The organism is Rhodococcus sp. 05-339-2 (genome assembly GCF_002258965.1).
Taxonomy (GTDB): domain Bacteria; phylum Actinomycetota; class Actinomycetes; order Mycobacteriales; family Mycobacteriaceae; genus Rhodococcoides.
Genome location: NZ_NOYW01000008.1, coordinates 56,878 through 112,980, shown reverse-complemented (window position 1 = coordinate 112,980; position 56,103 = coordinate 56,878). Strand labels below are relative to the sequence as shown.

The 56,103-nt window shown below is 64.8% G+C and carries 62 protein-coding genes, 1 pseudogene and 2 riboswitches (2 of these 65 cut by a window edge); of the genes and pseudogenes, 23 read left to right on the top strand and 40 right to left on the bottom strand.

The window, feature by feature from the left end; all coding sequences use genetic code 11:
- The 4 genes from CH273_RS06765 to CH273_RS06750 all read right to left on the bottom strand — a co-directional run.
- Positions 1-220: the 5' end (the start) of an ABC transporter permease gene (locus CH273_RS06765; RefSeq protein ID WP_032393740.1), read on the bottom strand. The gene continues 674 nt to the left of window position 1, outside the view; the window shows 220 of its 894 coding nt (coding positions 1-220); the start codon lies at positions 218-220; its stop codon lies beyond the left edge, outside the window.
- Positions 213-1,193: an ABC transporter permease gene (locus CH273_RS06760; protein ID WP_032393739.1), complete on the bottom strand. Its 981-nt coding sequence runs from the start codon at positions 1,191-1,193 to the stop codon at positions 213-215. Before CH273_RS06760 ends, CH273_RS06765 begins: the two co-directional genes overlap by 8 nt.
- A gap of 4 nt (positions 1,194-1,197) precedes the next feature.
- Positions 1,198-2,760: an ABC transporter substrate-binding protein gene (locus tag CH273_RS06755; protein WP_371828355.1), complete on the bottom strand. Its 1,563-nt coding sequence runs from the start codon at positions 2,758-2,760 to the stop codon at positions 1,198-1,200.
- Positions 2,761-3,025: 265 nt separating this feature from the next.
- Positions 3,026-3,119: riboswitch (SAM riboswitch) on the bottom strand.
- Between the two features lie 103 nt (positions 3,120-3,222).
- A complete protein-coding gene (locus tag CH273_RS06750) occupies positions 3,223-3,729 on the bottom strand; it encodes a hypothetical protein (protein WP_155290780.1) in 507 nt (168 codons plus the stop codon).
- On the opposite strand from CH273_RS06750, the gene CH273_RS27340 reads away from it, so the two are divergent.
- From CH273_RS27340 to CH273_RS06740, 3 genes are all read left to right on the top strand, one after another.
- Positions 3,722-3,991, top strand: a complete 270-nt coding sequence (locus CH273_RS27340) for a hypothetical protein (RefSeq protein WP_143546183.1) — start codon at positions 3,722-3,724, stop codon at positions 3,989-3,991. The genes CH273_RS06750 and CH273_RS27340 overlap by 8 nt on opposite strands.
- 116 nt (positions 3,992-4,107) lie before the next feature.
- A complete protein-coding gene (locus CH273_RS06745) occupies positions 4,108-6,021 on the top strand; it encodes an HNH endonuclease signature motif containing protein (RefSeq protein WP_094637971.1) in 1,914 nt (637 codons plus the stop codon).
- A gap of 161 nt (positions 6,022-6,182) precedes the next feature.
- Positions 6,183-6,530 (top strand): TfoX/Sxy family protein, encoded by a 348-nt coding sequence (locus tag CH273_RS06740; RefSeq protein ID WP_032397123.1) that lies wholly within the window; start codon positions 6,183-6,185, stop codon positions 6,528-6,530.
- 28 nt (positions 6,531-6,558) lie between these two features.
- On the opposite strand, the pseudogene CH273_RS06735 reads toward CH273_RS06740, so the two are convergent.
- The 9 genes and pseudogenes from CH273_RS06735 to CH273_RS06700 all read right to left on the bottom strand — a co-directional run.
- A pseudogene (locus tag CH273_RS06735) lies at positions 6,559-6,921 on the bottom strand (deaminase); the annotation flags it as partial.
- A gap of 18 nt (positions 6,922-6,939) precedes the next feature.
- Positions 6,940-7,095: a tRNA-specific adenosine deaminase gene (locus CH273_RS28105; protein ID WP_196248827.1), complete on the bottom strand. Its 156-nt coding sequence runs from the start codon at positions 7,093-7,095 to the stop codon at positions 6,940-6,942.
- Between the two features lie 11 nt (positions 7,096-7,106).
- Positions 7,107-8,543 carry an MFS transporter gene (locus tag CH273_RS06730; RefSeq protein WP_082322605.1) on the bottom strand — a complete coding sequence of 479 codons (1,437 nt, stop codon included), beginning with the start codon at positions 8,541-8,543 and terminating at the stop codon, positions 7,107-7,109.
- Positions 8,544-8,553: 10 nt separating this feature from the next.
- Positions 8,554-9,078 (bottom strand): GNAT family N-acetyltransferase, encoded by a 525-nt coding sequence (locus CH273_RS06725; protein WP_052049992.1) that lies wholly within the window; start codon positions 9,076-9,078, stop codon positions 8,554-8,556.
- Between the two features lie 16 nt (positions 9,079-9,094).
- The gene (locus CH273_RS06720; RefSeq protein ID WP_032397391.1) at positions 9,095-10,123 is read right to left on the bottom strand and encodes an FAD-dependent oxidoreductase; all 1,029 of its coding nucleotides are present in this window, start codon (positions 10,121-10,123) and stop codon (positions 9,095-9,097) included.
- 7 nt (positions 10,124-10,130) lie between these two features.
- The gene (locus tag CH273_RS06715; protein WP_032397125.1) at positions 10,131-11,108 is read right to left on the bottom strand and encodes an ABC transporter substrate-binding protein; all 978 of its coding nucleotides are present in this window, start codon (positions 11,106-11,108) and stop codon (positions 10,131-10,133) included.
- Positions 11,109-11,142: 34 nt separating this feature from the next.
- Positions 11,143-11,940 carry an amino acid ABC transporter ATP-binding protein gene (locus CH273_RS06710; protein ID WP_032397126.1) on the bottom strand — a complete coding sequence of 266 codons (798 nt, stop codon included), beginning with the start codon at positions 11,938-11,940 and terminating at the stop codon, positions 11,143-11,145.
- Entirely contained in the window at positions 11,937-12,902 is a 966-nt protein-coding gene (locus tag CH273_RS06705) for an amino acid ABC transporter permease (RefSeq protein WP_032397127.1), read from the bottom strand. Before CH273_RS06705 ends, CH273_RS06710 begins: the two co-directional genes overlap by 4 nt.
- A 116-nt stretch (positions 12,903-13,018) precedes the next feature.
- A riboswitch (SAM riboswitch) is annotated at positions 13,019-13,112 on the bottom strand.
- A gap of 103 nt (positions 13,113-13,215) precedes the next feature.
- Positions 13,216-14,571 carry an LLM class flavin-dependent oxidoreductase gene (locus CH273_RS06700; RefSeq protein ID WP_032397128.1) on the bottom strand — a complete coding sequence of 452 codons (1,356 nt, stop codon included), beginning with the start codon at positions 14,569-14,571 and terminating at the stop codon, positions 13,216-13,218.
- Positions 14,572-14,775: 204 nt separating this feature from the next.
- Between CH273_RS06700 and CH273_RS06695 the strand changes: the two genes are divergently transcribed.
- The 4 genes from CH273_RS06695 (at position 14,776) to CH273_RS06680 (ending at position 18,154) form a co-directional block, all read left to right on the top strand.
- The gene (locus CH273_RS06695; RefSeq protein ID WP_371828383.1) at positions 14,776-15,114 is read left to right on the top strand and encodes a WhiB family transcriptional regulator; all 339 of its coding nucleotides are present in this window, start codon (positions 14,776-14,778) and stop codon (positions 15,112-15,114) included.
- 87 nt (positions 15,115-15,201) lie between these two features.
- Positions 15,202-15,960 (top strand): HAD-IIA family hydrolase, encoded by a 759-nt coding sequence (locus CH273_RS06690; protein ID WP_094631006.1) that lies wholly within the window; start codon positions 15,202-15,204, stop codon positions 15,958-15,960.
- Complete coding sequence (locus tag CH273_RS06685; RefSeq protein ID WP_032397132.1) at positions 15,960-17,033, top strand: isochorismate synthase; 1,074 nt, start codon at positions 15,960-15,962, stop codon at positions 17,031-17,033. Before CH273_RS06690 ends, CH273_RS06685 begins: the two co-directional genes overlap by 1 nt.
- Positions 17,034-17,212: 179 nt before the next feature.
- Positions 17,213-18,154, top strand: coding sequence for a TauD/TfdA dioxygenase family protein (locus CH273_RS06680; RefSeq protein ID WP_052049994.1), 942 nt, complete (start codon positions 17,213-17,215; stop codon positions 18,152-18,154).
- 5 nt (positions 18,155-18,159) lie between these two features.
- Here CH273_RS06680 and CH273_RS06675 read toward each other — a convergent pair whose 3' ends face one another.
- Genes CH273_RS06675 through CH273_RS06660 form a run of 4 tightly spaced genes read right to left on the bottom strand, consistent with a single transcriptional unit; the run spans position 18,160 to position 21,252 of the window.
- Positions 18,160-19,383 carry an O-succinylhomoserine sulfhydrylase gene (locus CH273_RS06675; RefSeq protein WP_032397133.1) on the bottom strand — a complete coding sequence of 408 codons (1,224 nt, stop codon included), beginning with the start codon at positions 19,381-19,383 and terminating at the stop codon, positions 18,160-18,162.
- On the bottom strand, positions 19,380-19,793 hold the full coding sequence (locus tag CH273_RS06670) for a rhodanese-like domain-containing protein (RefSeq protein WP_032397134.1): 414 nt from the start codon (positions 19,791-19,793) through the stop codon (positions 19,380-19,382). Before CH273_RS06670 ends, CH273_RS06675 begins: the two co-directional genes overlap by 4 nt.
- A 36-nt stretch (positions 19,794-19,829) precedes the next feature.
- Positions 19,830-20,357 carry an Rv0361 family membrane protein gene (locus tag CH273_RS06665; protein WP_032397135.1) on the bottom strand — a complete coding sequence of 176 codons (528 nt, stop codon included), beginning with the start codon at positions 20,355-20,357 and terminating at the stop codon, positions 19,830-19,832.
- A gap of 34 nt (positions 20,358-20,391) precedes the next feature.
- On the bottom strand, positions 20,392-21,252 hold the full coding sequence (locus CH273_RS06660; protein WP_032397136.1) for a TauD/TfdA dioxygenase family protein: 861 nt from the start codon (positions 21,250-21,252) through the stop codon (positions 20,392-20,394).
- A gap of 296 nt (positions 21,253-21,548) precedes the next feature.
- Here CH273_RS06660 and CH273_RS06655 point away from each other — a divergent pair, with 296 nt between their 5' ends.
- Complete coding sequence (locus CH273_RS06655; RefSeq protein ID WP_032397137.1) at positions 21,549-22,934, top strand: FAD-dependent oxidoreductase; 1,386 nt, start codon at positions 21,549-21,551, stop codon at positions 22,932-22,934.
- Between the two features lie 67 nt (positions 22,935-23,001).
- Here CH273_RS06655 and CH273_RS06650 read toward each other — a convergent pair whose 3' ends face one another.
- On the bottom strand, positions 23,002-23,871 hold the full coding sequence (locus tag CH273_RS06650) for an SMP-30/gluconolactonase/LRE family protein (RefSeq protein ID WP_032397138.1): 870 nt from the start codon (positions 23,869-23,871) through the stop codon (positions 23,002-23,004).
- Between the two features lie 55 nt (positions 23,872-23,926).
- Between CH273_RS06650 and CH273_RS06645 the strand changes: the two genes are divergently transcribed.
- Positions 23,927-24,673, top strand: a complete 747-nt coding sequence (locus CH273_RS06645; protein ID WP_032397393.1) for an amidohydrolase family protein — start codon at positions 23,927-23,929, stop codon at positions 24,671-24,673.
- A gap of 1 nt (position 24,674) precedes the next feature.
- Here CH273_RS06645 and CH273_RS06640 read toward each other — a convergent pair whose 3' ends face one another.
- Together CH273_RS06640 and purT are read right to left on the bottom strand one after the other, a co-directional pair.
- Positions 24,675-25,157: a DUF456 domain-containing protein gene (locus CH273_RS06640; protein ID WP_032397139.1), complete on the bottom strand. Its 483-nt coding sequence runs from the start codon at positions 25,155-25,157 to the stop codon at positions 24,675-24,677.
- 24 nt (positions 25,158-25,181) lie between these two features.
- Entirely contained in the window at positions 25,182-26,378 is a 1,197-nt protein-coding gene (gene purT, locus CH273_RS06635) for a formate-dependent phosphoribosylglycinamide formyltransferase (protein ID WP_032397140.1), read from the bottom strand.
- Between the two features lie 95 nt (positions 26,379-26,473).
- On the opposite strand from purT, the gene CH273_RS06630 reads away from it, so the two are divergent.
- Positions 26,474-27,550, top strand: a complete 1,077-nt coding sequence (locus CH273_RS06630) for a CaiB/BaiF CoA transferase family protein (protein ID WP_032397394.1) — start codon at positions 26,474-26,476, stop codon at positions 27,548-27,550.
- 85 nt (positions 27,551-27,635) lie between these two features.
- On the opposite strand, the gene yczR is transcribed toward CH273_RS06630, so the two are convergent.
- Positions 27,636-29,117, bottom strand: coding sequence for a MocR-like transcription factor YczR (gene yczR, locus CH273_RS06625; protein ID WP_032397141.1), 1,482 nt, complete (start codon positions 29,115-29,117; stop codon positions 27,636-27,638).
- Positions 29,118-29,208: 91 nt separating this feature from the next.
- Here yczR and CH273_RS06620 point away from each other — a divergent pair, with 91 nt between their 5' ends.
- Complete coding sequence (locus CH273_RS06620; RefSeq protein ID WP_032397142.1) at positions 29,209-29,733, top strand: methylated-DNA--[protein]-cysteine S-methyltransferase; 525 nt, start codon at positions 29,209-29,211, stop codon at positions 29,731-29,733.
- A gap of 67 nt (positions 29,734-29,800) precedes the next feature.
- Here CH273_RS06620 and CH273_RS06615 read toward each other — a convergent pair whose 3' ends face one another.
- From CH273_RS06615 to CH273_RS06580, 8 genes are all read right to left on the bottom strand, one after another.
- Positions 29,801-30,241 (bottom strand): LGFP repeat-containing protein, encoded by a 441-nt coding sequence (locus tag CH273_RS06615; protein ID WP_032397143.1) that lies wholly within the window; start codon positions 30,239-30,241, stop codon positions 29,801-29,803.
- Between the two features lie 88 nt (positions 30,242-30,329).
- Entirely contained in the window at positions 30,330-32,018 is a 1,689-nt protein-coding gene (locus tag CH273_RS06610; protein ID WP_052049997.1) for a signal peptidase I, read from the bottom strand.
- Between the two features lie 3 nt (positions 32,019-32,021).
- A complete protein-coding gene (locus CH273_RS06605) occupies positions 32,022-32,630 on the bottom strand; it encodes a SipW-dependent-type signal peptide-containing protein (RefSeq protein ID WP_032397144.1) in 609 nt (202 codons plus the stop codon).
- On the bottom strand, positions 32,630-33,139 hold the full coding sequence (locus CH273_RS06600; protein ID WP_032397145.1) for a hypothetical protein: 510 nt from the start codon (positions 33,137-33,139) through the stop codon (positions 32,630-32,632). Before CH273_RS06600 ends, CH273_RS06605 begins: the two co-directional genes overlap by 1 nt.
- The gene (locus tag CH273_RS06595) at positions 33,136-33,735 is read right to left on the bottom strand and encodes a signal peptidase I (protein WP_032397146.1); all 600 of its coding nucleotides are present in this window, start codon (positions 33,733-33,735) and stop codon (positions 33,136-33,138) included. The genes CH273_RS06600 and CH273_RS06595 overlap by 4 nt, the downstream gene beginning before the upstream one ends.
- Complete coding sequence (locus CH273_RS06590; protein WP_032397147.1) at positions 33,732-34,292, bottom strand: hypothetical protein; 561 nt, start codon at positions 34,290-34,292, stop codon at positions 33,732-33,734. The genes CH273_RS06595 and CH273_RS06590 overlap by 4 nt, the downstream gene beginning before the upstream one ends.
- Positions 34,293-34,301: 9 nt before the next feature.
- Positions 34,302-34,850 (bottom strand): alternate-type signal peptide domain-containing protein, encoded by a 549-nt coding sequence (locus CH273_RS06585; protein ID WP_032397148.1) that lies wholly within the window; start codon positions 34,848-34,850, stop codon positions 34,302-34,304.
- Positions 34,851-35,273: 423 nt separating this feature from the next.
- Positions 35,274-36,563 (bottom strand): adenylosuccinate synthase, encoded by a 1,290-nt coding sequence (locus CH273_RS06580; protein ID WP_032397149.1) that lies wholly within the window; start codon positions 36,561-36,563, stop codon positions 35,274-35,276.
- Positions 36,564-36,765: 202 nt separating this feature from the next.
- Here CH273_RS06580 and CH273_RS06575 point away from each other — a divergent pair, with 202 nt between their 5' ends.
- From CH273_RS06575 to CH273_RS06565, 3 genes are all read left to right on the top strand, one after another.
- Positions 36,766-37,431 (top strand): hypothetical protein, encoded by a 666-nt coding sequence (locus tag CH273_RS06575; protein ID WP_032397150.1) that lies wholly within the window; start codon positions 36,766-36,768, stop codon positions 37,429-37,431.
- Positions 37,428-38,201, top strand: coding sequence for a site-2 protease family protein (locus CH273_RS06570; protein ID WP_032397151.1), 774 nt, complete (start codon positions 37,428-37,430; stop codon positions 38,199-38,201). Before CH273_RS06575 ends, CH273_RS06570 begins: the two co-directional genes overlap by 4 nt.
- Before the next feature lie 118 nt (positions 38,202-38,319).
- Positions 38,320-38,787: a pyridoxamine 5'-phosphate oxidase family protein gene (locus CH273_RS06565; RefSeq protein WP_032397396.1), complete on the top strand. Its 468-nt coding sequence runs from the start codon at positions 38,320-38,322 to the stop codon at positions 38,785-38,787.
- Here the strand turns inward: CH273_RS06565 and CH273_RS06560 are convergent.
- From CH273_RS06560 to CH273_RS06550, 3 genes are all read right to left on the bottom strand, one after another.
- Positions 38,777-39,706 (bottom strand): cation diffusion facilitator family transporter, encoded by a 930-nt coding sequence (locus CH273_RS06560; protein ID WP_032397152.1) that lies wholly within the window; start codon positions 39,704-39,706, stop codon positions 38,777-38,779. The genes CH273_RS06565 and CH273_RS06560 overlap by 11 nt on opposite strands.
- A gap of 78 nt (positions 39,707-39,784) precedes the next feature.
- Positions 39,785-40,852: an FUSC family protein gene (locus tag CH273_RS06555; protein ID WP_094614127.1), complete on the bottom strand. Its 1,068-nt coding sequence runs from the start codon at positions 40,850-40,852 to the stop codon at positions 39,785-39,787.
- A 64-nt stretch (positions 40,853-40,916) separates the two neighbouring features.
- Positions 40,917-41,333 (bottom strand): DUF3151 domain-containing protein, encoded by a 417-nt coding sequence (locus CH273_RS06550; RefSeq protein ID WP_032397398.1) that lies wholly within the window; start codon positions 41,331-41,333, stop codon positions 40,917-40,919.
- Between the two features lie 149 nt (positions 41,334-41,482).
- On the opposite strand from CH273_RS06550, the gene CH273_RS06545 reads away from it, so the two are divergent.
- Positions 41,483-42,271, top strand: coding sequence for an Rv0361 family membrane protein (locus CH273_RS06545; RefSeq protein ID WP_143546182.1), 789 nt, complete (start codon positions 41,483-41,485; stop codon positions 42,269-42,271).
- A gap of 84 nt (positions 42,272-42,355) precedes the next feature.
- Here the strand turns inward: CH273_RS06545 and fbaA are convergent, their stop codons facing one another.
- Positions 42,356-43,396 carry a class II fructose-bisphosphate aldolase gene (gene fbaA, locus CH273_RS06540; RefSeq protein WP_032397153.1) on the bottom strand — a complete coding sequence of 347 codons (1,041 nt, stop codon included), beginning with the start codon at positions 43,394-43,396 and terminating at the stop codon, positions 42,356-42,358.
- Between the two features lie 323 nt (positions 43,397-43,719).
- Here fbaA and CH273_RS06535 point away from each other — a divergent pair, with 323 nt between their 5' ends.
- Entirely contained in the window at positions 43,720-44,424 is a 705-nt protein-coding gene (locus CH273_RS06535; protein ID WP_045198665.1) for a VTT domain-containing protein, read from the top strand.
- A 28-nt stretch (positions 44,425-44,452) separates the two neighbouring features.
- Positions 44,453-45,148 carry a DedA family protein gene (locus CH273_RS06530; protein WP_052050074.1) on the top strand — a complete coding sequence of 232 codons (696 nt, stop codon included), beginning with the start codon at positions 44,453-44,455 and terminating at the stop codon, positions 45,146-45,148.
- Between the two features lie 31 nt (positions 45,149-45,179).
- On the opposite strand, the gene CH273_RS06525 is transcribed toward CH273_RS06530, so the two are convergent.
- The 4 genes from CH273_RS06525 to CH273_RS06510 form a co-directional block, all read right to left on the bottom strand.
- Positions 45,180-46,316: a glycoside hydrolase family 76 protein gene (locus CH273_RS06525; RefSeq protein WP_032397155.1), complete on the bottom strand. Its 1,137-nt coding sequence runs from the start codon at positions 46,314-46,316 to the stop codon at positions 45,180-45,182.
- Between the two features lie 74 nt (positions 46,317-46,390).
- Positions 46,391-47,080 carry a TrmH family RNA methyltransferase gene (locus tag CH273_RS06520; protein ID WP_179273147.1) on the bottom strand — a complete coding sequence of 230 codons (690 nt, stop codon included), beginning with the start codon at positions 47,078-47,080 and terminating at the stop codon, positions 46,391-46,393.
- Positions 47,077-47,685: a DUF6636 domain-containing protein gene (locus CH273_RS06515; protein WP_032397156.1), complete on the bottom strand. Its 609-nt coding sequence runs from the start codon at positions 47,683-47,685 to the stop codon at positions 47,077-47,079. The genes CH273_RS06520 and CH273_RS06515 overlap by 4 nt, the downstream gene beginning before the upstream one ends.
- A 137-nt stretch (positions 47,686-47,822) precedes the next feature.
- Positions 47,823-48,611 carry an SDR family oxidoreductase gene (locus CH273_RS06510; RefSeq protein WP_032397402.1) on the bottom strand — a complete coding sequence of 263 codons (789 nt, stop codon included), beginning with the start codon at positions 48,609-48,611 and terminating at the stop codon, positions 47,823-47,825.
- A gap of 89 nt (positions 48,612-48,700) precedes the next feature.
- Between CH273_RS06510 and CH273_RS06505 the strand changes: the two genes are divergently transcribed.
- Positions 48,701-49,153 (top strand): hypothetical protein, encoded by a 453-nt coding sequence (locus CH273_RS06505; protein ID WP_032397157.1) that lies wholly within the window; start codon positions 48,701-48,703, stop codon positions 49,151-49,153.
- Here the strand turns inward: CH273_RS06505 and CH273_RS06500 are convergent.
- On the bottom strand, positions 49,124-49,759 hold the full coding sequence (locus CH273_RS06500) for a lysoplasmalogenase family protein (protein WP_032397158.1): 636 nt from the start codon (positions 49,757-49,759) through the stop codon (positions 49,124-49,126). The two genes, CH273_RS06505 and CH273_RS06500, sit on opposite strands and share 30 nt — an antisense overlap.
- Before the next feature lie 133 nt (positions 49,760-49,892).
- Here CH273_RS06500 and CH273_RS06495 point away from each other — a divergent pair, with 133 nt between their 5' ends.
- The 5 genes from CH273_RS06495 to CH273_RS06475 all read left to right on the top strand — a co-directional run bounded on the left by CH273_RS06495 (position 49,893) and on the right by CH273_RS06475 (position 54,951).
- On the top strand, positions 49,893-50,489 hold the full coding sequence (locus CH273_RS06495) for an Rv1733c family protein (RefSeq protein ID WP_045198656.1): 597 nt from the start codon (positions 49,893-49,895) through the stop codon (positions 50,487-50,489).
- Positions 50,490-50,563: 74 nt separating this feature from the next.
- Positions 50,564-51,025, top strand: a complete 462-nt coding sequence (locus CH273_RS06490) for a MarR family winged helix-turn-helix transcriptional regulator (protein ID WP_032397159.1) — start codon at positions 50,564-50,566, stop codon at positions 51,023-51,025.
- Positions 51,022-52,248 (top strand): MFS transporter, encoded by a 1,227-nt coding sequence (locus CH273_RS06485; protein ID WP_032397160.1) that lies wholly within the window; start codon positions 51,022-51,024, stop codon positions 52,246-52,248. Before CH273_RS06490 ends, CH273_RS06485 begins: the two co-directional genes overlap by 4 nt.
- 275 nt (positions 52,249-52,523) lie before the next feature.
- Entirely contained in the window at positions 52,524-54,356 is a 1,833-nt protein-coding gene (locus tag CH273_RS06480; protein ID WP_032397161.1) for a hypothetical protein, read from the top strand.
- Complete coding sequence (locus tag CH273_RS06475) at positions 54,343-54,951, top strand: class F sortase (RefSeq protein WP_032397162.1); 609 nt, start codon at positions 54,343-54,345, stop codon at positions 54,949-54,951. The genes CH273_RS06480 and CH273_RS06475 overlap by 14 nt, the downstream gene beginning before the upstream one ends.
- 22 nt (positions 54,952-54,973) lie before the next feature.
- On the opposite strand, the gene pyrE is transcribed toward CH273_RS06475, so the two are convergent.
- Both pyrE and CH273_RS06465 read right to left on the bottom strand, forming a co-directional pair.
- The gene (pyrE, locus tag CH273_RS06470; RefSeq protein WP_032397163.1) at positions 54,974-55,522 is read right to left on the bottom strand and encodes an orotate phosphoribosyltransferase; all 549 of its coding nucleotides are present in this window, start codon (positions 55,520-55,522) and stop codon (positions 54,974-54,976) included.
- Between the two features lie 103 nt (positions 55,523-55,625).
- Positions 55,626-56,103 carry the 3' portion of a LemA family protein gene (locus CH273_RS06465; RefSeq protein WP_032397164.1) on the bottom strand. It continues 101 nt past the right edge of the window, so only the last 478 of its 579 coding nucleotides appear in the window; its start codon lies off the right edge, out of view; the stop codon is at positions 55,626-55,628.

Sequence of the window (56,103 nt, the reverse complement as noted above, 5' to 3'; positions counted from 1 at the left end):
GCTTGTCGGCCGGCGTGCCGACCAGCGGGTCGCCGCTGGCGAAGACGGACGGGAACAGCGCGAACCCGAGAGCCGACAACAGCACGATCACGGAGGCACCGAGCCAGATGTGTTTCACCACGTCTCGCAGACCTCGTCGCCGCCTGGGTACCGGTGCTGCTTCGCCTGCCTCGGGACTTGTCGAATGGACGGCAGGTTCACGAATCAGGATGTCAGACATGAGCTTTCTCCGGTTCTGCACTGGCCTGCGCGGGCCGGTATTCGCGCACGATGCGCGGATCGATCAGCGGATAGAGCAGGTCGACTGCGAGATTGACCAGGACGAAGACCAGCGAAGTGAGAACGACGATGCCCTGCACCACCGGAATGTCCTGCGCCAGCACCGACGTCTGCGTCAGACGTCCCACTCCTGCACGCGAGAAGACCGTCTCGACCACTACCGATCCGGCCAGCAGGGTGCCGACCAGGACCCCGGCAATCGTGAAGGCGGGGATCGAGGACAGTCGCAGAACGTGTCGAGTTTGCACCCGCAGGCGTGAGACCCCCTTGGCGCGAGCCACATCGACGAACGGCTGCTTCCACGTGGTGGCCATGCTGGTGGCCAGAACCTGGGCGATGACAGCGCCGGTCGGTAGAGCGAGCGTCACGGCAGGTAGCACCAACGACGCTGCGCCTGCGTCACCGAACGCCGGGAACCAGCGAAGTCGGAACGAGAACAGTTGCAGCAGCAGTAGTCCCACCCAGAACGTCGGCACGGCCACCCCGAGCGGTGGGAGGGCGAGCAGCAAATTCTTCAGCCAGCCGGTACGGGTGTACGTGGCGGCGTAGGCCACCGCGGATCCGAACACGACGGCCAACACCAGCGCTGTCCCCGCCAGACCGAGTGTGCTCGGTACCGCGTCGAGGATGGCCGTCGTCACCGGTTGGCCGGTGGCGATCGACAATCCGAAATCACCCTGCACGGCCCCGACCAGTGAATGCCAATACTGCACCAGCACCGGCTGATCCAGGCCGTAGCGAGCCTGCAGTTCGGCGATGGCTGCAGCGTCCGCCGGCGTGCCCGATCCGGCCGAGTCGACGGCAAGACTGACCGGGTCCGAGGGAAGGAGGAAGAGAACGATGAACGAGATGGTGAAGGCGGCCCACAGCACCGCAAGTGCCTGCAGTACTCGCTGCCCGATGTAGCGGATCACGGCGCTACTGCCCGCTCAGCCAGGTGTCGAAGAACTGCAGGCGGGCCGAGGCCTCGAACTTCAGATCCTGCACCGCCGAAGCCGCGCCGACGGCCTGCGAGAGCTCGATCGTGGGGATCCACAATCCGTTGTCGAGGATCTGTTCCTGCGCGGTTGCGAGAATCTCGTTGCGCGCTGCAACGTCCGTGGCCGAGAGCTGCTCCGTCAACGATGCATCCAGATCCGGAATCGGGCCGCGCGCATTGAGGTTGCGGCCGTCGACTGCGAACGATGTGCGCAGAATGTCGCCGTCGGCGCGGGTGCTGTTGTAGTACGTGGAGTCGTAGTCCTTGGTGCCTTGCCGCGCCGTCGCCTCCGACGTGGACACCAGCTCGAGCTGTAGGTCGACGCCGACCGCGCGCAACTGCTGCTGGGTCAGCTCCAGGATCGCCTGGTTGCCGGCGAACACGGCCGAGTACATGACCTTGAAACTCAGCTTCTGTCCGTCTTTTTCGCGTATTCCGTCAGCACCGGGAACCCAGCCCGCGGCGTCGAGGAGCGACTTCGACTTCTCGGGATCGTAGGTGACATCTGCGAGTTCGACGTAGCCCGGGGTAGCACTGGCCAATGTGCTTGTGGCCGTGCGGAAGTCCGGTCCGAGGACCGTGTCGACGAGTTCCTGACGATTGATCGCCGGCACCAGAGCCGTCCGAACGGCGGGGTCCTGCAGCGCACCGCGAGTGACGTTGGGCTGAATGCCGAACGGAACGCCGGGGTTGGATGTCGTGAGGATCCGGCCACCGACCGCCTCGATCTGCGGCGCGTCCTGCGGCAGCGCGTCACTGACCGCGTCGAGCTGGTCGGAGGACAAACTGCCGGTACGTACACCCGACTCTGGCACGATGGTGAATTCGATGCGGTCCAGGTACGCCTCACCCTCGTGGCCGAACACCGCAGAGCCCCAGTTGTATCCGGTTCGCTTGGCCAAGGTGACGGAGCGGTCCTGCTGGTAGTCCGCGTAGGTGAACGGTCCCGATCCGATGTTGGTACCCAAGCACCGCGACTCGGCCGACTGCGCCGACGTCGCAGTGGACTGGATTCCCAGCTGAGGTGTCGAACTCGCCTGGAGGAACTGCGCATTGGGTGCCGAGAACTCGATGCGGACCGTGAGCGGATCGACGACCGTGGCACCCTGATATCCGGTCAGGTAGCTGGCGGCCAGTGGCGCCTTGGCGGCACCGAGGGTTCCGGTGATGGCATCGAAATTGTCCTTGACGGCGGTGGCGTCGAGCGGGGTGCCGTCGCTGAACGTCACTCCGTCTTTCAGCTGGAAGGTGAACGACCTCGCGTCGGGACTCACTTCCCAGCTCTCGGCCAACCACGGTTCGATCTCGCCGGTCTCCGGATCTTGATCGGTGAGTGAGTCGACCACCTGTCGGGTGACATAGATCGTCTGATTGGTGCCGGACTGCGCGGGGTCGGAGCAGGTCGGGGCCCCGGACAGGCCGTAGCGCAGCGTGCCGCCCGGCTGGGCGGGGCCGGCATCGGCATTCGAGGTGGTGGTACCGCCGGCGCAACCGGCGAGCACTGTGACCGCTGCCAATGCTGCGACGCCGAGGACGGTGGTGCGAGTGGACACGTGGGTGTCTCCGATATCTGTTCTGTGGCAAGACCATTCCCGACGTCCCAGCGACATGCGCCGAGGCAGGAGTGCTTACGAAAGGTGAGGTGAGGAACCGACGATGAAAGGCCGTCAGCTACGACAGGTGGAACCGTTCAGACGGCACAGATCCACATGGAGACGGCGGCAACCGTCGACGAAACCTGAGGCGACTCGGGTGTTCACGTAAATTCCTCCATCGGTCCCGGCGGTAGCACCCTCACCCGACAAGCGGGGGGTTGCTGCGACGTCATAGAGCCAGGTCTCTCGGTCGCTCTGGATGGTCCTACGCCTCCGATACTACGAGAGGGTCGTCGCAGTTGCCAACCGGGGTAGGAATTGCGCACGACGTGGGATAGGAATGGACGGCGGCCGGAATCACCCCAACAGTCAGACGGCAACGGTCAATTCACTGTCTTCGCTGCCGATAGGTTCCGAATCGATGTGTTGCTCTGACCTGTTCGATTCGTGATCGCACACGCGTCGCACCCAGTAGCCGATTGTTTCGTCGGCCGCGGCGAACCGATCCAATACATCCACACACAGCCAAGTTGCGACCGAGAAATCCTGCTCCGCAGCATCCAGCCCGATCAGCGTCAACTCGTCGGCCACAGCAAGTAGCGCGTGGTCGACTTCGGAACCTGTGCGTCCGAGCCACGCCAACGCACGCCGCAGCAGCATCCAGTCGGATGCGAACACACGCTCGGTAGCCGATTGTCTGCACAGTTCCGCCGTCGCAGTGAGAGTATCGACGACCGGTATGGAGACTGCGCCGTCCAATTCGGCGAGCAGCCCTCTATCGGAGTCGATCAAGTCGGCCATATACCGCCAACCGGTGGGGAGGTCGACGTCCTCGGACCACAATTCCGTCGTGCCGAACTGGAGTCGGGTGACCAATTCTCTCGGCGAACTGCACGAAGCGACAAAGCGAAACGCGTCGTTCATCTCGATCATCCCCATTGGGTCACACGCAGCTGACGGACACCGGCTCGACACACGAGTGGCGGAGTTACTGACACGCAGCACGATCGTCACCGAAACCAGCGCCGCTGCTGTGGTCGTTACGTCGGCCTTGACCGTTATTGAACGCCGTGACCAGCGCTGGCGCGACTCGGCGTTACGCAGAATCGACAACGTCACACTATCGATCCATCTGTAATGCGCCACATACCGATTCCAGGTTGGCGATTCTGCTCGGTCCGACCGTCTCGCAGCGTGCTCTGACGGAGAACGTGTGTTCGAAAGTGTGTCGGTGGGTCGCGATAGATTCTGTGCATGCTTTCGGGGGACGGCGTATCAGGGGTGGACGGCATCGAGACGGTGCCGCCCGCCCCCGAGGTGTCCGATCCCGACTTGTCTGCGCTGGTGACCGCTGTGGAATCCGCGGTCGCGGAGTTGGCCGGGCAGGCGTCGGTGTCGTGGACGAATGCGGACCGGCGCGCGGTGATTCAACGGATGGAGATGCTGACCAGATCGCTGACGGCGTACTCGTACACCTGGCTCAACGAGCTGATCTCTCAGCACGGGCTCGATGTGTATCCGGGATCGGTGCCGTCGTCGGTGGCGTGGATGCTGCGGATCACCCCGCGAGCAGCCGGTGCTCGGGTGCGTCTGGCTGCCGAGTTGGGTGACCGCACCGCCCTCTCCGGTGAAGTCCTGCCGCCGTTGCTGCCGCACACCGCGGGAGCGTTGCGGGCGGGGTTGCTCGATGCCAAGCATGTGCAGATGATCCGCGAATTCTTCAGGCATCTCCCCCCGAGTATCGATCCGCAGACCCGCGAGCTCGCCGACGAGCAACTGGCGGGCTACGCCTCGACCAGGCGACCCGACGATTTCGCACCGTTGGTGGCGCACCTGGATTCGATCCTCAACCCCGACGGCGACCACGACGAAGACGAAGACGAGGACGAAGACGGGAAGCCACCGAAGCCACCGAAACGCAGGGATGCGTTCTTCTACCTCGGTGAGCAGGGTGCCGACGGAATGTCCGAAGGAAAATTCTGTGTCGACCCCGAACTACGCGCCTACCTCGAAGCCTTGTTCTCCAAAGCCGCGAAACCGGGCGTCAACAACCCCGCCGACCCGACGTCCGTCGTGCATGACGAGACCGACAGCACTTGCGGCGGCGAGGACAGCACGAACACTGCCGCTGCGAGCGACGGTGCGCGTCCCGATCCTGCAGCAGCCGAACCGGATTCGCCCACACCGAGTGGCGTCTGCGATACCGACACCCCGCCGCCACCGCCACCGCCACCGGAGCCGGAGCCGGACGACCGTTCGACGAGCGATCAGGGACTGTGGAGCGATGCGGGACTGTGGAACGACGGTTCATTCGACGGCGACGATCCCTGCGACGGTGACGGCATCGACTGTGGTTGCGGCACAGGGCACGACGACACCACAGAACCAGAGGACAGTGCTGAGCCCGGCGACACAACCGACCCGGACCTCGCAACCAATCCCGACGACGCCGTCGGATCCGACACCGACGACGCACCGGACACCGCAGCACGCGACGCTGCCGCCGCGCGGGATATCCGCACCCAACGCGAACGCCAACACGACGCCCTCAAACTCGCGCTCCGACACACCCTGGCCTCCGGCACCCTCGGCACCCACCGCGGCCTACCCGTCACCGCCATCGTCACCATGACCCTCAAAGACCTCGAAGCCGGCTGCGGCTACGCCATGACCGCCACCGGATCACGGGTGTCGATCCGCGACGCGATCCGCATGGCCTCGCACGCCCACCACTACCTGACCATCTTCGACGACCACGGCCGAGCCCTCTACCTCGGCCGCTCCAAACGCATCGCCTCCGCCGACCAACGCATCGTGCTCATCGCCCGCGACCGTGGCTGCAGCTTCCCCTCCTGCACCCGCCCCGCAACCTGGTGCCAAGCCCACCACCTCACCGACTGGAACACCGGCGGCTACACCGACATCGACGGATTGACCTTCGGCTGCGACATGCACCACGCACTCGTCGGCACCGGACCAGGCACGTGGGCCACCACCAAAACCGGAGCCCGACATCGGTACCCGGGCCGCACACTGTGGCACCCACCCGCCGGAATGGACCCCACACGCAGAGGCCTGATCAACCACGCACACCACCCAGAAGAAGTCCTCTACCCACCCGACAACCACAACGACACCGGCGATGAGGAACCACGACAACCCGCCTGACGACCCACATCACCGTCAGGGCACAGCCCTGCCTCGAGGACACCGCTCTGCTTCTGCACAACCTGCTACCGACACAGCAGTCCACACACGGGGTGATTCGCGGTTGCGTCCGATGCGGAACAGGTCTTCGATGAGGGCAGCGACCACCGGAGAGGTAGGACATGCCGTTCGACGAGCTACTCGCAGACCGCGTCCGCGCCACTCTCGCCGATGAAGCGAATCTGCGCGAGCAGAAGATGTTCGGCGGTCTGGCGTTTATGGTGCGCGAGAAAATGGTGGTGTGCGTCGGGACCGGAACCCGCGCTCTGCTGGTTCGTGTCGACGGTGTGCGCGAACCCGAATATCTCCAGCGGGAGGGAGCACACCACGCCGTGATGGGACGAGACCGGTCGATGGGCCAAGGGTGGATCACCGTCGACGCAAACTCGCTGAACAGCGAAAAGGCACTGGAATTCTGGGTCGCCGCCGCGCTCGAATACAACGCGAACACTGCAGACCGGACGCGCTGATCGCTACCCACACAGCGAGACGTCCGCCCTACTGATTGCCGAGTTGCCGCGCCCACCGGCGCATTCCTGCCGGACCCGTTCCCTCTGCGTATCTACGGAACAGCCTCCGGGACTCGTCACGACGAATCCCGCAGAGCACCTCGCGTGGCTTGACGAAGTGCGGAGACTGGACCGGTGGTTGCCAAACACGCAATAGTTCGGCCGCTCCGTCGTCGGGCGACTCGAGAGCAAACCACACCCTGCTCACGCCGAGCGCTACAGCAGTGCCCATGCACATAAGACACGGCTCGACGGTCACCGCGAGAGTCAGCCCCCCCCCCCCCCGACGCCGGACGAAACCGGGCGCCCTGTCTGCCTGTTCCAGAGCGAGCAGATCAGCATGTACACGACGCCGACCCTGCGCTCGCTCCTATGCGTACGCCCTTCCGAGCACCCGTTCGGCGTCGAAGACCACTGCCCCGATCGGCAATTCGCCCCGGTCCAGACCCTCGATGGCAACCTCGATCGCGGTACCGATTGCCGAGTGCGGTGCGTGCCCACCCGGCGGGATATCGTCGTTCTTCACATCCGCTCCGGTCACGACTTCAGGCCTTCGAGGCCTCGTCTACGACGCGCGTCGGCGATGGCGAAGACGAGCGACAACAACAGCATTGCGAGACACACTCCCAGTCCAGCGGCGACGGCCCGGCCGTAACCACCCGTCGAGGACCCGAGTATCCCGAGATAGATCCCCGATACCGCCGCCAACGCAACTGTCGCCGAGAGTCGTTGTGACAGTTGCAGGAAAGCAGCTGCGACGCCACTCGCCCCGGCCGGGGCGTACTCGAGGGTCAAACCACGATTGGGTGCGTCCACCAGACCGCTCGCGACCCCCGACACGGCCGCAAGTACTACGAAAACGATCACCACATGTTCTCGCGGAACGGTATTGACCGTACCGATGTACCCGGCGACCACTGCGATTTCGACGACAACCGCCCCCACCACCGCCGAACGTCCGAACCTCGACACCAGCCGCCAACCGAACGCCGAGGTGACGGCCATCATCAGCGAACTCCCAGCCATCACCAGAGCCGCACGCAGAGCACTGAAGCCGAGTCCTTCGATCAGATACAGGCTGAGCACCGCGTTGAGGGCCAGCACCGCGCCGAACCAGAACATCGCCACCAACGTGCCCAAGACGTAACCGCGTCGAGCCAGAAGCTCAGGCAGCAGAACGGGCACACTCCCGCGTGCCGCGAAACGCCGCTCCCACAACAGGAACCCGACCAGCATTGCGCCCGAGGCAGACACCGACAACACCTTGAACACGAACGCCATCGATGACACCAATGGAAGCAACAGCAGCAGCGTTGCAGTACCCAGCGCGAGCAACCCCACGGAATCGACGCGGACACCCTGCCGAGCAACGCGATCCGGCCGCAAATACACCACAGCGAGGATCAACGTCACCACCGCGAACGGTACGTTCAGCATCAACAACACTCGCCAACCGACATCCGGATCGAGCCGGCCGAGCAATGCGCCACCGAGCACGGGACCACACAGCCCGGCCATACCGCCCGCCGTGCTGTACGCGCCCAACGCCCGTGCTCGTTCCCGACCGGAGAACCGATCGGTGATGATGCCGAGCACCTGAGAAGACACCACTCCGGCACCCACACCCTGGCCGAGTCGAGCGGCCACAACCATCCACGGGTCGGCAGCCATCGCGCCGAGTAGCCCCATAACCGAGAACAATGCGAGCCCGCACAGGAACAACCGGCGACGACCGATCACGTCTCCGAGCCGTCCTGATGGGACCAGCGCCAACCCGAACGTCAGTGTGTAGCTCGCCAGAATCCACTGGACCTCGGAGGTACCGGCATCGAGCGAACTACGGATAGCGGGTATCCCGATGCCCAGGACGGCCGAGTCGAGCAAGGTAGTGAAACCTGCGGCGGCGCATACGATTGCTTCTGCAGTGGTGCCGGCGCTTCGAGTGTCCAGTCGTGGCGCGGGTGGGGCACTCACTGCAACGGGCTCATTCGAGACTCTTCTCGAAGGGATGTGATCCCACAGTCCTGGACGGCAGGCTCCGGTCGTACAGTGGGGTGTATCCGGCTGACAAGTACAGCGCCACAGCCTCGGGCTGGTTCCAGCCGGTCGTCAGATAGACGCGGCGATATCCGCGCTCACGTGCGCTGCGTTCCAGCTCGGCAACGACACGCTTGCCGAATCCCCTGCCGCGGTGCTCTTTCGAGGTCCAGATACGTTTGAGCTCAGCGGTATCCGAGTCGTACTGCCGGTACGCACCTCCCGCCACAGGAACGCCGTCGGACAATGCTATGACCAGCACACCGCCCGGCGGGACGAATTCCTGTGCGGGATACGACTTCAATTCTTGGTACTGAACGCCGGGACTACGGCCGTACCTGGACGCGTATTCGTTCGCCAGCTCCTGGAGCAGAGGCGTCGCGAGTGGATCGTTCTGATCGACTTCGACGAAGGTAAGCCGCCCTGGACCGGCATCGCCAGTGCGGGTGTTCAGGTCGAACGTTGCGCTCATGTGCTTCCTGTCTCGTCTATCCGTCGACCAGATCTGCGACCAGTTCCCCGACCGCAGGGGCGAACTTGAATCCGTGGCCCGAGAATCCCGCAGCGACAACGGTGTTGCCTGTGCGTCCGATGGCGAAGTTGGAATCGGGCGTACTGGTGTACAGGCACGTCAGCGGGTCGGCCGTATCGGCGTTCACTCCCGGGAGCCAGTTGCGTGCGTACGCGATCAGGCGATCGACTCCCGCTGGTTCGGGCACGAAGTCGCGGGTGTGCGGATCGACGACCGGTCCCGTGGCGTGTTCGCCGATCTTGATGCCGTCGAGTGAGGACAAGCCGTAGATGCCGGCCGTATCCAGAAGTGCACCGGGATGATGAATGAAGGTCGGCCACTCCACGTCCGGGCACAGCGGTACGAAATGTGCCGGCTGTTCCTGGGTGGTGACCAAAGGTGGAATCACTCCCTGCGGCACGAACTCGGATGTCCACGCTCCTGTAGCGAGGACGACCACGTCGGCCACGTAGGTGCGAGTGTCCGTCACCACGTCGGAGCCGGAGAGCTCGCGCACCGGCGTCTCGTATTCGACGGTCGCACCGCGAGATCGAGCTGCTGCCGTTGCTGCGGCGACGCTGCGATCAGCGTGCAGTCGCCCGGCCTCGGCATGGAACAGCACAGTGGTGTCGAATCGAAGTCCGGTCCACCGCCGCTGCGCAGCAACCGGTTCGAGAACCTCGAACTCGAGCCCGGCTCGCTTCAGTGCGTCGATCCTCGGATTCACCGTCGCCGGATCTCCATGATCCACAGCCCCTGTGATGTCCAACAAGTCGGTGTCGGTAGCGGTTTCGAGATCTCGCCAGAGCGTGTGCGCCCGAGCGGCCAGTGATACGTAGTGGTCGTCGGCGTAGGCATGCCGAAAGATCCGCGAACTGCCGTGCGAGGCACCGTTCTTGTGTCCCGGACCGAATTGCTCGAGCACGGTGACGTCGTGCCCGCGTTCGGCGATCTGCCACGCCGACGACGCTCCGACGATGCCGCCGCCGACGACCACTACTTTCACCGTGTACCTACGCTGCGGGCTTGCGAGGCAGCCCGGGCGGATTGATGACGGACTCGGACACGGCCTCGGACTGAAGGCCCCACCGATCGATGACCCGCTGGTAGCTGCCGTCGTCGATGGCATGTTGCAGTGCCTCGTGGATGGCCTCGATGAGACCGTTGTCCTTCTTGGTCAGGACCGCGATCTCGCCCTGCAACGCATCGCCGGCCCCGGAGAACGTCCCGACGACCTTCGATTCCCCACTGGTTGCCGCGTGGTAGACGGCAGAGGGGTTGGGGCCGAGATAGCCGTCGATTCGCTTCGATCCCAGCGCCAGGTAGTAATCGGACGTGTTCTGGTAGTAGGCGAGTTCCGCCGGCGCGAGACCTTCGGCCACGTTGGCCTCGTTCCAGTCCACCAGCAGCTGCTCCTGGTTGGTGCCGGAGCCGACGCCGATCTTCTTGCCTGCGATGTCCTGACGCTTCTCGACCTTCCAGTCGGCGTCCTTCTGGGTCTCGAAGGCGAGGTTGTCGAGACGGTACGTGGCGAAGTCGTACTTGTCCTTGCGCTCCTCGGTGACCGTGACGTTGGAGATGAACACGTCGTTCTCACCGGAGTCGATCTTGACGAAGTTCTGCGACCAGTCGGCAACCTGCAGATCGACGTCCAGCCCGAGAATGTCGCCGACGAGGTAGGAGAAGTCGACCTCTGATCCGACGATGGTGGTGTCGTCGGTGGCGTAGAAGCGCAGCGGCGGCGCAGTTCCGCCCGAGCCGGTGACGATCAGGGTTCCTCGGTCCCGAATGGCTTGGGGCACTTTCGCTGCGATCTCGTCGACCTTGTCGACCCGGACTCGTTCGGTCTGCTCGGGCGAGAGGTCGAAGCTTTGTCCCTGCTCGGTGACGACCTGCGACTCGGCCGCGGGTTCGCTGCAGGCGGTCGCAGTGAGCGCCACGATGGCCAATGCTGCGGCCATGACCGTCAGCCTGCGTGATGGTTTCGACATGGGTGTTGTCCGTCTTTCGCTGAAGTGAGGTGGTTTACAGAACGTGGGAGAGGAAAGCTTTGGTCCGCTCGTGCTGCGGCGAATCGAGAAGTGTTGCAGGAGGTCCTTGTTCGACGATCACACCGGAATCCATGAACACGACGGTGTCGGCGATCTCGCGGGCGAAGCCCACCTCGTGCGTGACGATCACCAGAGTGGCACCGTCGCGGGCGAGTCCACGGATGACTTCGAGCACCTCGCCCACGAGCTCCGGATCGAGCGCCGAGGTGGGCTCGTCGAACAGAATTACTTTGGGGCGTAGCGCGAGTGCCCTCGCAATGGCCACTCGCTGCTGCTGGCCACCGGAGAGCCGACGAGGGTAGTCGTGCGCTTTTGCGGCGACACCGACCCGCTCGAGCAATGCCAGTGCCTCGGGCTCGACGTCCGCACGCTTACGCTTCTGCGCCGAGATCGGTGCCTCGATGACATTCTCGAGCACCGTCAGGTGCGGGAAGAGGTTGAAGTTCTGGAATACGAAACCGATCTGCGAACGCTGGCGCAGGATGTCGCGATTGCTGAGCTCGTGCAGCTTCGAACCCTTGCGCCGGTATCCCACCAGGTCTCCGTCGACGCGAACGGTGCCCTGGTCGACCTTCTCGAGGTGGTTGAGGGTACGGAGCAGCGTGGACTTACCGGATCCGGACGGGCCGATGATCACGGTGACCTCTCCGGGGCGAACGGTCAGGTCAACGCCCTTCAGAACTTCGAGGGCACCGTAGGACTTGTGCACCCCGCGCACTTCGACGGCGTACTTCGTTTCCGATCTGGACGTGCCGGCATCGAGCGTGGTCATCGTGTTGCTCCTCGCGGGGCCAGGGTGATCTCGGCCAGTTTCTTCCGTAGCTTCTGAATCGGCGTGAGCTCGATGGTGCGGACGGCCCCCTTGGCGTAGTGCCGTTCCACGTAGTACTGCACCACCGACAGAATCGAGGTGAGAATGATGTACCAGACGGTGGCCACCATCAGCAGCGGTACGACTCGGCCGCTTCGGCCGTAGATGACCTGAACCTGATAGAACAGCTCGGCGATGGCCATGACGGAGACGATCGAGGTGCCTTTGAACAGGCTGATCACCTCGTTGGCGGCGTTGGGGAGAATGCCTCGCATCGCCTGTGGGAGGACGATCTTGAAGAACTCTCGGCGCTTCGGAATACCCAGTGCTGCAGATGCTTCCAGCTGCCCCTGGTCCACCGAGATGATTCCGGCGCGGACGATCTCGGCGGAGTATGCAGCCTGATGCAGGGCCAGTCCGATGATCGCAGCTGTCGAGCCACTGATGACGTTGTTGACGTCGAACTCGAAGAAGCTGGGACCGAACGGAATCCCCAGCGACAGGGTCTGATACAGGTACGCAATGTTGAACCAGAACAACAGCTGCACGATCAGTGGAATGGATCGAAACGCCCAGATGTAGAACCACGAGATCACCTGCAGGACGGGATTGTTCGACAGCCTTGCCACCGCTAGGGCGATGCCGAGGGCGAAGCCGATCAGGGTCCCCCAGAACGTGAGCTGGATGGTGAGCCACAGAGCCGAGAGCACCGATTTCGCCGTGAAGTACTGAGCGAAGGTGCCCCAGTCCCATCCCGCATTGGTGGCCAACCCGTGCAGGAACTGAGCGACCACGACCAAGGTTGCGACGCTGATGACCCAACGCCACGGATGCCACTTCCTGGCGACGACGAGTTGCTCGTCCGGCAGTTCTGCGGTGTCGCTCGAACCGGTGGATGTCGGCGAGGTCTGTAGTTGCGTCACCGGAGCCGCCGGTGCGGATGGGCAGCGATCATCGCTGTGGTGCCTTTCGAAAGGGTGGACTGTGAGTACGCGAACCGGTCAGGCGGGCGTACGGATACAGGTGTTCATCAGCAGTTCCTCCATCGGTCCTGGCGGTAGCACCCACACGCCCGAGGGCGGGGTTGCTGCGACGTCGTAGAGCCAAGGTCTCTCGGTCGCTCTGGATGGTGACAGGAATGTATAGAACGTCAGATTGAAAAGTCAAGTGCGCGTGGTCTTTCGGGTTGAAATCACGATGATTTCAACCCTTGCCACGTTTCCGAACTGCCTGGTGTCAGCTGAAAACGCCCCGGTATCGGGCAGCCGGATGCGACGCGGGCAGTCTGTCCCGGCCGGTGAGTTTGGCTCGGACGGTGCCCCGGCCGTACTCCCGTTGCGCCAGCCCGCGTTGCCGAAGAACCGGCATCAGATGTTCGATGAATTCCAGGTAGCTGCCCGGGATCGTCGAGTTGATGACGTTGATCCCGTCGACGCCGGCGTCGCGCCACTGTTCGAGACGATCGGCGATGGACTCCGGCGTTCCCACCACCCGCCCGCTCCGAGTCCGCATGTGCGCCAGATCCCGAACGGTGGGTTCTCGATCGGTGATCGCCTCGCGTAGCCACGCCAACGTGCTCTGCGAGCCTTCTCCCTGCACCTGACCGATCGGGGTGTCCAGATCGTAGGAGCCCAGATCTATGCCGATCCCACCCGCAGCGTGCGCGATCATCGCCTCGTCGTCGACGTATTCGTCCAACTCCGCTTCTCTGCGTCGAGCTTCGCTCTCGGTACTACCGATGACGAACGACAGACCCTGGAAGAATTCGAGGTCTCCGGGGGACCTCCCTGCCTCGACGACCAGACGGCGCGTGTCGGCGATGAGCGAGCGCGCGGCCTCGGGTGTCGGAGAGGCGATGAACTGGGCCTCGGCGTTGCGCGCAGCGAAGCGTCGGCCCGTCGGCGATGATCCGGCCTGGAACAACAACGGTGTCCGCTGCGGAGACGGAGCCACGAGATGCGGGCCCTCGACGCTGTAGCGCGCACCGACATGGTCGATCTTGTGCACCTTCGAGAAATCACCGTGTCGACCGGATGCTTTGTCCTGCAACAGAGCTCCGTCGTCCCACGACCCCTCCCACAGCTTGTACACGACGTCGACGTACTCGTCCGCCCAGGCGTATCGATCCTCGTGCAGAGCCAGATCTCCGTAGCCGAAGTTGCGCCAGGCGTTGGGTGACAGGCTCGTGACGATGTTCCAGGCGATACGGCCGTTCGACGCGTGATCGAGCGTGGACATCTTCCGCGCGAAGTTGAACGGATGCTCCTGCAGAATCGACGAGGTCAAGGCGATCCCGAGATGCTCTGTCGCGTAAGCGATCGCCGACGCGATCACGGTGGGATCGTTGCTGGGAATCTGCAAACCGGACTCGACGAACTTCTCCCACGAACCTCGATGGTCGTCGTACAGCCCCACGACATCGGCAAAGAACACGAAATCGAACTTGCCTCGCTCGAGTTGTTTCGCCAACGACACCCAATGCTCCAACGAGGAGAAATCGGACTGCTCCGCTTCCGGCTTGCGCCACGCACCGTGCACGATATGAGAGGTGGTGTTCATGACGAATGCGGAGAACCTGAGCGGCCGAGTCATATCTGCACCTTGCCACGAATCCCCACGACCCGGCGATGCTGCAACACTCCGCAGCCGTCGACAACGCACCGACCCGCAGCCCCTCGAATCAGCCTGATTTCAATCATTGCGTCGCACCATCGACCCGGCGAGCCTTTTCGGTAGCGAATCGTTCTGTGCGGGCCGGGTCTCGCGCAGCGTCGACGAAAGGAATGGGTCGCCACGATGCCGAACAACTCTGCCACGTCGAAGAACACCGCAATCGCCATGATCGAACGCAGAATCTCCTCCACCACCGAATCCTGGGATTGGCAGGTCGACGCACTGTGCCGAGGACAGGACTCGGAGATCTTCTTCTCCCCGTCCGGCGAAGGCCGCTCGGCTCGCCGCGCACGGGAGGACCGCGCGAAGCAGGTGTGCGCGGGCTGCGGGGTCATCGACGAGTGCCGACGATTCGCACTGGCCGCCAACGAACCGTTCGGAGTCTGGGGCGGAACGACAGCCCGGGAGCGACAACAGCACCGAGCCAACTCCCGGCGTGCGGAGGAACTGCAGGCGAGTTAGTACCGTAGTCGCGCCTTCGGTGCGACCGCCGTAGTTCACAATGGATGGGTGAGCGAAACCGAGAAGCCTCAGCAGTGGACGTACCTGATGGACATGGACGGCGTGCTCGTCCACGAGGACCACTTGATCCCCGGTGCCGACACGTTCCTCGCCGAGCTGCAGGCCAACGAGATTCCGTTCATCGTGCTGACCAACAATTCGATTCGCACCCCCCGTGACCTGCGCGCGCGTCTCGCATTCACCGGTCTGGACATTCCGGAGAAGTCGATCTGGACCTCCGCCCTCGCCACCGCGACATTCCTGGGCAATCAGCGGCCCGGTGGTAGCGCCTACGTCGTCGGCGAGTCGGGTCTGACCACCGCCCTGCACGACATCGGCTACACCCTCACCGACTCCAGCCCCGATTACGTGGTGCTCGGCGAGACCCGGACGTACTCGTTCGAGGCCATCACCACCGCCATTCGTCTCGTCGAGAGGGGTTCGCGCTTCATCGCAACCAACCCCGATGCCACCGGCCCGTCCCGCGAGGGGTCACTGCCCGCCACCGGTTCGGTGGCCGCGCTGATCACCAAGGCCACCGGTAAGGAGCCGTACTACGTCGGCAAGCCCAACGCATTGATGATGCGGTCGGCCCTGCGCGCGATCGGCGGACATTCCGAGAACACGCTGATGATCGGCGACCGGATGGACACCGACGTGCTCTCGGGCCTGGAAGCCGGACTGCAGACCATCCTGGTCCTCACCGGGATCTCGACGGTCCAGTCCGTCGAGCAGTACCCGTACCGGCCGACCAAAGTTCTCGATTCCGTCGCAGACCTGGTGGGCCGCACGCAGAACCCGTTCTGATGACTCTCGAATTCGTTCTGTCCCGCCATGATCACCACGTCGTCGGGCTGGGTGTCCGGCACGCGTTTCCCGATATCGCCGACGCGGTCACTGCGGTGCGGGACGGCCGAAATGTCGTCGGCGCAATCCCTTTCGACATGTCCGACGCCACCGCCCTGATCGAGCCGGAGGAGTTCTACCGCCTCGACGGACCCTGGTCGACGGTCGATGCTCAACCGCCGTTGCCCGAGGTGACCGTCGCACGACAGATTCCCGATCCCGACGTCCACGTGCAGCGAGTGCGGGATGTCGTCGAGCAGCTGAAAGCCGGTGTGGCCGAGAAGATCGTCCTCGCGCGGGCCATCGAGGTGACCGCGAATTCCCCGATCGACGCTGCCTCGGTGCTCAGCGCTCTGGTCTCACGCGATCCGATGGGCAACGGATTCCTGGCGGACCTGTCCCCCGCCACGCATCGGGGTAGGCACATCGTCGGCGCGAGCCCGGAACTGTTGGTTCGCAAGCGCGGCAACATCGTCACCTGCCATCCGTTCGCCGGCACGGCCGCACGATCGACCGACCCCGACGAGGAAGCGCGCATCTCCGCGGCGTTGGCGGCCAGTGCGAAGGATCAGGCCGAACATCGCTTCGTCGTCGACGAGATCCGGGCTGCGTTGACGCCGTTCTGCGAGTCGCTCGACGTGCCCGCATCACCTCAGCTGAGCAGCACTCCGCAGCTGTGGCACCTGTCGACGCCCATCGTCGGCACCTTGGCCGATCCCGCGACCTCGGCGCTCGATCTCGCATTGGCGCTGCATCCCACGGCCGCAGTCGCCGGTGTCCCCCGAGCGGCGGCGATGGCGGCGATCGCAGACGTCGAGGGCTCCCGCGGCTTCTACGCCGGAGCGGTCGGCTGGACCGACGGCAGCGGCGACGGCGAGTGGATGGTCACGATCCGCTGCATCGAGCTCTCGGCAGACGGACTTTCGGGAACGGCCACGGCAGGTGGGGGCATCGTCGCCGATTCCAACCCCGACGCCGAGCTGGACGAGACCACGGCCAAGTTCCGCACCGTTCTCAGCGTGTTCGAGCACTGACGTTCACCCGTACACCGCGACCGATCGATCGTGGTGTCGAGATCCTGGTGTCGAGATCCTGGCATTGAGATCACGGTGAATCGAACTGTGTACATCCACGATCGACAGTGGTCAGCTTGTTGAATTACGCACTGCGCCGGTGTGATTCGGGCAGTCTTCGACCAGCGAAAGGTATCGACATGTCGGTGGACACTCTTGCCGAGAATACGACAGCTCTGCGTGCGATCAAGATCGGCGGCAACCTCGGTGCCCGCATCGAGGGCGTGCGACTCGGCGGCGATCTCGATGCCGACACTGTCGAGTTCGTTCGTCGGGCTCTGCTCGAGCACAAGGTCATCTTCTTCGGCGGCCAGCACCATCTCGACGACGAAAGCCAGTATGCGTTCGCCGAATTGCTCGGGTCGCCGACCACCCCGCACCCGACGGTGACCTCCCGTGGCACCAGGACACTGGCCATCGACTCCGAATACGGTAAGGCCAACAGCTGGCATTCGGACGTGACGTTCGTCGATCGCATCCCGAAGGCCTCGATCCTGCGTGCGGTCAGCCTCCCGGAATACGGCGGGAACACCACCTGGGCCTCACAGACTGCCGCCTACGCTCAGCTGCCGGATTCACTGAAGGCGTTGGTGGACAACCTCTGGGCCACGCACTCGAACAACTACGACTACTCGGCGACTGCTGCAGAGAAGATCAGGAACGACAAGACCGAGGAGTACCGAAAGGAGTTCCAGTCCACATACTTCGAGACCGAACACCCAGTCGTCCGCGTACACCCCGAGACCGGCGAGAAGACTCTGCTACTCGGTCACTTCGTGAAGAACTTCATCGGATTGTCGACCAAGGAGTCGCAGACGCTGTTCGATCTCCTACAGAATCGAGTGACCAAGCTGGAGAACACTGTTCGCTGGACCTGGAGCCTCGGCGACGTGGCCATCTGGGACAACCGTGCCACCCAGCACTACGCCGTCGCCGACTGGGACGATCAGTACCGCCGCCTCGAACGCATCACCTTGGCCGGCGACGTGCCGGTACACCCGAACGGTGAGAGAAGCCGAGTGGTTGCAGGCGATGCCGCGCACTACTCCCTCATCGACAAACCGGTACCGGTGACACTCTGACCCAGCTACTTCAGCGCCTGATCCAGATCCCCGATCAGATCCTCGGTGTCCTCCAGACCGATCGAGATGCGTACGACGCCGTCGGTGATGCCCACTGCCGCACGGCCTTCCGGCCCCATCGCGCGGTGCGTGGTGGTCGCCGGATGGGTGATCAGTGTCTTCGAGTCGCCGAGGTTGTTGGAGATGTCGACGATGCGCAATGCGTCGAGCACCTCGAAAGCACGCTTCTTGCCCTCACCCTCGGGAGCGTCGAGCTCGAACGTCACGACGGTACCGCCGCCCGACATCTGCGACTTCGCCAGCTCGTACTGCGGATGCGACTGCAGGAAAGGATATTTGACCCATCTGACCGCCGGATGGCCTTCGAGGAACTCGGCGATCTGCAGCGCCGATTTCACCGAATGCCGCACCCGCACCGGCATCGTCTCCAAGCCCTTGAGCAATGTCCAGGCGTTGAACGGGCTCAGCGCCGGGCCGGTGTGCCGCATCAGAGTTTGCACCGGCCCTTCGATGTACTCCTTCGAGCCGAGGATCGCACCGCCGAGAACCCGCCCCTGGCCGTCGATGTGCTTGGTACCCGAGTACACGACCACGTCGGCACCGAGTTCGAGGCTGCGCTGCAGCAGCGGCGTCGCGAACACATTGTCCAGCACCACCGTTGCGCCGGCCGCATGAGCCAGCTCGGAGACGCGCCTGACATCGACCAACGACTGCATCGGATTGGACGGGGTCTCGAAGAACACCGCAGTGGTCGGCACCGACAGCGCCTGCTCCCACTGCTCGAGGTCTTCGCCGTCGACGAAGACGGTCTCTACTCCCCACCGCGGCAGAATCTCGTTGCACACCACGAAGCACGACCCGAAAAGACTACGCGCAGCGACCAATCGGTCACCGGCCTTCAGCAATGCACCCAACGCGGTGAACACCGCGGACATTCCGCTCGAGGTGCCGAAGCATGCCTCGGCACCCTCGATCAGCCGCAACCGTTCCTCGAACATCTTGACCGTCGGGTTGCCGTAGCGCGAGTACACGAAATGATCGATCTCACCGGTGAACGCCTGCTCGGCCGCACCGGCACTCTCGTACACGAAACCCGAAGAGAGATAAAGGGCTTCGGCGTTCTCGTCGAAGCCGGATCGCATCAGGCCGCCGCGCACTCCCAGCGTTCCCTGACCCACGCCCTCGGGCAAGGGCTTGTCGAATCCGCCGCCTTTGGGAAGGTTCGTCACGACTGCCTCCAAGGCAACCCGACCGCACGCCAACCCGTGGCTCCGCGGTGGCCGTCGGCGTCGGTGGCACCTTCGAAGCCGTCGAGCACGTTGTAGGACGGACCGATGCCCGCTGCCGTCGCGGCCTCGGCGGCTCCGATGGATCGCTGACCGGAGCGGCACAGGAACACCACCGGTCGATCGCCGTCCACGCCTGCGGCTTTGAGATCGTCGACGAAGTTGGCGTTCCGGGCACCGTCGGGGAAGCTGACCCACTCGATCAGGTGCGTCGGGCGGTCGATGCCGGAGGTGTCCGGAACTCCGACGTACTGCCACTCGGCGCGCGTACGAACGTCCACGAGCACGGCCTCGGGGTTGTTCTGCAGCAATTCCCATGCTGCCTCGGGGGTTATGTCACCTGCATACGTCACTGTTCCTGCCTTCCGCAATTCGTTCCACCGGCAACGTCACACATTGCACACCAGCCACTTGTCGTCGACGCGGAGGAACTTCCACACGTCGTCGGTCTGCGCTCCGGATTTCTCTTCCTTCAGCGGGACCGTGACCATTCCGCGGTCGCCGTTGACCTGATAGTCGGAGGGCACCCCGTCGATGGACGTCTCGCCGTTCCGCTCGACCTCGCCTGCTCGATCGGTTCGGTACTGCGCATCGTCGCCCGGAACGAGGCGCTCGACCTGATCGAAGCAGGTGTTCTGGCGCAGCAAGTCTGCGTCGCCGGTGTTCTGTGCCTCGAGGAATCCGTCGACGGCGTCGGTGAGCAACTGGGCCTGCGTCACGTTGTCCTCGGCAGGTGCGAACTTCGAGGCCGCGAAGATGCCGACGAGCAACACCACGACGACGCCGACGGCGAGGATGAACGGCCACGCGTTGGGCGGACGCTGCTCGCCGGAGTCGGCAGCCGCCTTGGACGCGTTGTTGCGCGCTTCCTCACGACTGTCGACCCACTGCTGCCTACGTTCACTCCACGACGCCATGCGGCCAATCTTCCTCGATCCGACGGGCCGGGCACTATCGGGGTCCGACGGGAATGTCTCCTCGCAACGTGATGCGGTGCATCTTGCGGTGCTCGGTGCCGTAGTCGCGATTGGCGTAGTGCGAGGTGCTGCGGTTGTCCCACAGCACCAGATCGCCCAACCGCCAGCGGTGCCGCACGATGTGTTCGGGCTTGGTCAGGTGCGCGTACAGCAGATCCAGAATTCCGCGGCTCTCGGCCTCCGACACCCCCACGATGTGGGAGGTGAAACCTGGATTGACGAACAGCCCCTTGCGGCCGGTTTCCGGATGGACCCGCACGACGGGATGTTCGACGGGGACCAGCGCGGTGACCTCCTTGCCGTCCCACACATTGCCTTTTCCGCCGCGCTTCTGCGCGAGGTAGTAGCCGAACTCGCGGTTGCCGTCGTGCATTGCCGTGAGGCCGTCGATCATTCGGCGGACCGGTGCGGACAGCGATTCGTAGGCGAGCTGACTGTCGGCCCAGTTGGTGTCGCCACCGTGCGGCGGTAGGACGACGGGACGCAGGATCGAGCCCATCGGCGGGCGTTCCATGAACGTGACATCGGTGTGCCAGACGTCGGCGAATCCGTTGTCCTGGCTGTCGAGGGCGTAGACCTCGGGGGCGACGTGACCGCTGTCGTGCACCGGATGACCTGCGGTGAGGTCACCGAGCCTGCGGCCGAATTCGATGTGGCCCGCGTCGTCGAGCGTCTGCCCACGCAGCACGAGAACCTTGTGTTCGACGAGGGCTCGTCGCACGGCGTGAATCTGACTGTCCGACGCCGACGCGACGTCGAGGCCGATGACCTCGGCACCGAAGCTCGGGCCGAGCTTGTCGAGAGTGAGAGTTGCGGTCTGTTCCAGAGTGGTCATGTGTCCTCGAGTCCGTGCACGGTCGAGCGCTGATCTTCGGCAGCGCTGCCGTCGAGAGAGGGGTCCCGTCCTGCTGAAGGAGGGGAAGGGGCGTCGGGTCTTGTCACCGACAACACATGTTGGTGCAGGTACGACAGAAGTCGACGGTGAACCGTCGGACCAGGTATGTCGTGTGCACAGAGCAATTCCTACCGGAAACCGGGAAATCCGGCAAGTTGCCCACTGCCCCAGCTCAGGTAGTCCTTAATTTATGCTGGGGTGTCCGCACTTCCCTCGAAGAAGGTAGCTCGCTGCACATGACCGATCAGACTCGTCCACTCCGCGTCGCCATCGTCGGTGCCGGACCGGCAGGCATCTACGCCGCCGACGCGCTCATGAAGTCCGACCACAATGTCAGCGGACCGGGCGTCAGCATCGACCTCTTCGAGCGCATGCCTGCGCCGTTCGGGCTGATCCGCTACGGCGTGGCCCCCGATCATCCGCGCATCAAGGGCATCATCACCGCCCTGCACAAGGTGCTCGACAAGCCGCAGGTTCGCCTCCTCGGCAACATCGACTACGGCACCGACATCACGTTGGACGACCTGCGCCGCTTCTACGACGCCGTCATCTTCTCCACCGGTGCCAACGCGGACCGCGCCCTCAACATCCCCGGCATCGACCTCGAGGGCAGCTACGGCGCCGCCGACTTCGTCTCCTGGTACGACGGCCACCCGGACGTGCCGCGCACCTGGCCGCTCGAGGCCGAGAAGGTCGCCGTCCTCGGTGTCGGAAACGTCGCTCTCGACGTCGCGCGCGTGCTCGCCAAGACCGGTGACGAACTGCTCCCCACCGAGATCCCCGCCAACGTCTACGAGGGCCTCAAGGCCAACAAGGCAGTCGAGGTGCACGTCTTCGGTCGCCGCGGACCGGCTCAGGCCAAGTTCACCCCGCTCGAGCTGCGCGAGCTCGACCATTCCCCCAACATCGAGGTCATCGTCTCTCCCGAGGACATCGACTACGACGAGGGCTCCGAGCAGGCCCGCCGCAGCTCCAAGCAGATCGACATGGTCGCCAACACCCTGCAGGACTGGGCCATCCGCGACGTCGGCAGCCGCCCGCACAAGCTGTTCCTGCACTTCTTCGAGTCTCCCCACGAGGTACTCGGCGAGGACGGCAAGGTCGTCGGTCTACGCACCGAGCGCACCGAGCTCGACGGCACCGGCAACGTCAAGGGCACCGGCAAGTACAACGACTGGGACGTCCAGGCCGTCTACCGCGCCGTCGGCTACCTCAGCCAGAACATCAGCCAGCTCCCGTTCGACGAGCAGGCAGGCACCATCCCCAACGAGGCCGGACGCGTCGTCGAGTCCCCGTCGTCCACCACGCCCGTACCGGCCACGTACGTCACCGGCTGGATCAAGCGCGGACCCGTCGGCCTCATCGGCCACACCAAGGGCGACGCCAACGAGACCGTCGCGAATCTGCTCGAGGATGCGCCGAGCTTCGTCGGCGCGGTCGAACCGGATCTCGATGCCGTCACCTCGTTCCTCGAAGGCAAGCAGGTCCCCTTCACCACGTGGGACGGCTGGTACCGCCTCGACGCGCACGAGCGCTCACTCGGCGAGCCCGAGGGCCGCGAGCGCGTGAAGGTCGTCGAGCGTGAGGACATGCTGAAGGCATCCGAGCCCGACAAGGCCTGAGTGCCTGCGGCAGTGGTGTGGTTGTGTGCCCCAGGGAGCGCACAACCGCACCACTGCGCGAAGCGCACTACACGCGAACCGCCAGCAACTTGCCCTCGGTCTCGATCTTGCGTTGATGCTCGTTGAAATCCGGTGCAGCGCAGACGAACAGCGTGCGGCCGTCGGATCCGCCGAGTCCGCAGGCGAAGACTCCGAGATCGAAATCGAGTTGCTCGAGAACCTCCCCGCCCTGCGCAACGTGCAGCACTCGCTGCCCCAGTGCGTCGGCGATCCACATCGTGCCGTCGGTGTCGATGCAGCATCCGTCGGCGGCCACTTTCACCTCCCCGATGGCCGTGGCCATGTCCGTCGACGACGGCAGTTCGCCGAACTTCGCCCAATCGCGGCGCTCCCCCAGTGACCCGTCCTCGGCGATGTCGAAGGCACTGACCCGATTGCCGACCGTCTCGTCCACCAGCAGTTCGCCCGACGCGGTGAACGCCATTCCGTTGGGGAAGTACAGATCCGACGCCACGACGTGCGCGGAACCGTCCGGGTCGACGCGAATCAGGTCGGCCGTCTCGACGGGCGCGAAGTTCATCAGATCGAAGCCGAAGTTGCCGATGTACGCGCGCCCCTGGGCGTCGACGAGCATGTCGTTGAGATTCGCCCGAACATACGTCGACAGATCCGCGTGCACGGTCAGCGAACCGTCGTGCTCACGCAGTAGCAACTTGTAGTCACGCATCGACACGATCAGCAGCCGCCCGTCGGGCAACCATCCCAGGCCCGACGGCTGATTGGGCACCTCTGCTTCGACTCGTACGTCGGAGCCGTCCTCGAGGGCGGACACGACGCGATGGGAGTAGAAGTCCGATACCCAGATCCTCCCCTCGTGCCATCTCGGACATTCGAAGTAGGTGTATCCGTCGAGAACGACTGTGGTCTCCGGTTTCATGTTTCGAATTCAAACACCGCGGACGGTGGCCGCGACGCCGAATGCGCGAGCTGGCATGCTGGGGCCCGTGTTCGACGCCCACCTACACATCATCGACCCCGCGTTTCCGCTCATCGAGAACCACGGTTTCCTGCCCGATCCGTACACCGTCTCGAACTACCTCTACGACGTCGACGGGCTCGGTATCACCGGTGGCGCAGTGGTCTCGGGATCGTTCCAGGGCACCGACCAGACCTACCTGCTCGCGGCGTTGAAGACCCTGGGGCGTGGCTGGGTGGGCGTCACTCAGATCGATCCGGAGTGCTCCGACGAGGACATCGTCGCGCTGGACGACGCGGGTGTCCGCGGAATGCGGTTCAACCTCAAGCGCGGCGAGACGGACGTCCAGATGCTCACCACCCAGGCGCGGCGCGTGCACGAACTGGTGGGATGGCACGCCGAGCTGTACGTCGATGCGTCCCTGCTGCTCTCCCTCGAACCCATCCTCGCGAAGCTGCCGGCCGTGAGCATCGACCACCTGGGACTGTCGACGCAGGGCCTGCCGTATCTGCTCGACCTCGTCGACCGCGGAGTACGCGTCAAGGCAACGGGATTCGGCCGGGTGGACCTCGACATCATCGACACTCTGCAGAAGATTCATCGCGTGAATCCGGCAGCATTGATGTTCGGCACCGATCTACCGGGCACCCGCGCCCCGCGTCCGTTCTCGGAGACCGACATCGACATCATTTCTCACGCCGTCGGCGGCGACCTCCCGGCAGTGCTCGACGGCAACGCCCGGGCCTGGTATCGGGTCTCCTGATCTATACGAGCACGGCTCCCCCGAGCCACACCGCCGAGGCGAGCAACGCGCCGAACAGCTCCACCAGGATGGACAGTCCTGCCGCCTTGGTGGCGTGCACGGTCGATCTCCATGCCTCGGAATGATTGCGATGCCTGGGCACCTCGGCGACGTAGACGCCGGCGATGAAGCCGACGAACAGTCCGACGACGGGGATGACGAAGAATCCGACGATGCCGAGCAGTCCGCCGATCATCAACGATCGCATCGGCACTCCGGCCTCCCGCATGCGCCGGCCCGGCCAGGTGTACTTCACGACGCCGCTCAGAACCAACAACACCGTCGCGATCGCGAACACCGTCCAGGCGGCGGCTCCGCCGGTGACCCACGCCCACACTGCGACGGCCGCGAAGATCAAGATGGTGCCCGGCAGAATCGGGACGACGATACCGACGAGACCGACCAGAATCACCAGGCCGACCAGGACCTCACCGAGCACGCTCATGGGCTCAGTGTGCCCTGTGCCGAGTCAGACGACAGGACGAACCTTGCCTGCTGCCTCGCGGGCCCTGGTCCGTGCCGTCTCGATGTCCGAGGCCGTCGACACCGCGACGCCCATCCGGCGTCGGACGAAACTCGTCGGCTTGCCGAACAGGCGAAGATCGGTCTCGGGGACGGCCAGCGCATCGGCGACGCCCTCGAAGTGAATGCCGTCCGCGTCGACACCGCCGTAGATCACCGCCGACGCACCCGGCGACAGCAGCGTCGTGTCGATCGGCAGACCCAGAACGGCGCGGGCATGCAACTCGAACTCCGAGAACCGTTGCGTACGAAGCGTCACCAGGCCCGTATCGTGCGGCCGCGGACTGACCTCGGAGAAGTACACGTTGTCGCCCTGCACGAACAGTTCGACACCGAACAACCCACGCCCACCGAGCGCCGTCGTGATTCGCTCGGCGACGTCGCGTGCACCGGCCAGGGCCGCGTCGGACATCGGTTGTGGTTGCCAGGATTCGATGTAGTCGCCGGATTCCTGCAGGTGCCCGATCGGCTCGCAGAACGAAGTTCCGTCGCCCGCTCGAACGGTGAGAAGTGTTATCTCGTAATCGAAATCGACGAATCCCTCGACGATGACACGGCCGAGGTCGACGCGACCGCCCTTCAGGGCGTAGTCCCACGCCGCTTCGACGTCGTCCTCGCTGCGCACGACGGACTGCCCCTTGCCCGACGAGGACATGACGGGCTTGAGAACGGCAGGAAAGCCGATGGTGGACAACGCTTCTCGTACGTCTTCCAGCGAATCGGCGAACGCGTACGGTGACGTCGGCAGCCCGAGCTCTTCGGCGGCGAGACGCCTGATGCCCTCACGGTTCATGGTCAACTGCGTCGCGCGCGCCGTCGGGATCACCACACTCCTACCCCGCGCTTCGACCTCGGCCAGGGCATCGGTCGCGATGGCCTCGATCTCCGGCACCACGAAATCCGGCTGCTGCGAATCGATCAGCGCCAGTAGTTCTTCGGGGTTGCTCATGTCGATCGTGAACGCGTGATGAGCCACCTGATGGCCAGGGGCGTTGTCGTAGCGATCGACGGCGATCACCTCGACGCCGAGGCGCTGGAACGCGATGATCACCTCTTTGCCCAGCTCACCCGAGCCGAGCAGCATCACCCGGGTGGCCCCGGGAGTGAGCGGTGTACCGATACGGACGGGATCTGGGGCAGTCACAGCCCTATTATCCACACCCCGATCGGTTGGACGACCTAGTACAAGTTAGTCTCCATTCACATTCGCAGGTGACGAGTCGGAACGAGGCAAACAACGTGTCGAACACTGGTGGACCACTCGCAGGGCTTCGCGTGGTCGAACTCGCGGGCATCGGGCCCGGCCCGCACGCCGCACTGCTGCTGGCCGACCTCGGCGCAGACGTCGTACGCGTCCAGCGTGCCGGGCAGATCTCTGCCCACGACCACCAGCTGCGCAGTCGCACCATCGTCGAGGCCAACCTCAAGGATCCGGCCGACATCGAGAAGGTGCTCGGTCTCGTCGAACGCGCCGACGTGCTGATCGAGGGCTTCCGACCCGGCGTCACCGAACGCCTCGGCCTCGGACCCGACGACGCCCTCGCCCGCAACCCGCGCCTGGTCTACGGCCGCATGACCGGCTGGGGCCAGCAAGGCCCGTGGGCGCAGACCGCAGGCCACGACATCAACTACATCTCCGTCACCGGTGTGCTGAACGCAATCGGTCGCGAGGGCGAGCGCCCCGTGCCGCCGCTCAACATGGTCGGCGACTTCGGCGGGGGCTCGATGTTCCTCGTCTTCGGCATCATGGCGGCGCTCTACGAGCGCCAGAACTCCGGGCAGGGCCAGGTGGTCGACGCAGCCATGGTCGACGGCACCGCCGCACTCTCGCACATGATCTGGGCCTGGCGTGGCGTCGGAGCCTGGAGCGACGACCGTGGCACGAACCTGCTCGATACCGGCGCACCGTTCTACGACACCTACGAGACCTCGGACGGCCGGTACATGGCAGTCGGCTCGCTCGAGCCGCAGTTCTACGCCCAGCTGCTCACCGGCCTCGGCCTCGCCGATGCGGACCTCCCGCCGCAGATGGACAAGTCGCGCTGGCCCGAGCTGCGCGAGAGATTCACCTCGACGTTCCTGTCCAAGACCCGCGACGAATGGGCCGCGATCTTCGACGGCACCGACGCCTGCGTATCGCCGGTCCTCACCTTCGCCGAGGCCCCGAACCATCCGCACATGAAGGACCGCGACTCCCTCATCGACATCGGCGGCGTCACCCAGCACCGCCCGGCACCGCGCTTCTCCCGCACCGAAAACGGAGTCCCGACGCCACCGCCCGCCGCAGCAACCGATATCGCGTCGGTCTGGGTCTGATCTGTTTGCGCCGAACTCGAAGTTGTGGACGCTTTTCGGCTGATTTCCGTCCATAACTTCGAGTTCGCGGTCAGAACATGGCCGCTCAGAACACCAGGGCCGGCTGCTCCGATTCGGCGCTGGGAGCGAGGGCACGATAAGCAGCAGCCGTGGCCATCACCGCGGCCCGAAGCTCCTGTGGCTCACGGGTGTACGGCAACCTGAGGTAGCGCTCGAACGCACCCTCGACGCCGAATCGCGGGCCTGCCGCCAGCACTGCGCCGAATGCGGGCGCGGTGGCGGCGAGCGCACTCGACACCGGCGCAGGCAGCTGCAACCACAGCGACATGCCGCCCTCGGAGCGTCGGTACCGCCAGTCCGGAAGATGTTCGGCCAGAGCATCTTCGAGCACGTCACGACGCTCGCGCAAGTGCGATCGACGGAGCTCGAGCGCGGGTTCGGCGTCCTGTAACAGGAACGAGGACGCCAACTGATCCATGATCGAGGTACCGAGGTCGTGCGCTGCCCGCGAGCCCGCGAGCTGTGAGACGAGCGACGGATGCGCTCTGATCCATCCGATGCGCAGTCCGCCCCAGAACGACTTGGACGCCGAACCGATCGTGACGATGTCGGAACCCGAGACCCGCCCGAACGACGCGACCGGCGGCGGCGGCGGGGCGTCGAGCCATAGGTCCACCATGGTTTCGTCGACGATGAGCGTCATGCGGGTGTCGCGGGTGATGCGGGCGAGTTCGGCCCGCCCCTCGGCACCGAGCACCTGCCCGGTTGGATTGTGGAAGTCCGGAATCAGATACGCGACCTTGGCTGCCGTTTGCCGTGCTGCACTGCGGATCCCGTCGAGATCCCAGTCGCCGTCGGCCGGACGTACCGGCACCGGTACGGGACGGGCACCCACTCGCCTGATGGCTTCGAGGGCGTTGGGATAGGTCGGGTGATCGATCAGCACCCGGTCGCCGGGCGAGGTCAAGGTACCCAGCAGCAGCCGAACTGCTTGCTGCGCACCGGAAGTGACCATGATCTGGTCGGCCGTCGTCGGCAGGCCACGCTCGACGAAGCGTTGCGCGATGGCCTCCCGCAGCACCGCCAGACCGATGGGCTCCATGCCGTGCGTCGGAAGATAGGTCGGAAGTGCTTGCAGCGCAGAATCGTACGCCGCAGTCATGGTGCCGTCCGCTGCTGCCATCGCTGCGTGAGACATGTCCACGACCGGACCCGAAGGCGATGTCGACTGAATCAACATTCCGTTGGGGGTGGGCCCAGCGGGCAGAGCGACGGTACTGCGTGATCCCTGCTTGCTGATCAGATAACCCTCGTCTCGCAGCACCGAGTACGAGGACGTGATGGTGGTACGACTGAGATCGAGAGCCGCGGACAGATCACGCTCACTGGGCAAACCGACGCCGAGCGGAATGCGACCGTCGTGAATCAGCAGTCGAACGCCATCGGCCAATGCGCGATACGTCGGACGCGACGCCTTGCGCCTCCCGGATCCGTCCGAGGACGCGTCGCCGCGCCAGCTGCCGAGATCGCGGGCCAGTGACGTTGCATTGAGGACTCTCGAAGCCATGCACTCCAGTATTCGCTCACTGGCCTCCGATATTCAAGTCCATTGCGCATTCCACTGGACTGCCACACGAGGGCAGGTGGATACTGGACCGATGCCGAGCAGCACGCTCTTCGACACCTCCATCGGCCGTTGCGGAATCGCCTGGACCGACGACGGCGTGCTCGCCGTCGCCCTGCCCGAGCCGTCGGACGAGGCGATGCTGGACTATCTGAACCGCTTCGGCGCAGCAACAGGTCCTGTCGACGCGTTGGCGGCCGACGCGATCGCGCGAATCGTCGCCCTGCTCGATGGACGGACAGTCGACATGAGCCCGATTCCGCTGGTCCTCGACATCTCGGAATTCGACGCCTCGGTGTACACCGTGTGCAGCAGCATCCCCCGGGGCGCGACACTCACCTACGGCGACATTGCCCGCCGACTCGGCCACCCCGGTGCAGCCCAGGCCGTAGGCGGCGCGTTGGGACGCAACCCCGTGCCGATCATCGTCCCGTGCCATCGGGTACTCGGCGCAGGCACGGAAGTCGGCGGCTTCTCGGCACCGGGTGGCGCGAACACCAAACAGAAAATACTCGGCATCGAAGAAGTCCCAGGATTCGACGAGCCGACATTGTTCTGAGCCGCTTCATCGACGAACAAAACCGAGAGACCGAATAATTGGATCGAAACGGGGAGCAAGAACGGATTCAGGCAGAAATACCGAGTGCGTCGATGGGAGCGTCCACCGCCGATACCAATTCAGCTTCCGGGCCCGGAGTCACATCGGATTCCTCGTGCCGACCACCGATGGTGAATGCACCCACCTCCGGCAACCATCCGATAGCTCCGCGTTGAAAGAGGTTGTAGCGACCGGATCCGGTGGGTGTCGGACGCTCGTTGCTGATCGGATAGCCAAGTGCGCCATAGGGTCCCCCGTGACCGAGGTACCAGTCGAGGATCGGACCGTGCACTTCGTGCGCGCCACCCTCGGGAAGCGCGAAGACGGTAGCGTGCGTGAATTCGAGCATTCCCCCACCCTCGGGGCCGAGCATGAATTCACCGGCCTGAGCGCCGATCCATGGATGTTCGTATGCGAAGCGATCGAATTGGTAGCTGAAAACTTCCAATCCGTTGTAATTCTCAGTCATCGCTCGACCTTCCGTCGATTTACCTGGGCGCAATTATCCACGCAGGCGAGCAGATGTGCAGTTCGATTCCGACATATATGTGACGGCACTAATTCAAGAGCACGAGAATATCCGCCGGAATTTGTTCCGTCGCCGTCGGATCGATCACCGTTCGCGACCACGAACCGCCGGTGCTGTCGAGACGAACGAGACGATCGGGACCGAGCAGCCACAGCTGATCCCCGGCCGACCAATTCACGCCGTAGCCGAATGCCTCACTGGACGTGGCGGGAGCGCTGTACTGGACTGCTCCGGCTGCGTCGACGATCTGCAGAGTCGGAGCGCCGTCGATGTCGACCACCCGGGCCGTCGATGCACCCGACGGCGAGGTCACCGGGGCGGACAGCGCCGCAGGTGCCGGCGGGGTGGTCGTTGTCGTGGTTGTAGTGGTGGTCGGAGGTGGGGCCACCGCCGCGGGTGTGTCGGTGGTGGACGGGACAGTCGTGGACGGCGGGACAGTCGTGGACGGCGGAACCTCGACCGACGGCGCAGTCGTTCCGGGTACTGCGGTTGACTCCGGTGCCAGAGTGGTGGGGGTGGATGTCGTGGAGGACGGAGTGGTTGCCTCGGGAGCGATCGCCTGCGGGGCGCTGCGGGCTGCGGCAGCGGCAGCGGCAGCGGTGCCTCCGCACCGCGCACTTGCAGCCAATCCGAGAAGTAGGCCGTTGCTCATGGTCAAGTTCACGGTCGGGCTCGGCTGCGAGAACCTCGTGCCCGATTTGGTTCGGATGGATGCGGTGTACACGCCGTCGAGTACAGGGGCCAGTGGCAGCGGCAGCAATTCCAGGAGGGCTCCGTTTTCCACTGCTTGAGTGATGACCACCCCGGTAGCAGCGGTCCCGTCTACCGCGAACTCACGGTCGTTCTCGCCTGCCTTCTTCAAGGTCAACTGGTACGTGTACTGCGACCCGCGTGATGGAAAACTGAGATTCACGAATCGAATCGCACCGACAAGACCCCGCTCGGCATTCGTACAAGTCAGCGACAGCGGCGCGGGGATCGGCAATGCTGTGGTGATGGTGCCGCTGAGGGCCGTTGCCGTGTCTTGCCCCGCAGCAAGGGTTGTCGGAGTGTTCGACGCAGTGATGCCCACTGCCGAGATGGCCGCCAGTGCGAGCACCACACCGAGGGTGGACGTCCCGTGTCCCTGGGCGCTGTGCCGTCCGCTGGGCGGTTCCTGCGGTCGATCGTCGTCGTCCGGCTGCGCAAAGGACTCCACAGTGGACCTACGAAATCCGAACGCGGTCATGAGAAGTACGCCGACGGCGATGCCACCGATGAACACTGCGACCGGGCCGCTGAGCCAGGTGACCGCGTAGCCGAGTTTCCCGACGCTGAAGAACACACGATCGGCCTCGGACACGACGTAGCTCTCGGCATCGGGCTCGGGGTTCGCATCACCCTGAAGGAACAGTTGCACACTGTCGGTTCCGACTGCGCCGATCTCGACCACGCGGTGGGTGATTCCTGCTCCCGACGCGTTGGTGACCTTGACGATGTCCCCCACTCGAATGTCGGTTGCGGGGGTCGTCTTGCTCAGTGCCAGCGCCCCGGTGTCGATGGCCGGGGCCATGGAGCCGGACCGAAAGACCAACGGGGTGATACCGAATAACACGGCCGCGAGCGCGAACAGCACACAGACGAGCCCGGAGACAGCGCCGACGGTCAGTGCGATCTCGCGAAGCAGACGCCGGCCGGATGGCGCTCCGGTAGCCGAGGCTGCGTGGGTATCGGACATGATCTACGACGACGTCGCGGTGATGGTGTACGTGATGGTTCCGGTAGCAACGGGATTAGGCGGAGCCGTACCGGTCGGCATGGTCACGCTGATACACAGCTGATCACTGCCGTTGACGGGAAGCGAACGATTCAAGGCAGGGAATTGCTTCGAGGTTCCGAGGCCGGAGACCGTGCTGACGGCGGCACCTGTGCATGCACCCCCCGATGGAAGTCCGCTGTGCACCGAGGAATTGAGCACATTGCCCAGCGCAGTGTTACTGGCCAGCACGGAGATGGTGTAGGTGTTGGCGACGGATCCGGTCGCATTGCTCACCAGCAGCCCGGCTGCGACGGTATCCCCGGGGAAGATCGCGGGATTGGCCAAAGTCGTCGAGAACGCGATCGGATTGTTGTCCACCGCGGGGTCACCGACTTTGATATCGAGCCTGCCGGTCGTGAAGGTGCCTGACGTCGCAGTCGCCGTATCCGACCATGCAGCAAGGGTTCCCACCGCGCCGAGGCCGAGCACGATACCGATCGACATGAAGGCCCGAGCGCGCGCACTGATGAGCGCGGCACCGACGCGACGGAGAACCGTCTTCGGACCGACTGAGTCCTTGTGACGCGACATCAGGGCTGCGCCCCTTCCATATCCGTCCGCGCACCCGACGATTCCGGGCACTCGGCTCTGTTGCTGTTGTCCCACTGCACAACGAGATCGACTGCAGCAGAGGAGGACCAGGTGTCGTTTTCAGCTGCTTCGGCCATCGTGATCGTGGCGTCGATTCGCTTCTTCTGGCCGGCCTCGAGGTCGATCCATGCACACGATTCGGCCGACTTGCCGCCGCCGATCGACACGCTCAGAGCTCGGAGGAACGCCAGGTTGTCGCTGCCGAAGGTCAGCCAGAGACGCCCGTCCCGGTCGGTGTCGTTGAACACGTGGAACTGCGATTCACGCGAGTCGCCGGGAATCCACCGAATATCGTTGTCGAAGAATGCGCTTCGAAGGGTCGACGCCCACTCCATCCCGTCGTCGCTGTACTTGATCGTTTGCGCTCGGGTGGATCCGGCACCCATCAACAGAACGACTGCGACGCCGGCGAACGCTGCGGTGCAGGCGGCAAGACCGGGGTGCTTCATCGCGCCTGCTCTTTTCGGCTCCGGTAGCGATCGACACCGGCCCCGACGAACATCACCAGCGCATAGCCGAACAGACCGATCACGATGACCGCGACCGTGATCTTGCGCTGCTCACCGTTCAGCCAGTTGTTGACGTAGCCCATGTACGGCACCGAGTACCAGACCTTTCCGCGAATCTGCCCGATCTGCACCGGGTTCTCGTCGTCGGATCCGTTGTTGTCCCCGCGAGTGACATAGGTGGTGATACCTCGTCCGCTCTGCCGGGTCGCCACGATGCGGTGAGTCACCACTTCGGGCTCGCCCGAACGGATTTGGTAGGTGATCGGTGTGCCTACCCCGAGTTCGGCTGCATCGGCGGGCTTGACCACCACCAGGCTTCCCGGTGGGTACGTCGGCTTCATCGAGCTGGTGAGAATCGTGTACGGCGTCGAACCGGTGACTTTCGGAATGACGACGGTCACCCCGAGGACGAACAACATCGCCGCCAGAAGCGTGTACGACGCGATCCGGCTCACCCACCACCAGAGACCGGTCCGGTTCTCCTCGGATACGTCCGTGACGGTTTCGATCACGTCCGTGTCGTCGTCGGCACTCATGTCTGGTCCGCCCGGAACGAGAACGTCACCGTCGACGACGCGCTCTGCGGCGGAGTGGCACCGACGGCGAGCCGAAAGCACCACACTTCGCGGGCGCCTGCGGCCAACAGTCTGGCCGCCGGTGGCACCGGAGCTTGCGCACCACTGGCGTTTCCGTTGTACAGCAGTGTCGTCGGTCCCGTCGGTGTACCTGTCGCCGGGCAATTCGTCTCGGCCGCAACAGTTGTCGCAGTCAGAACAAGGGGGACTGTTCCGGTCGACGTGGTTCCTTGCAGTCGAAAGTTGAACGGTACGTTGCCGGAGTTCCGAATCGACAACGGTGCCTGCGAGAAACCGTTCGGTCCGAGACCGGTCGAACCGAGCGCAGCGAGAACGTAGTCGTTCACTTCTGCTCCGTTCGGGCCGACCTTGATGTCCAAGGTGCCGGAGTTGATGGTCCCGCCTCCGACGACCTCGTCGTCACGCCACAGCGCGCCCGTCGTCTGTGCTGATCCGAAGACCACCACCGCGACGGACGCGGCTGCGAGCGCCCAATAACGACCGTGCTTGTTCGTCACTGCAACAGATCAGGGACGGACCTGGTCGAGCGTCAGGGTGAAGTCGTTGAGGTCGACGCTCTCGTTCTGTGCGATGAGATCCGCAGTCGCTTCATCGAACGTAATGGTCACCTCGACGGAGATGGTCTGAGGCGACGTGGTCAGCGGTAGGTCCACGGCCGAACCGTTCGGAAGGGACGTTCCACCGTTGACCGACACCTCGGTGTCGAGAGCGGCAGCAAGGTCGGCGTCGCCGGCAACATTGGTGAAGTCCGCGGTGATCGAAGCGCGAAGATTGTCTCCTGCCCAATTGACGGCGTACTGGGTCGAGTACTCGAGAACGTCGCCCGGCACGATGAGGAAGCCGGACGGGTCGGCTCCGAGAGTCACGTTCGGAGTGACCGAGGTTTCGGTCCAGTTCGCGGTGCCGGCAACCGGAGCGAAATTGAGCTCACCGGAGTTGATCTCACCTCCGGTGACCGTTTCGGTGTCCTGCCAGAGCGCATAGGATCCCAAACCGCCGAGCAGCAGTACAGCTGCCGCCCCCGCGGCTATCGCGCCCTTGGTTGCCTTGTTCATTCGTTGTCGCTTTCTTCGGTGGCCCTTGTTCGCTAGGCCGAGGGGAGGTGACCCGGTTGTGGGTCGGTCGGCCGGAAGGTGGGCCTCCGCAACTTGTGCGATGTCCATTGTTTCGGCACGACCTCATCACCCGTTACCCAAGTGAAGGTAAAAGTCCGAGAGAATGTTCGGCAGCCCGTTTCATACTTTTGGTTTACACAACTACACGGTGTGTAAAGCTACCCGAATTACGAAAACTGCTGCCCTGCAGCGGATTTCCCAGCAAGACCGCTCGAATACAGCGAACACAGTACTTTTTCGCGCTGTTTTCCTACTGAAGGCGCTGTTTCCTCGCATTGGTGAGAGCGACTCCCGACGGCATGTCCGGGCACGAAAAAGCCCCGAGGCCATGGGCCTCGGGGCTTGGAGTTTCGCGTGGCCTGATTACCGCAGAATGTCCCGCCGAACGATGGTTTCGTCGCGGCCCGGTCCGACTCCGATGCACGACATGTACGCGCCCGAGAGCTCCTCGAGACGCAGGACGTAGTTCTGCGCGTTGATCGGCAGTTCCTCGAACGTACGGGCACCGGAGATGTCTTCCCACCAACCGGGCATCTCTTCGTAGATCGGCTTCGCATGATGGAAACCGGTCTGCGTCATCGGCATCTCGTCGTGGCGGACGCCGTCGACGTCGTACGCGACACAGATGGGCACCGTGTCCAGACTCGAGAGCACGTCGAGCTTGGTCAGGAAGTAATCGGTGATGCCGTTGACGCGGGTGGCGTACCGCGCGATGACGGCGTCGAACCAGCCCGTGCGTCGTGCCCGCCCGGTGGTGACGCCAACCTCGCCGCCCTGCTTGGCCAGGTATTCACCGTGATTGTCGAACAGCTCCGTCGGGAACGGGCCCGAGCCGACACGCGTCGTGTAGGCCTTCAGGATGCCGAGGACGGTCCCGATCTTGTTGGGGCCGATACCGGAACCGACCGATGCGCCGCCCGCCGTCGGGTTGGAGGACGTGACGTACGGGTACGTGCCGTGATCGACGTCGAGCAGAGTGCCCTGCGATCCCTCGAGCAGAATCGTCTCACCGCGCTCGAGAGCCAGGTTCAGCTGCAGCCTGGTATCGGTGATGCGGTGCTTGAAGCCCTCGGCCTGCTCGAGCACCTCGTCGACGACCTGCTGCGAGTCCAGCGCCCGCCGGTTGTAGATCTTCGAGAGCACCTGGTTCTTGAATTCCAGTGCAGCCTCGACCTTTTGGGTCAGGATCTTCTCGTCGAGCACATCGGCTGCCCGGACGCCGACGCGAGCGAGCTTGTCCTGGTAGCACGGCCCGATGCCGCGGCCGGTGGTTCCGATCTTCTTGGCTCCGAGGAAGCGTTCGGTCACCTTGTCGATGGCCACGTGGTACGGCATGATCAGGTGCGCATCGGCGCTGAGCAGCAGGTTCGTGGTGTCGACGTCACGCTTTTCCAGGCCGTCGAGTTCGGTGAGCAGCACACCCGGGTCGACGACGACGCCGTTGCCGATGACGTTCTTCACGCCGGCTGTGAGGATTCCCGACGGGATCAGGTGCAGCGCGAACTTGTCGCCGTTCGGGAGAACCACGGTGTGGCCGGCGTTGTTGCCGCCCTGGTAGCGAACGACCCACTGGAGTCGTTCGCCGAAAAGGTCGGTGGCTTTGCCTTTGCCCTCGTCGCCCCATTGGGCGCCGATCAGGACTATCGCCGGCATGTGCTCTCCTACGTTGCTTTCGTGCGAGGACGTGCTGCAGATATTGCTCGATCGAACGCAGCCGTCACCAATTGCCGCAGGCGCGACAGTGGCCGGGGGAACAGTCTAGCCGAGGCGGTGAGCTGGCCCGCATGCCGCTACGGTGGAGCCGAAACGAGGGCACTATGGTCGTTCGAGGGTTCACCGATGATCTAGGAGCGCCGTGACACCGTTCGTTCTGCACTGCGGAAACCCGCCGTTGCCGATCACGCTGACCGACGTCCCATTGCGCAACGCCGATGCCGTGCCTACCGACGACGACTGCAACGCACTGTTCGCCGACATCGAATCGGCCCCCGCACCGCGCATCATCGTGTTGGGCGACGACGCCTCGCTGGCCGCGGTCCTGACCAGGTTGATGCGCACCGAACGCCTCCACATCGAGGTCGCGTTCGTGCCCGATACCGCGACCAACGCCGCCCACATCTACAAGCTCGGCACCGGATCGCGCGCGGCCAAGGTGGCACTGACCGGCACAGCGTCGAGCACGCCCCTCATCCGCGACGACGCGGGCAAGGCCGTTGTCGGGCGGGCTCTGCTCGGCGGCGGTGGCGGCGCGGACCTCGAAGGCGAGGCGTACGTCGACGACACTCGGTTGTTCTCCGGAGTCGTTCCCGGCGTCGAGGTGGCACCGACCCCGGAGCTACCGGGCCTTCGTGCGCGGGTGATCAGCCGTCGACGACTGCTGCCGCGCCGCTGGGTGAGCGGACGCGCGATGCAGCTCGGCTCCCCCGCCGCAGACCTGATGCGCGACGGCATCGCCGGCGACAGAACAGTCAAGCGGTCGACGTTCTACCGTCACCACGAAGAGTGGTTGCTGGTCCGATGACCGTTCCGGTGCGCCGCAGTCCCGTTCTGCCGAGCCCAGTGTTCGTGGCCGTTCTCGCCGTCGCAGGAGTGGGCGGCGCGCTGGCGTGGACAGCGGAGGACGTCACCTCTCTCACCGCCCGACTCGGGGTGTTCGTGCTGGTGCTCGCCGGGTGGATCGCCTCGGTGTGCCTGCACGAATTCGGGCACGCGTACACCGCATTTCGGGCCGGCGACCGCGAAGTCGAACTCCGCGGCTATCTGACGCTCAACCCGCTCAAGTACACCCACCCGTTGCTCTCGATCGTGCTGCCGGTGCTGTTCATCGCGATCGGCGGAATCGGGCTTCCGGGCGGTGCCGTGTACCTGCGAACCGACCGATTCTCGGCCTCGACTCAGCGGCGCATCGCTCTCGCCGGACCGTTCGCCAACGCCGTTGTCGCCGTGGTCCTTCTGATCGTCATTCGGATGTTCGGCACCGACGGCACCCATCAGGCCTTCTGGTACGGGCTCAGCTTCCTGGCGTTCCTGCAGATCATGGCCACGATCCTGAACCTGATTCCGGTGCCCGGACTCGACGGATACGCCGCACTCGAACCCTCGCTCTCACCCGCCACCCGCGCCTCGCTGAACCAGTTCAAGGTTTACGGAATCCTCGTTCTCGTCGCGTTGCTGTTCGTGCCCGCGGTCAATTCCGCCTTCTTCGGGGCGATCTACACCCTGTTCGGGCTGTCCGGTGTTCCCGAGTTCTTCGCAGGCAACGGAAACTACCTGATGCGATTCTGGCTGTGACCCGAGCGCCGGGAAGGACTGCACGACACCGACCGTGACCGACGGGATTTCCGTCGCTGTCGAGAAGTTGTGTGCAGCAATTCCCGATTCGGTCGGTGGCGGGTCGCATAATTCCCCCATGACGACGTGGAACGACTTCTCGACAGCCGCCCCGAACCTGGCCTCGGCAGTGCAGGCCAGGTTCACCGCCCACAAACACCACGTACTCGCCACACTTCGGGCGGACGGCTCACCGCGCGTGAGCGGCACCGAGGTCGAGTTCGCCGACAGCGGTGTGCTGCGCCTCGGTTCGATGCTGGGGGCAGTCAAAGCACGAGATCTGCAGCGCGACGGACGGTTCGCGCTGCACAGCAATCCGGGTCACCATTCGATGGAGGGCGGGGACGCGAAGATCGGCGGCCGTGCCGTCGAGATCACCGATCCTGCTGCGCTGCAACCGATATTCGACGCCGCACCGGGTGAACTGGTGCCGTACCACGTGTTCGACCTCGACATCACCGAGGTCGTCCTGACGTCACTGGTGGACGATCACATGCAGATCGACGTGTGGCGTCCCGGCTCCGAGGTGCACACCGTCACCAGGTGAGCTCTTCCTTGCAGGTCCGGCCGTGCGCGGTAGGTTCGACCTGGACCGTGGCGTGGTCGAGACCGTAGGCGGACAGCAACGACCGGGCGCGATCGAGCACCATCGACGACGACCCCTCGCACTCGAGATGCACTGTGGCCACGTCCATTCCGGTGGTCAGCGTCCACACGTGCAGGTCGTGAACCCCCGTCACGCCCGGCAGCGCGCTCAGGTCGCCGGTCAATGCGTCGACGTCGACGTGCCCCGGACTGGCCTGGGTGAGAATGCGCAGTGCCGAGCCGGCGAGCTTGATCGCGCGCGGGATCACCCACAGGGAGATCAGGACACCGACGACGATGTCTGCCCAGGTCCATCCGAACACGACCATCAGCACGCCGGCGACGAGCACCCCGACGCTGCCGACCGCATCGGCCAGAACCTCCATGTACGCACCGCGGACGGCCAGGGAATCCTTGGCGTCGCCGCGAATGAGCAGCATGACGACGATATTGGCCGCGAGACCGGCTGTCGCAGTGAGAATCAACGGAACACCGGGGATTTCGGGAGCGTCGCCGATGCGCGAGATCGCCTCGTACATGATGAACGCCGCAACACCGAGCAGCAGAACGGCATTGGCGATGGCGGTCAACACTTCCGCCCGATGCCAGCCGAAAGTCCTTGCCGCTGCGGCACTTCCCTTGCGGGCGAGCACGAGTGCGATCAAGCCCATCGTCATGCCGAGCACATCGGTGAGCATGTGGCCCGCATCGGCGAGCAGGCCGAGCGAGCCGATCGCCACGGCGACGGTCGCCTCGACGACGAGAAACACCACCAGGATCGCGAGGGCGACGATCATCTTGCGAACGCGGGACCTGGGTGGCCCCGCACCCGCAGGCGTGTGTCCGCCCACGCCGTGGCTGTGCCCGTGACCCGCGCCCATGACTCCCCCTCGTGACTGCATCGACTTCCGGGAGTCACCATATGCGTACATACGCATATATGCAATGGTGTCCTCGGGTCACAACTCCGGAGGGACGTGCGGGTGCTTCACCGTCGGCGGAAGCGTCGCCAACGCAGAAATACGCTTGAGCCCGGCGACCTGCAGCAGGTCGACGATGATCGACCGCAACTGTGCCAGGACCACCGTTGCCGACAGACCGGCATTCGAGATCAACTCCGGTTTGGCACCGGCCGCAACCGACCGCAACACTCGTGCCGCCTCTGCCGCATCCGGCTTCTGCCCCGGATCGGCAAGGATCATCTGCCGCAGGACCTCCACCGCATGCGCCAATTTCTCCACTTCGTCGACGACGCGCGGATCGAGGATCTCGTCGTCGCGCACCAGCGTCAGCGATCGTCGCGCGAGCACCCGAATGTTGCGGACGGCGTTGTCGATGGGATCGGCCGTCGCCGCCAGCGACGCCAGACGGTTGCGGTGATTCCAGTACATCGGCGAGATTCGCGCGATCTCCCGGCCGCCCTTGAGATCGGTTCGCAGAGCATCGATACCCGACTGCGTCGCACGCGCCTTACGTAGCGCCTCCTCGATAGGCTTGGGATCGTTCGCCACCAAGCCGTCGGCCACCTTCTGCAACACACTCGCAGCCGTGGCCAACACACTCGCCGCATCCTTGCGGGCCCGCCACACCGGGTGCGTCGGGATCAACGCCACGATCGCGATGCCCACCAGACCACCGACCAACGCGTCGACCATGCGGTTGGGGCCACCCATGTTGCCGGGCGGGATGAGCGTGGCCACCAGCACCGCGGACGATCCGGCCTGCATCGCGATGATCGGCCCGCCGTCGAGGAACACCGCTGCCGACATCGCCAGCACCACGACCAGAGCGATCTGCCACGGCCCGCTACCGATCAGCGAGATGAGCAGATCTCCGATGCCGATGCCCACCGTCACTCCGACGACGAGCTCGGCCGATCGGCGCAGGCGAGCACCGAGCGAGACGCCGAGCGAGACGACAGCGGCGATCGGAGCGAAGAACGGGCTCTCGTGACCGACGATGTCCGTCGCCACGAACCACGCCACTCCCGCAGCCAACGCGCACTGAATGATCGGCAGCAGCGACAACTTCAGCCGAGCACTGCCCGACTTCAGCCGGGTTCGACCCCGCGCCCGGCTGGCGCGAGCCCGATCAGCCCAGGCCGAGCGCTTCTGCTGCCTTGGGGTCACAGTCTTCGAGGAGGTCGAGGCAGCGGGCGTACTCGTCGTGCTCGTTGATGTCGCGGGCCGCTTTGGCGAGGACTGCGACGCATCGGAGGAATCCTCGGTTGGGCTCATGGCTGTACGGGACCGGCCCGAATCCCTTCCATCCATTACGACGCAACTGGTCAAGACCTCGGTGGTAGCCGGTACGAGCGTAGGCGTACGCCGTGATGGTGGCTCCCGACTCGAGCGCCGCCTCGGCCAGGTAGGCCCACGCGATGGACGCCGTCGGATGCGCCGCCGCGACGGTCTCGGGTGCCTCGTGGTTCAGCAGCGCGGATTCGGCCTCGTCGTCGCCGGGCAACAGTGTGGGTTGGGGTCCGAGCAGATCACCGAAAGAAGTCATGGCGCTCATTGTGCCCCTACGTCACCGAATCGTGTCCGAACACCCCCGGTGGCGCTCGCGCCGAGCGCCCGACACGGTCGATAGGCTGCCAGCTGACGAAATCGAGAACTCGTGAGTTCTCGCAGGATTCGGTGAACGAGGGAGAACGCATGCCGGACGAGAAGAAGAAGGCGCCCTCCGAGGCCGACGCAGCCACCGAGAAGATCGATCTCCGCAAGAAGAAGGTCGACGAGCCGGCCGACGCAGCCACCGAGAAGATCGCCACTGCTCCGGCCGAGGAACCGGCCGCAGCGGAATCGAAGCCCGTCGCAAAGCCGACCGCGGCCCCGCGTCGTATCCCGCCCCGAAACCCGTCCGAGAATCGGACCAAAGATGTTGCGGCAGAGAAGAAATCACCCGCCGCCGTGCCACAACCAGTCGGGCCGAGAAGGATCGAACCGCAGAAACCGGGGTCGAAGCAGGTCGGTCCCCAGCGCATCGGACCCGACCCGACGGGACCCGGCACACCGAGTCACAAGAAGTGGTGGGCGGCGCTGGTGGCCGCAGTTGTCGTGATCGGGGCAGTGGCCGCCGGTGCATACCTGCTGATCGACCGCCCGAGCGTCGACGACTCCCCGGAGGCCCGGATCAGGACGACCGTCGAGTCGTTCACCAGAGCCTTGGCCGTCGGCGACCTCGCCACACTGCGCAGCACCTCGTGCGGTGACCTGGCGACGTTCTACCGAGACATACCCGACGCGGAATTCGCCGACGTCCATCGCGTCTCGCTCGAGCAGGGCAACATCCCCACCGTCGACAGCATCGACGCCATCCAGGTCGGTGACGACGACACCGCGATCGCTCAGGTGATCGCGCACACCGACGCGAACCCGAACGATCGCTCCCCGCGCACCTTCGACCTGCGCCTCGACGGCGACCAGTGGAAGGTGTGCAACTGACGGACGTGAGCGGCGGAGCCTGCGGGTCGTTCCGCAGGCTCCACTCCTACCTCGTAGCCGGCTACGAAGTTCCGCTCACGGGGATCAGCCGGCGCTGACGCTGCGACCGGCGGACTTGAGGTCGTTGCAGGCCTCGACGACACGGGCCGTCATCCCGGCCTCGGCCTTCTTGAGGTAGCTGCGCGGGTCGTAGGCCTTCTTGTTGCCGACCTCGCCGTCGACCTTGAGCACACCGTCGTAGTTGGAGAAGAAGTGTCCGGCGATGGGACGGCTGAACGCGTACTGGGTGTCGGTGTCGACGTTCATCTTCACCACGCCGTACTCGAGCGCCTCTTCGATCTCGCTCTTCGCCGAACCCGATCCACCGTGGAAGACGAAATCGAAGGGCTTGGATCCCGATGCCAGACCGAGCTTCTCCGACGCGACCCGCTGACCGTCTGCCAGCACCGACGGCTTGAGCTTGACGTTGCCCGGCTTGTACACGCCGTGCACGTTGCCGAAGGTCGCCGCCAGCAGGTAGCGCGAACCCGCGTCGCCTGCGCCCAGGGCCTCGACCGTCTTGAGGAAGTCCTCGTTCGAGGTGTAGAGCTTGTCGTTGATCTCGGCTTCGACGCCGTCTTCCTCGCCGCCGACGACACCGATCTCGACCTCGAGAATGATGTTCGCAGCCGCAGCGCGGGCCAGCAGATCCTTGGCGATCTCGAGGTTCTCGTCGATCGGGATGGCCGAGCCGTCCCACATGTGGGACTGGAACAGCGGGTTCTTGCCTGCGTCGACGCGCTCCTGCGAGATCGCGATCAGCGGACGAACGTACGTGTCCAGCTTGTCCTTGGGGCAGTGGTCGGTGTGCAGAGCGATGGTGACGTCGTACTTGGCCGCGATCACATGCGCGAACTCGGCGAGCGCCACGGCACCGACGACCATGTCCTTGATACCGAGCCCGGAGCCGAACTCGGCTCCGCCGGTCGAGAACTGGATGATGCCGTCGCTACCCGCGTCGGCGAATCCCTTGATGGCGGCGTTGATGGACTCGGAACCCACACAGTTGATTGCCGGAAAGGCGAACTTGTGTTCCTTCGCCCGGCCCAGCATCTCGGCGTAGACCTCGGGAGTTGCGATAGGCACGGCGTCATTCCTCCATAGAAAAGTTCGGTTGTGTCCAGTGCAGTATGGCAACCTCCCGGCCCGGTGTCGTGCGTACCCGCGTCACCCCGGTCATTCCGCAGGCTCCACTCCCGCGCCCCTCCGGTCATTCCGCAGGCTCCACTCCCGCGCCCCTCCGGTCATTCCGCAGGCTCCACTCCCGCTGACGTCGGCCGGGAGCGACGGCCCGTCGACGGTGCCGAACAAGCCATCACGTTCACAGCAGAGCGACACCATCTGTTCAGGACTTACCAGTTTCGGCCGGTAGTGTGGGCGCGGTGAGTCTCCTAGCTGCCTCGGAAACGATGACGACGAACCTGGCCCTGCTGCCGGGCTTTCTCGACCCGGTGAACCTGCTCAACTCCTTCGGGCACTGGGTGTTGATCGGGCTGCTGCTGGTGGTCTTCATCGAGTCCGGGCTGCTGTTTCCGCTGCTCCCAGGTGATTCCCTCCTCTTCACGGCCGGGTTGATCGCCGCGTCGAAGTCCACCGAGATCGAGCCGTTCGCGTCCATCTGGACCCTTGTCGTTCTGATCCCGATCGCGGCCATCCTCGGCGACCAGGTCGGCTATCTCATCGGCACCAAGGGTGGCGCGGCCCTGTTCAAGAGCAACGATTCGCGGTTCTTCAAGAAGAAGTACATCGACGAGTCGCACCTGTTCTTCGAGAAGCACGGCCCGATCACCATCATCCTGGCGCGCTTCGTACCGATCGTGCGTACGTTCGCACCGGTCGTCGCCGGTGCGTCGCACATGAAGTATTCGCTGTTCCTCACCTACAACGTCGTCGGCGGCGTCCTCTGGGGCGCGGGCGTGACGGTGCTGGGGTACCTGCTCGGGCAGATCGCGTTCATCCGCGAGCACGTCGACATCATCTTCCTGATCATCGTCGCCGTCTCCGTCCTCCCCATCGTCGCCGAGGTCGGCAAGCGCATGATCAAGGCCCGCAAGACCCCGCTCGGGGAGGCGGCCGACGTGATCGAGGCCGACGCCCCGGACACCAAGTCCTGATCGAGATCTTCCGAAAGTGATCGAGTCCATGTCGTCGATTACCACTGCGCTGTCGACCGAGTCCGTCCAGGCCGCCGGCAGTTTCGGTCCGTTGGAGACAGCGGGCCCACTCGTCGTGTGGATCGTCGTGATGACCTTCGTGTTCATCGAATGCGCAGTGATCATCGGGTTGTTCCTGCCCGGAGACTCGATGTTGATCACGGCAGGAATCGTGATGGCGACCCACGCGTCGGGCACCGGTCACATCTGGGCGCTGTCGCTCGGTGCGATGGTCGCCGCCATCGCAGGCAACCAGGTGGGCTATTCGATCGGCCACCGCACCGGCTCGACTCTGGTGGCCCGCAAGAACGGCAAGTACCTCAACACCAAGAACCTGCACAAGGTCAATCTTCTGCTCGAGAAGCACGGTTTCTGGGCGGTGCTGGTCGCGCGGTGGATCCCCTGGGTCCGCACCCTGTGCCCGCTGGTCGCTGGTGCTGCGAAGATGGATCACCGCAAGTACACGATCGCCAGCACTCTCGGTGCCATCATCTGGGCTCCGGTGCTGCTGCTGATCGGGTTCTACTTCGGGTCGTTCATCGAGCGCATCCCCTGGTTGATGCCCGCCGTCCTCATCGGCATGGTGGTGCTGCTCGTCGTCGGAACCGGTCTCGGTATCTGGCAGTACCGCAAGGAAATGGCACGGCCCGAAGAGACCATCGAGGTCGAAGAGGTCGTCGAATAGGGTCTGCGTCGGTCCGCTCCGACGAGGTGTTCTAGAAACCCGCAGCCGAGACTCGGTAGGCCGCTTCCATCAGCATCCAGCCGCCGAGCTGCACCGAGAAATCCCGTTCGGGCACATCGGACGGTCGGACCGTGCCCTCGGTGAAGGTGGCGATGTGCAGGCCTTGCCCCGGGAAGCGGGCTTCGCGGGTCCAGTCGGCTCCGAACAGTGGATTGTCTTCCACTTCGAGACGGTTCTCCCACGCCGACTCGGCCGAGTTCAGCACGATCGCCGCAGCGAGTTCGCGTGCCCGGTCGTCGGCGTCCGAGTCCCCGGGTAGCTCCACCGCGACCATCGCCAGGTAGCGCGCGAGGATCGGGTTGAACAGGCCGCCGTCTCCCCCACCGCCGCCGGTGACGACGAGGTTGCGGGTCAGGTGGTTGTCGACGGCGTCGACCAGGGCATGGACTCGCTCGGCGTGCCGGGGTTCTCCGAGTCGGACAGCGAGTTCGGTCTCGAGGCCCAACGTGACGCCCTGGCAGTAGCTGTACACGGCGCGTTCCATCTCGCCGGTCTTTCCGGCGTCGACGAGTGCACGAGTGGAATGCATTCCGTCCAGAACGAGCCCCGTACGCGGGTCCTTGAGGGTGCGGTCCATCCAATCGGCCATCTCCTGGGCACGCCACAGCCGACCGGTGCGGGCCAGCAGGATCGCGGCCGGGCCGTTGGCGGGTGCGTTGTAGAAGTCCGACTTCTTGCGCCACGGAATGCCGCCGCCCTCGGCCGGAGCCCAGGCGTCGAACAATTCCATCTCGATCTGCTGGATGCCACCGCGATTGCCGACGAAATGCTGCCGCTGCGCGCGTTCGAGTGCCAACCCGAGCCACGCCATGTCGTCGTAGTAGTTGTTGGTCCACCCGCTGACGTTGCGGGTTCGGTGCGCTCGGGTGATCTTGTTCAATCGCCGACGGCGCTTGGCGGTGAGATCACGATCGGCGGCGTCGACCGCGCAATCGAGCAGGTGGGCCTGCCACCAGTAGTGCCAACGCAGGAACATCCGTTCCGAACGCGCCGGTGGCCAGGCGACGACTCCCAACGTCGTGCCCGGCAGCCCCCACAGCCGACGCATGTGCCGCGCGACGACGGCCCCCTCCGCAGCGTCCGCACGCTGCGACCACAACTCCTGCATAGCCGCAATCCTGCCACTACCGTTGCCGATTCGTTACATCCCGCCCCGGAAACCCCGTCGGACAGCGCTGCGACTCACCACGCTGCATCGAGATCCGCGTGCCGCCGAATCCACGAGTGCATGGCAATCCCAGCGGCAACACCTGCATTGATGCTGCGCGTGGAACCGAATTGCGCGATCGATACCGTCATCGAAGCCGATTCGCGGGCACTGTCGGTGACACCCGGTCCCTCCTGACCGAAGAGCAGCAGACAGTGACGCGGCAACTCCGCGGTCTCGATCGGTACCGACCCAGGGGTGTTGTCGACGGCCACGACCACGAGGCCCTGCTCGGCTGCGAACGCCATCAGCGCCTCCACCGAGTCGTGGTGATGGATGTGCTGGTAGCGGTCGGTGACCATGGCACCGCGACGGTTCCACCGACGACGTCCGACGATGTGGACCGCCTGCGCGGCGAAGGCGTTCGCGGTCCGCACCACCGTCCCGATGTTCGCGTCGTTGGTGAAGTTCTCGATAGCGACGTGCAGCGAATGCCGTCGGGTGTCGATGTCGGCGACGATCGCCTCGCGTCGCCAGTAGCGGTAGGCGTCGACCACGTTGCGGCGATCTCCGCCCGCGAGCAGATCCGGGTCCAATCGCGGATCGTCGGGCGGCGGTTCGGTGTGCGTGTCGAACCACGGTCCGACGCCGTTCGGGTTCTCACCCCACTCGGTGGGGCCGGCGTCGTCCGACGACGATTCGCTGCCGATCGTGTTCTCGCTCAATAGACTTCGTTGCTGTCCGGTGCGATGCGGAAGCCGTGTCCGGTTGCGTCGTCGACGCACGAGATGCCGTTCTCGGCGGACGTGCAGGTGAATCCGTTCTCGGAGATGCTCGCTCCGACCGCCAGCGGTGGATCGATCGTCTCGCCGCCCGAGGTGTAGACCACACCGCCGGAACACATGAACGCCGCCGGGCCATCGTTGGTGACACGAATACCGTTGCCCCAGTTGATCATGCAGTCGTCGGGCCGCGGCGGCACCGGGGTGGTGGTGCCCTGACACCCGGCCTCGACACGACTGGAGAGCGGCACGATCCCGCACTGGAACAGACCGTCGGGGGAACTGAAGTAGTACGCACCGCCGATGGCGGCGTACGTCGTCTGCGGTTCCGCGGTGGGCGTCGGCTCCACCGGAGGCGGGGGCGGCGGCAGTGGCACTTCCGTGGTCGTCACGGGCGCAGGAGTGGTGGTGGTCTGCGTCGTCGTCGGCACCGGAGTCGTGGTCGACGCAGGCGGCGGAGGCTGGGCAGCGGACTCACTGCTGCAGCCGGCGAGAACGAGCGCCGTACCGACCCCGATTCCCACCAACCAGGCTCGTGCCCAACCCATTTGCCGTGCTCTGCTCGATCGCTGCCCGCTCGCACCCCACGTAATCGGCATGAAGAAACCCCGACCCACCTTTCGACATCGACTGCTCGAAAGACCGACGATACCGGCGCAGTGCCGGCATCGTCCGGCGAGGAGTTCTAGGTGTGGCTCAGACGCCGGTTGACCTCGCGAGTGAGCCATGCGGGCGAGAAGCGCGAGCCGAGCGAGAGTGCCTTGGACGGCAGGCCGACCGGGAAATGCACCTTGTGCAACCGACGCTTCACCGGACGAGTCGCGTCGAAGATCGCGTCGGACACGTCCTTGACGGTGAGCTTGATACCCAACGAGCTCGTGGTGCCCGTCGACACGCCCTGCGTCATCGCCGTTTGGACGAACAGCGGCCACATGGCCTTGACCGAGATGTCGTACTTGCTCCACTCGAGATCCAATGCCTCGGTGACGCCGCGCACCGCGAACTTGGTCGCGCCGTAGGTCACCAACTCGGGCTGACCGTAGATGGCCGACGCGGAACACAGGTTGACGACCTGCGCGCCTGCGGTGTCCTTGAGGTACGGAAATGCCGCGAGGGTGCCGTAGACGACCCCGTTGAAGTTGATGTCGATCTGACGACGATGCACCGACAGCGGCATGTCCTCGAAAGCGCCCGCGGCGAGAATTCCGGCGTTGTTGATCAGAATGTCGAGTCGACCGTCACCCTCTGTGACGAACTCCTTCAGCCGGGTTTCCCACTGGTCGGAGTTGGTTACATCCAAGATGCCGGTGACGACGCGGCCGCTGAGCGAGGCAGCTTCCTTGCCGAGCGATGCCAAGCCGGTCTCGTCGATGTCGTATGCACCGACGAGGTAGCCGTTGGCCGCGAACTTGAGAGCCGTCGCGCGGCCGATACCGGCAGCTGCGCCTGAGATGAAGACAGTTGGTCGAGTCACATCGATCACCGTACATGTAACCCTACTTACCGGTAACCCCCTATCGTCGAATATCGAACAGTCGCCTCCGGCGACCCAGGAGCACCGAAGTGAACAACGCGAGAATCGTGCGAGCAGTCGTCGTCGTGACGATCGGATACGCCATCGTGCTGGCGATCTGGATCGGCTGGCTGATGAAGCGAACCCCGCCCGGGACGCTTCCGTACCAGCTGGCGGCCCTGGTCGCCGGATTCGGCGCGGCCCTCGGCCTGGCCATGATGCTCGCGGGACGACCGACGCGTGAGCAGAAGGAACTGATCGAACACGGCGTCGAAGGATGGGCGACGGTGGATGCGATCCGCCGCATCGACGAGAACACCGCCGAGTTGGACCTCGAATTCACCGTGCCCGGCTCGAGCAGCTACTTCGGCAAGATCGTCTACGACGTCCCCCGCTCGGACACCTCGCGGTTCGAGCCGGGCACCGTCATCGCCGTTCGCGTCGACCCTGCCCACCGCGAGCGAGTGCTGCTGCTACCCCGAAGCGAGGGCTTCGACGAGTAGGACCTGCGCCGCGACGTAGGTCGACAGGACTATGGCCTCCGCGGTCCGCCGCTGACGATCCTCGGTCAGGAACAGTCGACGGAAGACGATCAGTGCGTCGGATGCAGTGAACAAGGCACCGCCGATCATCAGCCGTCGATCGCCGCCGCGGGAGACAGAACGAGCAGACAGGGTCGACGTGGTCGCGAGCACCGCACCGTACGCGATCAGGGTCGACGCCACCGCGGGCTGTCGCCTGGCCAGTAGCGTCGCCGCGGCCGCCCATCCGGCGTACCGCGGAACGGCGTCGATCAGTGCCGGACGTGCACCCCTGCGGTACAGCAGATAGGTATAACTGCCCTGCATCACGGCGAACGCACGCGCACCCCATTCCAGAGCGGAGTCGTCGTCCGGGTCGATCAGCAGAACATCGCCGATCGTTGCGGCCGCGAGACCAGCCGTGAGCACCCGATCTCGGCCCGGACAGAGCCCGCTCGCCAGGGCCGGGACTATCAGAGGCTTGGCCATGCGCTGCAACGGCATCGAACCCGTCCAGGCACCGACCACGGTCACCGCACCCGCCACCAGCGCGGCCGCCCGAGCCCGCCGAACCCGACCGACAACCATCGCAGACCTCCACCCGAACATCTCGTCACAGTGAGCATCACATGTGACGCTGACCCCTATCGCTTGATACTCGCAGGTTGCGTCGCCATCGTGGAAAGGTCGGTCGGATCATTTCGAGGCAGTGGGGACCAGCATGCGCCGCAAACTCACCGGGCAGGACAGTTCGGGCCGCTCCGCGTTCGCAGGCCACCCCAACCCGTTGCTCCGCGACTGTGACGTTCGCCAGGCTCGCATCAAGCACTGGGTGACCGCACTGCTGATCCTCATGGTTCCGGTGTCGCTGTGGATCGGTGCCGCCGCCCACACCGATCAACAACAGCGACTCGAGGACCAGAAGACCTCGATTCACCAGGTCACCGCGACCACCACCGCCGCCGCCGAATCCGCACCCGTCGCATCGACCGAATTCGGCGCGTCCGGCGCAGCGGCGACCGCCGTCGACTCACGGTGGGTCTACCGAGGCGTCGAGCACACCGGACGCGTCAGCGTGGACACCGGATCACCCGTCGGTACCACCACGCAGATCTGGGTCGACGACAGCGGCAACCCGAGCATGCGACCACTGACCTCGTCGGACGTCGTGGCCGCGTCGATCTTCAACACCATCGGTAGCTGGGTGCTCGTGGCATCGATTCTCATCGGCTTCCATCACCTGATGCGCTTTCGCTACGACGGTCATCGGGACGCCGAGTGGGACCGCGACATCGCCGCTCTCCTCCGCCAGTACTGACGCGACCCCCGACGCCCTTCCGCAGGTCACCTGCGCCGTTGCATTAGATAGTTAGTGTATGTAACAATAAATCGGTGAGTCACTCCGACGCAGACATCCGGGACCTCCTGTCGCAATTGGTCACCAGCTCGTCACGTTTCGTCCGGTTGGCCGCACGGTTCGGCAGCGACGAATGGCCGAGAGCGTGGATGCGGGCGCTGTCGTTGCTCGAGGAATACCAGCCCCTGCGCATCAGCACGTTCGCCGAGTTGGACCGCTGCTCCCAACCGTCGGCGACGGCCTTGCTCGCCAAGCTGAGCAAGAGCGGCCTCGTCACCCGAACCGCCGATCCCGACGATTCCCGTGCCGTCCTCATCGAGATGACCGACGACGGCCACCGATGGCTCGCCGCGAGTCGACGCCACATCGTCGACGGACTGGTGCCGTACCTGTCCGACCGCGACCCGGAACAGATCCAGAAACTGACCGACGGACTGAGCGAGCTTCGCAGCATCCTCGAGCCCGTCGATCGCGGAATGAGAGGAACCTCTTCGTGACCACCAGCACCTCCCCCGACAGCCTGCTGAAGCAACCGCGAGCGGTGTGGGCCGTCGCGTTCGCCAGCGTCATCGCCTTCATGGGCATCGGCCTCGTCGATCCCATCCTCAAGCCCATCGGTGAACAACTCGATGCCTCGCCGTCTCAGGTGTCGTTGCTGTTCACCAGCTACATGCTCGTGACCGGATTCGCGATGCTGATCACCGGGGTCGTGTCGAGCCGCTTCGGACCCAAGCGCACCCTGCTGGCCGGACTGGCGATCATCGTCGTCTTCGCGGCACTGGCGGGTACGTCCGGATCGGTCGGTGAGATCATCGGTTTCCGCGCAGGCTGGGGACTGGGCAATGCTCTGTTCATCGCGACGGCGCTCTCGACCATCGTCGGTGCCGCATCGGGAGGTGTCGCTCGCGCGATCATCCTCTACGAGGCCGCTCTGGGTATCGGTATCGCCACCGGACCCCTCGTCGGTGGCGTTCTCGGCGGGTTCAGCTGGCGCGGACCGTTCTTCGGCGTTGCCGCACTGATGGCCGTCGCGTTCATCCTGCTCATCGTCATGCTGCCGGACACCCCGAAGCCCGCGCACACCACCTCGATCCTCGACCCGTTCCGCGCGCTTCGTCACCGCGGCCTGCTCACCGTCGGCATCACCGCGCTGCTCTACAACTATGGATTCTTCACCCTCCTCGCCTACACCCCGTTCCCGTTGGACATGGGCACGTACTCCATCGGCTTCATCTTCTTCGGCTGGGGCCTGTGCCTGGCGATCGCATCGGTGTTCGTGGCACCGAAACTGCAGCGGGCCTTCGGAACGCTGAACATGATGATGCTCGCGCTGCTGCTGTTCGCCCTCGACCTGGCGGTCATGGCGATGTTCACCGAGAACAAGATCGTCCTCATCGTGGGAACCGTCGTGGCCGGGCTGTTCCTCGGCGTCAACAACACGCTGATCACCGAGACCGTGATGATCTCGGCACCGGTCGAGCGCTCGACGGCGTCGGCGGCCTACAGCTTTGTTCGCTTCACCGGCGGGGCCGCGGCTCCTTACCTGGCCGGCAAATTGGGCGAGTCGAACATGCACGTCCCGTTCTGGGTGGGTGCCGCCTGCACCGCCCTCGCCATCGTGGTCCTGGCGACCGGCCGGAAGGTGCTCGCTCATGTCGACGACCACGAACCCGCACCTCACAGCATCGACGAGGCCCGGGCCGTGACGGTCGGCGACTGAAATACCTTCACCTGAACAGGTTTTCGCGGCGGTCGAGATCTTCGGATCTCGACCGCCGTTCGCTTTCGCGATTCTCACTCGTCACATGAGTCCCATCAGTAACACTTTCATAACCAATTCTCAGGTAAAGGCTTGAACGGTTCCCGAGACCGGCCGGTTGGTTTACGGTCACGTCAACACGGTTGTTCGTGTGACTCACCAACTACACCCGTTCCGCGTGGGAGGGCGGGTGCGCGCAGCACTCTGCTGCCACTGACCGAAGGGCCACAATCTCCATGTCGCAGAAGTCGATCGCCAGGTCCAAGAAGGCGCGCCTCGCCGCTGCCGGGGCCGCCATGGCACTGTCCCTCTCCATCGCTGCACCGGGAATTGCCAGTGCGCAGGATCAGACACCCGAAAGCTCCGCAGTCGAGCAGCCGGCCACCGAGGGCGGCACCGAATCCGGAGCTCCCACCACCGAGGAGGGCGCAGCGGTCGAAGGATCCGCCACCGTCGACGCGCAGATCGAAGCACCTGCTCCGGCCGTCACCCCGGAAGACGCCGCAGCCGCAGCGGCCGCAGCCGTCCCGGCCCCCGAGCTACCGTCGACCATCCGCCCGCTGCCCCAGGTCACCGGCGGCGTCGTCTTCAACGACGACGGCACCGCGACGGTCAACCTCGACGTCATCCCGCAGCTGTCCGACGCGGAAAGGCAGGCGATCGCCGACGCCGAAGCGGCCAGCAAGCTTGCCGCCGAAGCATCAGCCGCCGCTCAGGTGCGCCTCGAGACCGCCAAGGCCGCCGACACCGCCGCGAGTAACGACGCCACCAAGGCCGAGGTCGCTGCAGCCGAGGCCGACGTCAAGGCCAAGGCTGCCGTCACGGCCGCCGCATCGGCCAAGGTCCAAAGCGAGGCCGCGAGTGCTGCGGTCACCGCAGCCAAGAAGGACGCTGCCGAGCTCGAGACCGCGGCCGGCGAGGCCAAGGCGGCAGCGGACCAGGCCGCAGCCGACGCGAAGACGGCGGAGGATCTGGCTGTCGAGCTCGAAGCCGCAGCGGTATCGGGCGACCCCGAAGCCACCGCCGCAGCTGCGGCCGCCCGCGCCGACGCGAACGCGAAGGCCGAGCTCGCCGCCAGCGCCAAGGTCGAGGCCGATGCGTCGACCAAGGCCGTCGAGGACTCCCTCCAGGCACTGCAGGACTCGTTCAAGAACTTCAACCTCGCCAAGGTCGCTGCCGCCACCAGGGCCGCAGCTGCCACCGCGGCCAAGTCGCTGGCCTTGCACATCGAGGCTCAGACCGCAGCTGCCGTGGCCGCGATGGCCGAGCAGAACGCCAAGAACCTCGAAGCCGCAGCCGAGGCTGCGGCAGGCGAGGAGACCGAATCGCAGAAGGCTGCAGCCGACGCCCGAACAGCAGCCGATGCGGCCAAGGCCGACGCCGACGCCAAGGCAGAGGCGGCAACCGCAGCCCAGGCCGCACTCGACGCCGCCCCGTCGGACGCGGACATCGCGGCACTGCAGAAGACGGCCGACGACGCCGCGCAGGCAGTTCTGGACGCCGACGCCGCGGTTGTCGCCGCCGATGCAGATCTGGCAGCCAAGACCGAGGCAGCCGCGGCAGCCAAGGCCAAGGCGACGGAGGCCGCGGACGCCCTGGCAGCCGTACAGGCCGACGTCGATGCCGCCAAGGCCGATGCCGACGCGAAGGCCAAGGCCGAGGCCGATCTGAAGGCCGCAGCAGCCGAACTGGCCGCCAGCGGACCGAAATTCGAGTGGACGATCAACCTCGGAAATGTTGTCCGCGAGGACGTTCCGGTCACCGAGATCGACGAGAACACCGTCGTCGTCGACGAGACCGGAGTGTCCCTGGTCGGCGTCAAGAACGAGGACGGATCGTTCACAGTGGCGGATTACTTCACCACCGACGAGAACGGTGTCGTCAGCGTTGCCGGCGATCTGCCGCCGGTCGATCTCGCACTCGGCGACTCCTCGAACGAGGCGTCGGGCGGATCGGACAGCTCGTCCAACACCCCGGTGATCCTGGCCGGAGTCGGCGTGGTCGTGGTCGCGGCAGCAGGCGGAGCGTTCTACCTGCGTCGCCGCAGCTCCACCGATGCCACCTCGTAGAACCCGCTGGCTGTGGACGGCGATCCTGACCCTCGTTCTACTCGTATCAGGTTGTGCGAGTGACGAAGTCGGGATCGCCGCACCCGATCGCTCGCCGGTCCAGTCACAGATCTCGGTGGCTGCACCGGCGAGCGACGTCGCTCCCGCTCAGCCGGAACACATCGAACTCCGATCCTCGGACGGCACGACCTACCTGAGCAGCCCGATCCATCCCGACCCGCTCTACCGCGGCGGCGACAGTGGCCAGGTGCTGAACCCGGTCGACGAACTGCCCGCGTGGTGGGCCGAGAGCGGAATGCCAGGAACCTCGACCGAACAAACGGTAGTGGTTGCCGGACATAACTATTCGAAGCGTGACGCCCCGTTCAAGGCGTTGCGGGTAGTCACCCCGGGCGACACCGTCGTGTTGCGCACCCCGAGCGGCACCTTGCAGTACGCGGTCGAATCGGTCGGCCCTCTACCTAAGGGATCTCTGCTCGCGGACAACGAACTCCGACGCTCGGTACCGGGACGATTGATCCTCGCCAACTGCGACGTCCAGGGCGGCGAACCCACCGACGACAACTTCGTCGTCGTCGCGCAACTCGTTCGCTGACAAGCTCTTTCGGAGCCAGGGGCTACAGGCCGAGGTCCGCCAGGCCGAGGAGGGATCGATATTCGAGCCCCTCTGCGGCGATGACCTCGTCCGCCCCGGTCGCCCGATCGACCACCGTGGCCACGCCGACGACCGTCGCTCCCGCGTCCCGCAGAGCCTGCACGGCAGTGAGCGGAGAATTTCCGGTGGTCGTCGTATCCTCCACCACCAGAACACGTTTGCCGACGATGTCCGGACCCTCGATCCGACGCTGCATGCCGTGCGCCTTCGCGGCCTTGCGCACCACGAACGCATCGATCGGACGCCCCTGCGCATGCATGATCGACATCGCCACCGGATCTGCACCCATCGTCAGACCGCCGACCGACACGAAATCCCAGTCGGCAACCAGATCACGCATCAACGAACCGATCAGCGCGCCTGCCCGATGATGCAGAGTCGCGCGACGAAGATCGACGTAGTAGTCGGCTTCCTTGCCCGACGACAACGTGACCTTCCCGTGCACGACGGCAAGCTCTTTCACCAAATCGGCCAGTTCCTGCCGGTCCGAATTCGCGGCACTGTCGGCCATGTTCGGATTCCTCTCGTCGCACCACGGATCTTCGATAGGTCGGTACGAACTTACCTACCGACCCGCGCAGGCGCTCCCGCCGGCTCCGCTGATCGTTCTGCCACTAGGCAGCGATCTCGGCCGACTGCTGCTCGTCGAGCAGTTCCTTGGTCTCCACGAACGGTTCCGGTGCGGTCAACGAACGAGCCCTGGCGACGAGCGAGGACGGGAACGTGCCGATCGCCTGCGACAACCGATACGCGTTGTCGTTGTACACCCGCACCGCGCCTGCGATACGGCGCTCGGTGACGTTCAGTTCACCGGCCGGGCCTTGAAACGACCAATTGCCCAACGCGTTCCGACGCGCATCGGCATCGGCGAGCACGGCGTGAAACGCGGCGGACAGGGCGTTCTCGGCGGCGGCCTGCGCCTGCAGACCCAGGCTGCGATCGCGCACGGCCTTGGACCACGAACGTGCACCGCCGAGCTGACGCAGCAGATCGGCGGACAGCCCGGTGGCCTCCGCGGCGGCGAGGAACGGGCCCAACTGCTCGTGACGCCGATCGAGCTCGACATCGACCAGCCGCAGACTCTGCTCCGTC

Coding starts and splice junctions, on each gene's coding strand:
- CH273_RS06680 (WP_052049994.1), top strand. CDS start 17,213: ATGTCGGTGGACACTCTTGCCGAGAATACGACAGCTCTGCGTGCGATC.
- CH273_RS06645 (WP_032397393.1), top strand. CDS start 23,927: ATGCTGGGGCCCGTGTTCGACGCCCACCTACACATCATCGACCCCGCG.
- CH273_RS06615 (WP_032397143.1), bottom strand. CDS start 30,241: ATGACTGAGAATTACAACGGATTGGAAGTTTTCAGCTACCAATTCGAT.
- CH273_RS06715 (WP_032397125.1), bottom strand. CDS start 11,108: ATGTCGAAACCATCACGCAGGCTGACGGTCATGGCCGCAGCATTGGCC.
- CH273_RS06560 (WP_032397152.1), bottom strand. CDS start 39,706: ATGGGCGCGGGTCACGGGCACAGCCACGGCGTGGGCGGACACACGCCT.
- CH273_RS06515 (WP_032397156.1), bottom strand. CDS start 47,685: ATGGGTTGGGCACGAGCCTGGTTGGTGGGAATCGGGGTCGGTACGGCG.
- CH273_RS06580 (WP_032397149.1), bottom strand. CDS start 36,563: ATGCCGGCGATAGTCCTGATCGGCGCCCAATGGGGCGACGAGGGCAAA.
- CH273_RS06685 (WP_032397132.1), top strand. CDS start 15,960: ATGACTCTCGAATTCGTTCTGTCCCGCCATGATCACCACGTCGTCGGG.
- CH273_RS06535 (WP_045198665.1), top strand. CDS start 43,720: ATGACGACGAACCTGGCCCTGCTGCCGGGCTTTCTCGACCCGGTGAAC.
- CH273_RS06530 (WP_052050074.1), top strand. CDS start 44,453: ATGTCGTCGATTACCACTGCGCTGTCGACCGAGTCCGTCCAGGCCGCC.
- CH273_RS06600 (WP_032397145.1), bottom strand. CDS start 33,139: ATGAAGCACCCCGGTCTTGCCGCCTGCACCGCAGCGTTCGCCGGCGTC.
- CH273_RS06495 (WP_045198656.1), top strand. CDS start 49,893: ATGCGCCGCAAACTCACCGGGCAGGACAGTTCGGGCCGCTCCGCGTTC.
- CH273_RS06655 (WP_032397137.1), top strand. CDS start 21,549: ATGACCGATCAGACTCGTCCACTCCGCGTCGCCATCGTCGGTGCCGGA.
- CH273_RS06565 (WP_032397396.1), top strand. CDS start 38,320: ATGACGACGTGGAACGACTTCTCGACAGCCGCCCCGAACCTGGCCTCG.
- CH273_RS06690 (WP_094631006.1), top strand. CDS start 15,202: ATGGACATGGACGGCGTGCTCGTCCACGAGGACCACTTGATCCCCGGT.
- CH273_RS06570 (WP_032397151.1), top strand. CDS start 37,428: ATGACCGTTCCGGTGCGCCGCAGTCCCGTTCTGCCGAGCCCAGTGTTC.
- CH273_RS06480 (WP_032397161.1), top strand. CDS start 52,524: ATGTCGCAGAAGTCGATCGCCAGGTCCAAGAAGGCGCGCCTCGCCGCT.
- CH273_RS06725 (WP_052049992.1), bottom strand. CDS start 9,078: ATGAGCGCAACGTTCGACCTGAACACCCGCACTGGCGATGCCGGTCCA.
- CH273_RS06500 (WP_032397158.1), bottom strand. CDS start 49,759: ATGGTTGTCGGTCGGGTTCGGCGGGCTCGGGCGGCCGCGCTGGTGGCG.
- CH273_RS06640 (WP_032397139.1), bottom strand. CDS start 25,157: ATGAGCGTGCTCGGTGAGGTCCTGGTCGGCCTGGTGATTCTGGTCGGT.
- CH273_RS06695 (WP_371828383.1), top strand. CDS start 14,776: ATGCCGAACAACTCTGCCACGTCGAAGAACACCGCAATCGCCATGATC.
- CH273_RS06475 (WP_032397162.1), top strand. CDS start 54,343: ATGCCACCTCGTAGAACCCGCTGGCTGTGGACGGCGATCCTGACCCTC.
- yczR (WP_032397141.1), bottom strand. CDS start 29,117: ATGGCTTCGAGAGTCCTCAATGCAACGTCACTGGCCCGCGATCTCGGC.
- CH273_RS06650 (WP_032397138.1), bottom strand. CDS start 23,871: ATGAAACCGGAGACCACAGTCGTTCTCGACGGATACACCTACTTCGAA.
- CH273_RS06745 (WP_094637971.1), top strand. CDS start 4,108: ATGCTTTCGGGGGACGGCGTATCAGGGGTGGACGGCATCGAGACGGTG.
- CH273_RS06610 (WP_052049997.1), bottom strand. CDS start 32,018: ATGTCCGATACCCACGCAGCCTCGGCTACCGGAGCGCCATCCGGCCGG.
- CH273_RS06585 (WP_032397148.1), bottom strand. CDS start 34,850: ATGAACAAGGCAACCAAGGGCGCGATAGCCGCGGGGGCGGCAGCTGTA.
- CH273_RS06665 (WP_032397135.1), bottom strand. CDS start 20,357: ATGGCGTCGTGGAGTGAACGTAGGCAGCAGTGGGTCGACAGTCGTGAG.
- CH273_RS06605 (WP_032397144.1), bottom strand. CDS start 32,630: ATGTCGCGTCACAAGGACTCAGTCGGTCCGAAGACGGTTCTCCGTCGC.
- CH273_RS06525 (WP_032397155.1), bottom strand. CDS start 46,316: ATGCAGGAGTTGTGGTCGCAGCGTGCGGACGCTGCGGAGGGGGCCGTC.
- pyrE (WP_032397163.1), bottom strand. CDS start 55,522: ATGGCCGACAGTGCCGCGAATTCGGACCGGCAGGAACTGGCCGATTTG.
- CH273_RS06660 (WP_032397136.1), bottom strand. CDS start 21,252: ATGACCACTCTGGAACAGACCGCAACTCTCACTCTCGACAAGCTCGGC.
- CH273_RS06550 (WP_032397398.1), bottom strand. CDS start 41,333: ATGACTTCTTTCGGTGATCTGCTCGGACCCCAACCCACACTGTTGCCC.
- CH273_RS06545 (WP_143546182.1), top strand. CDS start 41,483: ATGCCGGACGAGAAGAAGAAGGCGCCCTCCGAGGCCGACGCAGCCACC.
- CH273_RS06700 (WP_032397128.1), bottom strand. CDS start 14,571: ATGACTCGGCCGCTCAGGTTCTCCGCATTCGTCATGAACACCACCTCT.
- CH273_RS06620 (WP_032397142.1), top strand. CDS start 29,209: ATGCCGAGCAGCACGCTCTTCGACACCTCCATCGGCCGTTGCGGAATC.
- CH273_RS06710 (WP_032397126.1), bottom strand. CDS start 11,940: ATGACCACGCTCGATGCCGGCACGTCCAGATCGGAAACGAAGTACGCC.
- CH273_RS06595 (WP_032397146.1), bottom strand. CDS start 33,735: ATGAGTGCCGACGACGACACGGACGTGATCGAAACCGTCACGGACGTA.
- CH273_RS06740 (WP_032397123.1), top strand. CDS start 6,183: ATGCCGTTCGACGAGCTACTCGCAGACCGCGTCCGCGCCACTCTCGCC.